General features: G+C 66.9%; 51 protein-coding genes (1 of these 51 cut by a window edge). 28 read left to right on the top strand and 23 right to left on the bottom strand.

What is annotated here, in order from left to right; genetic code table 11:
• Positions 1-81: 81 nt before the first annotated feature.
• From Tchl_RS11455 to Tchl_RS11465, 3 genes are all read left to right on the top strand, one after another.
• The gene (locus Tchl_RS11455; RefSeq protein ID WP_408646101.1) at positions 82-846 is read left to right on the top strand and encodes a UPF0149 family protein; all 765 of its coding nucleotides are present in this window, start codon (positions 82-84) and stop codon (positions 844-846) included.
• Positions 839-1,168, top strand: coding sequence for a YkgJ family cysteine cluster protein (locus tag Tchl_RS11460; RefSeq protein ID WP_075148536.1), 330 nt, complete (start codon positions 839-841; stop codon positions 1,166-1,168). The genes Tchl_RS11455 and Tchl_RS11460 overlap by 8 nt, the downstream gene beginning before the upstream one ends.
• Before the next feature lie 126 nt (positions 1,169-1,294).
• The gene (locus Tchl_RS11465; RefSeq protein WP_075148537.1) at positions 1,295-1,654 is read left to right on the top strand and encodes a YkgJ family cysteine cluster protein; all 360 of its coding nucleotides are present in this window, start codon (positions 1,295-1,297) and stop codon (positions 1,652-1,654) included.
• 50 nt (positions 1,655-1,704) lie between these two features.
• Here Tchl_RS11465 and Tchl_RS11470 read toward each other — a convergent pair whose 3' ends face one another.
• Positions 1,705-2,640 carry an ATP adenylyltransferase family protein gene (locus Tchl_RS11470; protein WP_103893743.1) on the bottom strand — a complete coding sequence of 312 codons (936 nt, stop codon included), beginning with the start codon at positions 2,638-2,640 and terminating at the stop codon, positions 1,705-1,707.
• An 82-nt stretch (positions 2,641-2,722) separates the two neighbouring features.
• Between Tchl_RS11470 and Tchl_RS11475 the strand changes: the two genes are divergently transcribed.
• Positions 2,723-2,953, top strand: a complete 231-nt coding sequence (locus Tchl_RS11475; RefSeq protein ID WP_075148538.1) for an RNA-binding S4 domain-containing protein — start codon at positions 2,723-2,725, stop codon at positions 2,951-2,953.
• Between the two features lie 104 nt (positions 2,954-3,057).
• On the opposite strand, the gene Tchl_RS11480 is transcribed toward Tchl_RS11475, so the two are convergent.
• Positions 3,058-4,797, bottom strand: a complete 1,740-nt coding sequence (locus tag Tchl_RS11480; RefSeq protein ID WP_075149699.1) for an NAD-binding protein — start codon at positions 4,795-4,797, stop codon at positions 3,058-3,060.
• A 19-nt stretch (positions 4,798-4,816) separates the two neighbouring features.
• Complete coding sequence (locus Tchl_RS11485) at positions 4,817-5,200, bottom strand: DUF6394 family protein (RefSeq protein ID WP_075148539.1); 384 nt, start codon at positions 5,198-5,200, stop codon at positions 4,817-4,819.
• Between the two features lie 192 nt (positions 5,201-5,392).
• Here Tchl_RS11485 and Tchl_RS11490 point away from each other — a divergent pair, with 192 nt between their 5' ends.
• Complete coding sequence (locus Tchl_RS11490; RefSeq protein WP_075148540.1) at positions 5,393-6,067, top strand: DUF502 domain-containing protein; 675 nt, start codon at positions 5,393-5,395, stop codon at positions 6,065-6,067.
• Positions 6,068-6,074: 7 nt separating this feature from the next.
• On the opposite strand, the gene acnA is transcribed toward Tchl_RS11490, so the two are convergent.
• Positions 6,075-8,774: an aconitate hydratase AcnA gene (gene acnA / locus Tchl_RS11495; protein ID WP_075148541.1), complete on the bottom strand. Its 2,700-nt coding sequence runs from the start codon at positions 8,772-8,774 to the stop codon at positions 6,075-6,077.
• A gap of 286 nt (positions 8,775-9,060) precedes the next feature.
• Between acnA and acnB the strand changes: the two genes are divergently transcribed.
• Positions 9,061-11,658, top strand: coding sequence for a bifunctional aconitate hydratase 2/2-methylisocitrate dehydratase (gene acnB / locus Tchl_RS11500; protein ID WP_075148542.1), 2,598 nt, complete (start codon positions 9,061-9,063; stop codon positions 11,656-11,658).
• A 98-nt stretch (positions 11,659-11,756) separates the two neighbouring features.
• On the opposite strand, the gene fic is transcribed toward acnB, so the two are convergent.
• Positions 11,757-12,854 (bottom strand): protein adenylyltransferase Fic, encoded by a 1,098-nt coding sequence (fic, locus tag Tchl_RS11505; protein ID WP_075148543.1) that lies wholly within the window; start codon positions 12,852-12,854, stop codon positions 11,757-11,759.
• Between the two features lie 588 nt (positions 12,855-13,442).
• On the opposite strand from fic, the gene Tchl_RS11510 reads away from it, so the two are divergent.
• From Tchl_RS11510 to Tchl_RS11525, 4 genes are all read left to right on the top strand, one after another.
• Positions 13,443-15,206 (top strand): sensor domain-containing protein, encoded by a 1,764-nt coding sequence (locus Tchl_RS11510; protein WP_075148544.1) that lies wholly within the window; start codon positions 13,443-13,445, stop codon positions 15,204-15,206.
• A 219-nt stretch (positions 15,207-15,425) separates the two neighbouring features.
• Positions 15,426-16,223 carry a lytic transglycosylase domain-containing protein gene (locus Tchl_RS11515; RefSeq protein WP_075148545.1) on the top strand — a complete coding sequence of 266 codons (798 nt, stop codon included), beginning with the start codon at positions 15,426-15,428 and terminating at the stop codon, positions 16,221-16,223.
• Positions 16,220-16,909, top strand: a complete 690-nt coding sequence (locus Tchl_RS11520) for a response regulator (RefSeq protein ID WP_083945221.1) — start codon at positions 16,220-16,222, stop codon at positions 16,907-16,909. The genes Tchl_RS11515 and Tchl_RS11520 overlap by 4 nt, the downstream gene beginning before the upstream one ends.
• 612 nt (positions 16,910-17,521) lie before the next feature.
• Complete coding sequence (locus tag Tchl_RS11525) at positions 17,522-18,871, top strand: hypothetical protein (RefSeq protein ID WP_075148546.1); 1,350 nt, start codon at positions 17,522-17,524, stop codon at positions 18,869-18,871.
• Positions 18,872-18,988: 117 nt separating this feature from the next.
• Here Tchl_RS11525 and Tchl_RS11530 read toward each other — a convergent pair whose 3' ends face one another.
• The 15 genes from Tchl_RS11530 to Tchl_RS11600 all read right to left on the bottom strand — a co-directional run bounded on the left by Tchl_RS11530 (position 18,989) and on the right by Tchl_RS11600 (position 34,097).
• Entirely contained in the window at positions 18,989-21,013 is a 2,025-nt protein-coding gene (locus Tchl_RS11530; protein ID WP_075148547.1) for an NEW3 domain-containing protein, read from the bottom strand.
• 615 nt (positions 21,014-21,628) lie between these two features.
• Positions 21,629-22,396: a DsbC family protein gene (locus Tchl_RS11535; RefSeq protein ID WP_075148548.1), complete on the bottom strand. Its 768-nt coding sequence runs from the start codon at positions 22,394-22,396 to the stop codon at positions 21,629-21,631.
• Positions 22,393-23,025, bottom strand: a complete 633-nt coding sequence (locus Tchl_RS11540) for a type II secretion system protein (RefSeq protein WP_075148549.1) — start codon at positions 23,023-23,025, stop codon at positions 22,393-22,395. Before Tchl_RS11540 ends, Tchl_RS11535 begins: the two co-directional genes overlap by 4 nt.
• Before the next feature lie 5 nt (positions 23,026-23,030).
• A complete protein-coding gene (locus Tchl_RS11545; protein WP_198158943.1) occupies positions 23,031-23,414 on the bottom strand; it encodes a type II secretion system protein in 384 nt (127 codons plus the stop codon).
• 10 nt (positions 23,415-23,424) lie between these two features.
• Positions 23,425-23,937: a type II secretion system protein gene (locus Tchl_RS11550; protein ID WP_075148550.1), complete on the bottom strand. Its 513-nt coding sequence runs from the start codon at positions 23,935-23,937 to the stop codon at positions 23,425-23,427.
• On the bottom strand, positions 23,934-25,919 hold the full coding sequence (locus Tchl_RS11555; RefSeq protein ID WP_075148551.1) for a secretin N-terminal domain-containing protein: 1,986 nt from the start codon (positions 25,917-25,919) through the stop codon (positions 23,934-23,936). Before Tchl_RS11555 ends, Tchl_RS11550 begins: the two co-directional genes overlap by 4 nt.
• Positions 25,916-26,416 (bottom strand): hypothetical protein, encoded by a 501-nt coding sequence (locus tag Tchl_RS11560; RefSeq protein ID WP_075148552.1) that lies wholly within the window; start codon positions 26,414-26,416, stop codon positions 25,916-25,918. Before Tchl_RS11560 ends, Tchl_RS11555 begins: the two co-directional genes overlap by 4 nt.
• Positions 26,413-26,964 (bottom strand): hypothetical protein, encoded by a 552-nt coding sequence (locus tag Tchl_RS11565; protein WP_075148553.1) that lies wholly within the window; start codon positions 26,962-26,964, stop codon positions 26,413-26,415. The genes Tchl_RS11560 and Tchl_RS11565 overlap by 4 nt, the downstream gene beginning before the upstream one ends.
• Complete coding sequence (locus Tchl_RS11570; RefSeq protein WP_075148554.1) at positions 26,961-27,485, bottom strand: hypothetical protein; 525 nt, start codon at positions 27,483-27,485, stop codon at positions 26,961-26,963. Before Tchl_RS11570 ends, Tchl_RS11565 begins: the two co-directional genes overlap by 4 nt.
• 10 nt (positions 27,486-27,495) lie before the next feature.
• Complete coding sequence (locus tag Tchl_RS11575; protein ID WP_075148555.1) at positions 27,496-28,296, bottom strand: hypothetical protein; 801 nt, start codon at positions 28,294-28,296, stop codon at positions 27,496-27,498.
• Entirely contained in the window at positions 28,277-30,013 is a 1,737-nt protein-coding gene (locus tag Tchl_RS11580; protein ID WP_232311571.1) for a GspE/PulE family protein, read from the bottom strand. Before Tchl_RS11580 ends, Tchl_RS11575 begins: the two co-directional genes overlap by 20 nt.
• Positions 30,010-31,224: a type II secretion system F family protein gene (locus Tchl_RS11585; protein WP_075148556.1), complete on the bottom strand. Its 1,215-nt coding sequence runs from the start codon at positions 31,222-31,224 to the stop codon at positions 30,010-30,012. The genes Tchl_RS11580 and Tchl_RS11585 overlap by 4 nt, the downstream gene beginning before the upstream one ends.
• Before the next feature lie 25 nt (positions 31,225-31,249).
• The gene (gspG, locus tag Tchl_RS11590) at positions 31,250-31,699 is read right to left on the bottom strand and encodes a type II secretion system major pseudopilin GspG (protein WP_075148557.1); all 450 of its coding nucleotides are present in this window, start codon (positions 31,697-31,699) and stop codon (positions 31,250-31,252) included.
• A 268-nt stretch (positions 31,700-31,967) separates the two neighbouring features.
• Complete coding sequence (locus Tchl_RS11595) at positions 31,968-32,975, bottom strand: HpcH/HpaI aldolase/citrate lyase family protein (protein WP_075148558.1); 1,008 nt, start codon at positions 32,973-32,975, stop codon at positions 31,968-31,970.
• A 129-nt stretch (positions 32,976-33,104) separates the two neighbouring features.
• Complete coding sequence (locus Tchl_RS11600) at positions 33,105-34,097, bottom strand: malate dehydrogenase (RefSeq protein ID WP_075148559.1); 993 nt, start codon at positions 34,095-34,097, stop codon at positions 33,105-33,107.
• A 231-nt stretch (positions 34,098-34,328) separates the two neighbouring features.
• Here Tchl_RS11600 and Tchl_RS11605 point away from each other — a divergent pair, with 231 nt between their 5' ends.
• The 16 genes from Tchl_RS11605 to moaE all read left to right on the top strand — a co-directional run bounded on the left by Tchl_RS11605 (position 34,329) and on the right by moaE (position 51,753).
• Positions 34,329-35,057, top strand: coding sequence for a GntR family transcriptional regulator (locus Tchl_RS11605; RefSeq protein ID WP_075148560.1), 729 nt, complete (start codon positions 34,329-34,331; stop codon positions 35,055-35,057).
• A gap of 99 nt (positions 35,058-35,156) precedes the next feature.
• Positions 35,157-35,546: a succinate dehydrogenase, cytochrome b556 subunit gene (gene sdhC, locus Tchl_RS11610; RefSeq protein ID WP_075148561.1), complete on the top strand. Its 390-nt coding sequence runs from the start codon at positions 35,157-35,159 to the stop codon at positions 35,544-35,546.
• Complete coding sequence (gene sdhD, locus Tchl_RS11615) at positions 35,540-35,887, top strand: succinate dehydrogenase, hydrophobic membrane anchor protein (RefSeq protein ID WP_075148562.1); 348 nt, start codon at positions 35,540-35,542, stop codon at positions 35,885-35,887. Before sdhC ends, sdhD begins: the two co-directional genes overlap by 7 nt.
• A gap of 2 nt (positions 35,888-35,889) precedes the next feature.
• Positions 35,890-37,683 (top strand): succinate dehydrogenase flavoprotein subunit, encoded by a 1,794-nt coding sequence (sdhA, locus tag Tchl_RS11620; protein ID WP_075148563.1) that lies wholly within the window; start codon positions 35,890-35,892, stop codon positions 37,681-37,683.
• A 19-nt stretch (positions 37,684-37,702) separates the two neighbouring features.
• Positions 37,703-38,413, top strand: a complete 711-nt coding sequence (locus Tchl_RS11625; RefSeq protein ID WP_075148564.1) for a succinate dehydrogenase iron-sulfur subunit — start codon at positions 37,703-37,705, stop codon at positions 38,411-38,413.
• 14 nt (positions 38,414-38,427) lie between these two features.
• Positions 38,428-38,664, top strand: a complete 237-nt coding sequence (locus Tchl_RS11630) for a succinate dehydrogenase assembly factor 2 (RefSeq protein WP_075148565.1) — start codon at positions 38,428-38,430, stop codon at positions 38,662-38,664.
• Between the two features lie 61 nt (positions 38,665-38,725).
• Positions 38,726-40,021: a citrate synthase gene (gltA, locus tag Tchl_RS11635; protein WP_075148566.1), complete on the top strand. Its 1,296-nt coding sequence runs from the start codon at positions 38,726-38,728 to the stop codon at positions 40,019-40,021.
• Between the two features lie 164 nt (positions 40,022-40,185).
• Positions 40,186-43,035 (top strand): 2-oxoglutarate dehydrogenase E1 component, encoded by a 2,850-nt coding sequence (locus Tchl_RS11640; RefSeq protein WP_075148567.1) that lies wholly within the window; start codon positions 40,186-40,188, stop codon positions 43,033-43,035.
• Positions 43,036-43,059: 24 nt separating this feature from the next.
• On the top strand, positions 43,060-44,241 hold the full coding sequence (odhB, locus tag Tchl_RS11645) for a 2-oxoglutarate dehydrogenase complex dihydrolipoyllysine-residue succinyltransferase (protein WP_075148568.1): 1,182 nt from the start codon (positions 43,060-43,062) through the stop codon (positions 44,239-44,241).
• A 75-nt stretch (positions 44,242-44,316) separates the two neighbouring features.
• On the top strand, positions 44,317-45,747 hold the full coding sequence (gene lpdA, locus Tchl_RS11650) for a dihydrolipoyl dehydrogenase (protein ID WP_075148569.1): 1,431 nt from the start codon (positions 44,317-44,319) through the stop codon (positions 45,745-45,747).
• Between the two features lie 195 nt (positions 45,748-45,942).
• Positions 45,943-47,055, top strand: coding sequence for a cell division protein ZapE (gene zapE / locus Tchl_RS11655; RefSeq protein ID WP_075148570.1), 1,113 nt, complete (start codon positions 45,943-45,945; stop codon positions 47,053-47,055).
• A 112-nt stretch (positions 47,056-47,167) separates the two neighbouring features.
• Complete coding sequence (locus Tchl_RS11660) at positions 47,168-49,126, top strand: ATP-dependent DNA helicase (protein WP_075148571.1); 1,959 nt, start codon at positions 47,168-47,170, stop codon at positions 49,124-49,126.
• A 57-nt stretch (positions 49,127-49,183) separates the two neighbouring features.
• Positions 49,184-49,678 carry a molybdopterin-guanine dinucleotide biosynthesis protein B gene (gene mobB, locus Tchl_RS11665; RefSeq protein WP_075148572.1) on the top strand — a complete coding sequence of 165 codons (495 nt, stop codon included), beginning with the start codon at positions 49,184-49,186 and terminating at the stop codon, positions 49,676-49,678.
• A complete protein-coding gene (locus tag Tchl_RS11670) occupies positions 49,675-50,880 on the top strand; it encodes a molybdopterin molybdotransferase MoeA (RefSeq protein WP_075148573.1) in 1,206 nt (401 codons plus the stop codon). Before mobB ends, Tchl_RS11670 begins: the two co-directional genes overlap by 4 nt.
• Before the next feature lie 42 nt (positions 50,881-50,922).
• Positions 50,923-51,183, top strand: a complete 261-nt coding sequence (gene moaD / locus Tchl_RS11675) for a molybdopterin converting factor subunit 1 (RefSeq protein ID WP_075148574.1) — start codon at positions 50,923-50,925, stop codon at positions 51,181-51,183.
• Positions 51,184-51,186: 3 nt separating this feature from the next.
• Entirely contained in the window at positions 51,187-51,753 is a 567-nt protein-coding gene (gene moaE, locus Tchl_RS11680; RefSeq protein ID WP_075148575.1) for a molybdopterin synthase catalytic subunit MoaE, read from the top strand.
• A 158-nt stretch (positions 51,754-51,911) separates the two neighbouring features.
• On the opposite strand, the gene Tchl_RS11685 is transcribed toward moaE, so the two are convergent.
• Positions 51,912-52,418 carry a phasin family protein gene (locus tag Tchl_RS11685; protein ID WP_075148576.1) on the bottom strand — a complete coding sequence of 169 codons (507 nt, stop codon included), beginning with the start codon at positions 52,416-52,418 and terminating at the stop codon, positions 51,912-51,914.
• 279 nt (positions 52,419-52,697) lie between these two features.
• On the opposite strand from Tchl_RS11685, the gene Tchl_RS11690 reads away from it, so the two are divergent.
• Complete coding sequence (locus Tchl_RS11690; protein WP_198158944.1) at positions 52,698-53,033, top strand: DUF2249 domain-containing protein; 336 nt, start codon at positions 52,698-52,700, stop codon at positions 53,031-53,033.
• On the opposite strand, the gene Tchl_RS11695 is transcribed toward Tchl_RS11690, so the two are convergent.
• Both Tchl_RS11695 and gorA read right to left on the bottom strand, forming a co-directional pair.
• Complete coding sequence (locus Tchl_RS11695) at positions 53,030-53,239, bottom strand: hypothetical protein (RefSeq protein WP_075148578.1); 210 nt, start codon at positions 53,237-53,239, stop codon at positions 53,030-53,032. The genes Tchl_RS11690 and Tchl_RS11695 overlap by 4 nt on opposite strands.
• A 32-nt stretch (positions 53,240-53,271) precedes the next feature.
• Entirely contained in the window at positions 53,272-54,615 is a 1,344-nt protein-coding gene (gene gorA, locus Tchl_RS11700) for a glutathione-disulfide reductase (protein ID WP_075148579.1), read from the bottom strand.
• A 231-nt stretch (positions 54,616-54,846) separates the two neighbouring features.
• On the opposite strand from gorA, the gene Tchl_RS11705 reads away from it, so the two are divergent.
• On the top strand, positions 54,847-56,218 hold the 5' portion of the coding sequence (locus Tchl_RS11705; RefSeq protein ID WP_075148580.1) for an SLC13 family permease. Its footprint extends 440 nt past the window's final position; 1,372 of the gene's 1,812 nt are visible here — the first part of the coding sequence; its start codon is at positions 54,847-54,849; the stop codon falls past the right edge of the window.

A 56,218-nucleotide genomic window follows, 5' to 3' on the forward strand; every position in this document is an offset into this window, starting at 1 on the left:
ATCCGGGCCGAAGCTGCTCGGCCCGAGGTTTGACTTGCCTGCCGGGGCGGCTTGAGTCACCCTTGGCGCCGAATCAAGGAGATGCTCATGAGCGACACGCCCCCCCCTGTTCCTGCCGATGCGCAGGCCGTCCCGACCCTGATGAGCGACGAGGATTTCGAGGCCCTCGAGGAGATCCTCACTTCGGATATCGTCCCCGAAGACTGCATGGACCTGGAAATGCTCGACGGTTATCTGGCGGCGGTGTTGATCGCGCCGCGCCCGATTCCGCCCGAGCGCTGGATGCCCGGGGTGTGGTCGGCCCACGGCGAGGAGGCCGATTTCGGTTCGGGAAGCGGGCTGCAGCGCGCGATCCGGCTGGTGAAGGCCTATCACAACGAACTGCTCGCCACCCTCGGCCTCGACGACGAGGACGAGGCGTGCTGGGAGCCGTTCTGCTTCGCCATCACCGAAGGCGACTCGCTGAAGCTGGGCGAGGCCTGGGTGGACGGTTTCGCCCAGGGGCTGGAGCTGTGGCCGGAAGGCTGGGAGGCCGGGCTCGACGAGGAGGTGGTCGAAGCGGTACGCGAAACCCTCGACGAGGTGCTGGAACCGTGGGCCGCGGATGATGCCGCGCGTGCCGACGACGAAACCCGCCTGGGCTGGCTGGTCGCGCTCGGCGAAGCGGTCAACGACATCCATGCCCACTGGCGCGATCTGGGCTTCGCGCCGCCGGCGCCGCTGTCGGTGGATGTGCCGCGCCGGCCGGCGCCGGCCGGGCCGGGACGCAACGACCCCTGCCCCTGCGGCAGCGGCAAGAAGTTCAAGAAGTGCTGCGGGGCCGACAGCAGCGGTGCGGATGCGTGAGGACCATTGCACCCGCTGCGGTGCCTGCTGCGCTGCGTTCAGGGTCGATTTCCACCATTCTGAGCTGGCCAGCCGGGCGCCGGGCGGGGTGCCGGACGCGCTCGTTGTGCCGGTGACGGCGACCCTGGTGCGGATGCGCGGCACCGATGCCGCCGCGCCGCGCTGCATCGCGCTCGAAGGCGAGATCGGGGGGGCGGTGCGCTGCGCCCTGTACGCCGCGCGGCCCTCGCCCTGTCGCGACTTCGCGCCCTATGCGGCGCTGGGGATCGGCGACGAGGCCTGCGCCCGGGCGCGCCAGCGCCACGGCCTGGGGGCGCTGTGAAAGCCTGATTAATTTCGCCAAATTTATTTTCAACACATTGAAAATAAATGGGTTTATGGGCTTGCGCAGGCTTCGGCATTGGATAGAATCCGCGCGCCGAACAACTTCCCCTGCGCCCCGCCCATCATGGAAGGCTTCAACCCCTGTCTCGACTGCGGCATCTGCTGCACGCACTTTCGGATTTCCTTCTATTGGGCCGAAGCCGATGACGCTCCAGGCGGTTTCGTGCCGGTAGACATGACGGAACAGCTCAACCACACGCTGCGCTGCATGAAGGGCAGCAACCAGGTGCCGCGGCGCTGTTCGGGGCTGGCCGGCACGGTGGGAGAGAAGGTGGCGTGCACGATCTACGACAACCGGCCGACGCCGTGCCGCGAGTTCCCGGTCTACTTCGACGACGGCACGCCCAACCCGAAGTGCGACGAACTGCGCGCGACCATCGGCCTGCCACCGCTGCCGCACGCTCCGCTGCCCCGCGCGGCCTGAGACACCGCGCTGTACGCGCCCGTTTCCCGGCCTGCTCCTCAGCCTGCCCTTCAGCTTCTTTCCGGACGGGGACGGCCGACGGCGGCGAGCACGGCGAGCGGTCCGGCCGTGCGCAAGGTCTCGATCTGCTCGATGTCGCGCACGAACAGCGAACCGGCATAGCCGAGCGAATTCACCGAGATGTTTCCCCATTTTTCCTGGGTGCGCGGCACCACGAGCAGCCACTGCGGGCTGACGAGCAGGTTGTAGGCCGGCATCGGGTCCGCTTGCGCCGGCATCGACAGCGCTTCGCAGGCGGCGGCGAAGGCGGCCTGCAGGATCTGACCGCCGCTGTTCCCCGCCAGGCCGGCGAGGGCGACGAAAGCGTGGCTCCAGGGCAGGGCCGGATTGCGTGTCGCCGTGCCGTGGCGCGCCGCGCCCTGCGGGGCGAAGGCCGCCAGGTCGGCGGTGCCGGGGGGAATCCATTGCAGGTGCTTGTGGGCCTGACTGGCGCCGGCGATGCGCCCGCCGTTGTAGAAGCCCAGTCCGCCCGCGGCGGCGATCAGGGCGGCGAGGGCGCGGAAGTCGGCGTCGCTCAGTGGTGTGCTCTGGTCTTCGAAGCGGCGGGTGACGATCAGCAGATGGCGTTCGATGACCGGGAACTTGTTCAGCACGACCAGGTGCTCGGGGCCGAGCGCGGCGACGGTGAGCGCCGCTTCGGGGGGAAGAAAAGGGTTGAAATCGGGCGTCCGGCGGGTCACGGTGTCGACCCGGGCGCGGTCCTTCAGGGCCAGGGAGGAGACCCAGCGCACCGAGAAGTGTGGCAGGTCGTCGCACTCGATCGGCGCCTGCTCGGTGCGGATCGGCTGCAGCGCGCCGCTTTCGAGGGCGCGGGCGATCGTGCGATCGGTGCGCTCGAGAAAGTCGGCCGGGAGGTCGCAGGCCTGCTCCGGGGCGGGAACGGGAGGCGCCAGTGGGGCGCCGGCAGTTGGGGCGTCGCTGGTCATGCGAAGGGCTGGCAAGGGACAATGGCCGCATTTTGACATGAGCGCCGTGCCCGTGTGGCGCAAGGGCGCAGGAGAAATACCGATGAGCATCCGCTTTGCCGTACGTGGCGAACACATTCAGCTCGACCAGTTGTTGAAGGCTGCGGGCCTGGTGGATTCGGGCGGTGCCGCCCATGTAGCGGTGGCAGAAGGCCGGGTCCGGGTCGACGGCAAGGTCGAGACGCGCAAGCGTGCCAAGCTGCGTGCCGGCCAGCGCGTGCGCTTTGGCGGCGAGGACATCGAGCTGGTCGAAGCGGGGCGGGAAGAGGTGTAGCGCGCGCGGAAGGGGGGCGAAGGTCGGGGGGCGAAGGTCGGGGGGCGAAGGTCGGGGTGTGGATGCCGGGGAATGTGGAGGAAGGCGCCCGGCCCGGGGCCGTTTCAGGGCAGCTTCGGCGGCCCCGCGGGGCGGGCGCGGTGCGACAGCTTCTCCCAGATCCAGCCGCCGGGCAGGTCTTTGCCGGTAAGGAGGTAGTTGAGCGTGTGCTCGTTGGCGATGACGAGTCCGAAGTCGTTCAGCGCGCGCCGGGTGCCGGCGAGCAGCAGTTCGTCGCCGGGGCGGATCGGGGTGCTGCCTTCCGGCGTCAGCAGGTGATCGTCGTCGTCGCGATCGAGGAACAGGACTTCGCATTCGAGTGCGGCGCTGCGTTCGGACGGCGAGCGCAGCAGCATTTCGAGTGTGATCCCCTCGCCCTGCATCAGGCGGCGGTACAGCGCCGGCGCGCGCTTCAGGTTGATGCGTTCGCTGCGGATCTCGGGCACCGTCCACCCCAGGCGCGCGGTCAGGTGCTCGAGCCGGGCGTCGCACCAGTCTTCGTCGCGCGTGCGTACCTCCTGCAGGAAGGGAACGAGCAGCGGGGTGCTCAGGATCGCCAGGCATTCGTGGGTGATGATGCGGCTCGGGACCACGGTGATGTCGGCGTCGAAGGCTTTGAACAAGGCGTGGTTGGCTTCGTGGTTCTGGCGCAGGATCACGAACAGCTCGGGGTTCAGCGCGCGTGCGGTGACCGCGATCGACAGGTTGTCGACGTCCGAGCTGGTGGCGCAGACGATGCCGGTGGCCTGGTCGATGCCGGCCTGGCGCAGCGACTCGGCGCCGGTGCTGTCGCCCTGTACCCAGCGATGCGCGCCGTCGGGCCGGGCGTCGAGATCGATGATCGTCACCGGCACCGCTTCGGCGTCCATCGCGTCCACCATCCAGCGTCCGAAGCGCCCGTGGCCGCAGACGATCCAGTGCCCGCGCGGCGGATCGCGCCGGCGCTCGACACGGGTGCCGGGCAGTCCGGTGAGCCAGCCCAGCAGCTGGGAGGCTTTCGGGGCATGGAGCGCGAGCGCCAGGGTTTCGCTGAAGCGCTCGAAGGGGTCGATGATGTGGCGGGTGCCGAACGACGCCATGTTGGCCGATGTTTCCCGGTGTTCGGCGCGGCACAGCGCGGGCAGCCGCGGGGCGAGCAGGCGCGCGGCGATGGCGATTGCGAGGTTGGCCTGGTCGTCGTCGGTGAGGGCGATCACGCCGATGCAGTGGGGGTGGGTGAGGCCGGCGAATTCGAGCGTTTCGGGGTTGCCGGCATCGGCGCACAGCGCGGGCACGTCGAGCGTGTAGCTGTGGAGGTCGATTTCGCCGACCTTGTCGTCGTCGAGCTCGATCACTACCGCGCGCACGCCCATGCGCTCGAGCGCCTGGCAGATCAGGCGGCCAGTCTCACCGTAGCCGCACACCAGGTAGAAGGGCTCGCGCAGCCGGCGCACTGCGCGCACGAAGCCCTGGGTCGCGACCGCCTGGCGCAGGCTGCGGTCGGAGAGCAGGCGGAAGACCGACCCCAGGGTGTAGGCCCAGCCGATCACCGACAGATAGATGCAGATCGTCACCCACAGCCGCTGCTGGTCGGAAAAGGTGTGGGGAATTTCGCCGAAGCCGATCGTGGTCGCGGTGTAGCTGATGAAGTAGAAGGCGTGGAAGAAGCTCAGGGAATGGGGTTCGCCCGCCTCGTCCACGCCCGGCGTCAGGGTCAGCCCCAGCACCGACACCGCGATGATGCCGATGAGCAGGACCAGCGGCGCGCGCAGCCGCCGCAGGATCAGGAAGAAGATGCTGTGGTGGCGGGGGAGGGGGCGCTGCATGGCCATCGGCGCGCTGCTCTCAGCGCCGCTGCATGATGGTCTCGGCGATCAGGATGATGACCGAGACCATGTTGGCGAACAGCGCGCCGCCCGACAGCGAGACCACGCGGGAGGTCATCTCGGGGGTGAGGCCGGCGGCCGAAACGTGGGCGGCGTAGCCCCAGACCATCGCCGCCGCGAGCAACTGCAGGTCGGCGGCGAGGCTGGTCGACAGATGCACGGCACCGATCTGGGTGCGGTCGCCCAGTTTGAGCACGGTGGCGATCAGGCTGACGACGAGGGCGGCGAACAGCTCGTAGATGTCGTGGTGCGCAGGGTTGTCGATGTCGCCGACGAAGAAGCCGAAGTTCAGCGTGGCGGCGAGGACGATGAAGAAACCGAAGATGACTTTTTCGAGGTTCATGGACGTGCGCCGGGCGGGTAGTGGGGGGGGGGCGGAGGGAAGGGGCTCGCGGGCCGACTTTAGCGCGAAAGCATGGGCTTCGGCGAGGCCCCGGGATGCAGGGCGGTCGCGAGGCGGGCGCCGGTCGGTGTGCTGCGGGGGCTTGCGGTATGCTGCAGGCCTGTTGCCTTCGGGCATCATCGGGGATTCGCCATGGACGCCCACGCGCATGACCGCATCCGCCACACCCGGCGCTATCTGCTGATCGGCCTGCTGACGGCGGCGCCGCTGTGGGTGACCTGGCTGGTGTTCGATTTCATCTTCACCCAGCTGTCGAAGCTCGGCACGCCCTGGGTGAGCACCCTCTCGCGCGCGCTGCGGGGCAATTACCCGGGCGTCGCCGACTTCATCCTCCTGCCCCAGTTCCAGTCGGTGCTCGGAGTGATCTTCACCCTGGTCGTGTTCTACCTGCTGGGCTGGCTCGCCTCGCTGGTGATCGGCCAGCGCATCATCCACTGGCTCGAGCGCCTGGTCGAGAGTATCCCGGTGGTGGCGGCGATCTACGGCGGGACCAAGCGCTTTCTCGCCGCAGTCAAGGAAAAACCGGCGGGCGTGCAGCGCGTGGTGCTGATCAACTTCCCGTCCTCCGAGATGAAGGCGGTGGGTTTCGTCACCCGGGTGATCCGCGACGAAGCGAGCGGGGAGGAGCTGGCGGCGGTCTACGTGCCGACTTCGCCCAACCCCACTTCAGGCTACATCGAGATCGTGCCGGTGGCGCAGCTGGTGTCGACCGACTGGACGATGGACGAGGCGATGAGCTTCGTCATGACCGGCGGCGCGACCTCGCCCGAGCGGATCCGCTTCCGCAATCCGGCCGCGCCGCGCTGAGCCCGCTTCAGGCGGCGAGGATGGCGCGCAGCACGTAGGGCAGGATGCCGCCGTGGCGGTAGTACTCGACCTCGATCGGGGTGTCGATGCGGCACCGCAGTGCAAGTTCGCGCGTGCCCCCAGCGGCGTCGCGGATCGTCAGCGTCAGCGCCTGCTGCGGCTTCAGGCCGGCGCCGATGCCGGTGATGTCGAAGGTTTCCGCGCCGCTCAGACCCAGGTCCGGCCAGCTGTCGCCGGCCTCGAACTGCAGCGGCAGCACACCCATGCCGACGAGGTTGGAGCGGTGGATGCGCTCGAAGCTCCGGGCGATCACCGCCTTCACCCCGAGCAGCGCCGTGCCCTTCGCCGCCCAGTCGCGCGACGAGCCGGTGCCGTACTCCTCGCCGGCGAACACCACCGTCGGCGTGCCGCGCGTGCGGTGCGCCATCGCCGCCTCGTACACCGTGGCCTGTTCGCCGTCGAACAAGGTGTAGCCGCCTTCGACGCGGCTGCCGTCGGGGTTGGGCGGCAGCATCAGGTTGCGGAGGCGCACGTTGGCGAAGGTCCCGCGCACCATCACCTCGTGGTGGCCGCGGCGCGAGCCGTAGGAGTTGAACTCGGCGCGGGCGACACCGCGCTCGAGCAGCCAGTGGCCGGCGGGGCTGGTCTCGCGGAAGGAACCGGCGGGCGAGATATGGTCGGTGGTGACCGAGTCGCCGAGCAGCAGCAGGGCGCGTGCGCCGCGGATGTCGCCGATGGGGCCGGGCTGAGGCGGGAAATCGTCGAAGAAGGGCGGGCGCGCGATGTAGGTCGACTCGGGCCAGTCGTAGACCTGGCCGATGGGGGCGGCGATCGCGTTCCACAGGTCGTGGTCGCGGGTGAAGTCGGCGTACAGGCGTTGGTAGCTCGCCGGGTCGAGCGCCACCGGTAGCAAGGCCGCGACCTCGTCGGCGCTGGGCCAGAGCTCGCGCAGGAACACCGCTTCACCGTCGCTGCCGGTGCCCAGCGGCTCGCGGGTGAGGTCAATGTCCACCGTGCCGGCGAGGGCGAAGGCGACCACCAGCGGCGGCGAAGCGAGGTAGTTGGCGCGGATGTTGGGGTGGATGCGGGCCTCGAAGTTGCGGTTGCCCGACAGCACGGCGGCGACGACGAGGTCGTGCTCGATGATCGTCTCGTTGAACTCGGCAGCGAGGTCGCCGGAATTGCCGATGCAGGTCGTGCACCCGTAGCCGGCCAGCGCGAAGCCGAGCTGCGCCAGCGGCTCGAGCAGGCCGGCGCGGGCCAGGTAGTCGGTGACCACGCGCGAACCGGGGGCGAGCGAAGTCTTGATGTGCGGCTGCACCGTCATCCCGCGCGCCACCGCCTTCTGCGCGAGGAGGCCGGCGGCGATCAGCACCGCCGGGTTGCTGGTGTTGGTGCACGAGGTGATGGCGGCGATCAGCACGTCACCGTGGCCGAGCTCGATGTCGTCGCGCCCGCTGGCGAAGCGGTCAACGAGCTGGCCTTCCTCGCGGCCGAAGCCGTTGTCGGCGACCGGGGTGGAGAACAGGCGCTCGAACTCGTGGCGCATTGCCGGCAGCGCGATGCGGTCCTGCGGCCGCTTCGGGCCGGCGAGCGAAGGCTCGACCGTGGCGAGGTCGAGCGTCAGTGTGCGGCTGTAGGCGATGTCGCCCGCGCGCGGCATGCCGAACAGCTGCTGGGCGCGGAAGTAGGCTTCGAGCAGCGCGCATTCGTCCGCGCTGCGCCCGGTCGCGCGCAGGTAGTCGATCGTCTTCGCGTCGACCGGGAAGAAACCCATCGTCGCGCCGTACTCGGGGGCCATGTTGGCGAGCGTGGCGCGGTCGGGCACCGGCAGGCTGGCCGCGCCCTCGCCGAAGAACTCGACGAACTGGCCCACCACCTTCTCACGCCGCAGCATCTCGGTCACCGTGAGCACCAGGTCGGTGGCGGTGGCGCCGGCGGGCAGGGCGCCTTGCAGCTCCACGCCGACCACGTCGGGGGTGAGGAAATAGACCGGCTGGCCGAGCATCGCCGCCTCGGCCTCGATGCCGCCCACGCCCCAGCCGACGACGCCGACGCCGTTGATCATCGTCGTGTGCGAGTCGGTGCCGACCAGGGTGTCGGGGAAATACACCTCGCCCTCGCGGCGCACGCCGCGGAACAGGTATTCCAGATTGACCTGATGGACGATGCCGATGCCCGGCGGCACCACGCGGAAGGTGTCGAAAGCCTGCATGCCCCACTTCATGAACTGGTAGCGCTCGCGGTTGCGCGCGAACTCGAGTTCCATGTTGCGGCGCAAGGCATCGGGTGTGCCGTAGTGGTCGACCTGGACCGAGTGGTCCACGACGAGGTCCACCGGCACCCGCGGCTCGATCCGCTTCGGCTCGCGCCCCTGCTGGAGGGCGACGTCGCGCATCGCCGCGAGGTCGGCGAGCAGTGGCACGCCGGTGAAGTCCTGCAGCACGACGCGGGCGACGACGAAGGGAATCTCGGCCGTGCGCGGTGCGTCCGGGCGCCAGTTGGCGAGCTCGCGGACATGGGCGGCGCTGACCTTGCCGCCGTCGCAGTGGCGCAGCAGGGCTTCGAGGACGATGCGGATCGACACCGGCAGGCGCGATACCGGACCGATGCCGGCCGCCTCCAGCGCCGGCAGGGAATGGAAGTGGCCGCGCGTGCCCGCGGGTGTGGTGAAGGTCTGCAGCGGGGGAAAGGACGATTCGGACATGATGCTCCTCCTTGTCCGGCGCCCGGCGGCGGCGGACGGATGCGATGCCGGTGGTGCCCAACTCATGTGCGACTGGCGCTTCTGGCCGATGTTCCCGTTCCCGCCACGCGCAGGCTGCACGCGTGCGACACCGGGAGTAGAATGCCGCGGGTTTGAAAGGCGGATTCGATGTCTGGGTGGTGCACTGCACCTCAAGTCTTATAAAAGACATATAATCCGCCCGGTCCGCGCGGGCGACCCCCGCCCGGAGTCCTGATCACCGCCACGAAAAAGTGAGGAAGTCGCCGTGCTTGAAGCTTACCGCGCCCATGTCGCCGAACGTGCCGCCCTCGGCATCCCGCCGCTGCCGCTGTCCAAGCAGCAGGCCACCGAGCTGGTCGAACTGCTGAAGAATCCCCCCGCCGGCGAGGAAGCCTTCCTCGTCGAGCTGCTGACCTATCGCGTGCCGGCCGGCGTGGATGACGCCGCCAAGGTCAAGGCCGAGTTCCTCGCCAAGGTCGCCAAGGGCGAGGAAACCTGTGCCCTGGTGTCGCGCGCGAAGGCCACCGAACTGCTCGGCACCATGCTCGGCGGTTTCAACATCAAGCCGCTGATCGACCTGCTCGCCGACGGTGAAGTCGGCGCTATCGCCGCCGAGGGCCTGAAGAAGACCCTGCTGATGTTCGACTACTTCCACGACGTCAAGGAGCTCTCCGAGGCCGGCAACGCCAACGCCCGCGCCGTGCTGCAGTCGTGGGCCGACGCCGAGTGGTTCACCAGCCGCCCGGAAGTGCCCGCTGCGCAGAAGCTGACCGTGTTCAAGGTCACCGGCGAGACCAACACCGACGACCTGTCGCCGGCGCCCGACGCCTGGTCGCGCCCCGACATCCCGCTGCACGCGCTGGCGATGCTGAAGAACCCGCGCCCCGGGATCACCCCGGAAGAAGCCGGCGTGCGCGGTCCGGTCAAGTTCCTCGAAGAGCTGCGCGCCAAGGGCAACCTGGTGGCCTACGTCGGTGACGTGGTCGGTACCGGTTCCTCGCGCAAGTCCGCCACCAACTCGGTGCTGTGGTTCACCGGCGAAGACATCCCCTTCGTGCCGAACAAGCGCTTCGGCGGCGTGTGCCTGGGCTCCAAGATCGCGCCGATCTTCTTCAACACCATGGAAGACGCCGGCGCGCTGCCGATCGAGATCGACGCCGGCCAGATGGACATGGGCGACGAGATCGAGCTCAAGGTCGACCACGCCAGCGGCAAGGTCACCGCGACCAAGAATGGCACCGTGATTGCCGAAAGCCAGCTCAAGACCCTGGTGATCCTCGACGAAGTGCGCGCCGGCGGCCGCATTCCGCTGATCATCGGCCGCGGCCTCACCACCAAGGCGCGCGAGGCGCTGGGCCTGCCGCCCTCCACCCTGTTCCGCCTGCCGCAGAACCCGGCCGACAGCGGCCGCGGCTTCTCGCTGGCGCAGAAGATGGTCGGCCGCGCCTGCGGCCTGGCCGAAGGCCAGGGCATCCGTCCGGGCACCTACTGCGAACCGAAGATGACCACCGTCGGCAGCCAGGACACCACCGGCCCGATGACCCGCGACGAGCTGAAGGACCTCGCCTGCCTCGGCTTCTCCGCCGACTTGGTGATGCAGTCCTTCTGCCACACCGCCGCCTACCCGAAGCTGGTCGACGTCAAGATGCACCGCGAGCTGCCGAGCTTCATCAGCACCCGCGGCGGCGTCGCCCTGCGCCCGGGCGACGGCGTGATCCACTCCTGGCTCAACCGCCTGCTGCTGCCCGACACCGTCGGCACCGGCGGCGACAGCCACACCCGCTTCCCGATCGGGATCTCGTTCCCGGCCGGCTCCGGCCTGGTGGCGTTCGCCGCCGCCACCGGGGTGATGCCGCTGGACATGCCCGAATCGGTGCTGGTGCGCTTCAAGGGCAAGCTGCAGCCGGGTGTGACGCTCCGTGACCTGGTCAACGCGATCCCCTACTACGCGATCAAGCAGGGCCTGCTCACGGTCGAGAAGAAGGGCAAGAAGAACATCTTCTCCGGCCGCGTGCTCGAGATCGAAGGCCTGCCCGACCTGAAGGTGGAACAGGCGTTCGAACTGTCCGACGCCGCCGCCGAACGTTCGGCCGCCGCCTGCTCGGTGCACCTGGATAAGGCGCCGATCATCGAGTACATGCGCTCGAACATCACCCTGATGAAGTGGATGATCGCCAACGGCTACCAGGACGCGCGCACCCTGGGCCGCCGCATCAAGGCCATGGAAGCGTGGATCGCCAAGCCCGAGCTGCTCAAGGCCGACGCCGACGCCGAATACGCCGCGGTGATCGAGATCGATCTGGCCGACGTCACCGAGCCGATCGTCGCCTGCCCGAACGACCCGGACGACGTGAAGCTGCTGTCCGAGGTCGCCGGCGACAAGATCGACGAAGTCTTCATCGGCTCGTGCATGACCAACATCGGCCACTTCCGCGCCGCGGGCAAGGTGCTGGACGGCAAGTCCGACATCCCGACCCGGCTGTGGATCGCCCCGCCGACCAAGATGGACGCCATGATCCTCAACGAGGAAGGCTACTACGGTGTGCTCGGCAAGTCCGGCGCGCGCATGGAGATGCCGGGCTGCTCGCTGTGCATGGGCAACCAGGCGCAGATCCGCAAGGGCAGCACCGCGATGTCGACCTCGACGCGCAACTTCCCCAACCGCCTCGGCATCGACACCCGCGTCTATCTGGGCTCGGCCGAGCTCGCCGCGGTGTGCGCGCTGATGGGCAAGATTCCGAGCGTGGCCGAGTACATGGCGCAGGTCGAGGTGGTCAACCAGAAGGCGGGCGACATCTACCGCTACATGAACTTCAACGAAATCGCGGAATTCGTTGATATTGCTGAGAAAGTTGAGGTTTGATGCCTGCTTGGTGTCTAAGAAATTCCGCTAGTTAGCAGCCCTGAAAGCCCCGTCGTTGCTGATGGGGCTTTCTGTTCTTGGATACTCGAATGTCATTTTCAGGCGTCTTCCGGGTCGAAGCTCTGAAGCGCTTGAATCAGGTGCGGGTTGATGAAAAGCTTCTCCCGTCCGGCCTTCATTTCGCGAAGGAGACCGATGTCGACGAGTTGCTTCAGATAGACCGATGCCGTCTGGCGTTGGGCTATGCCGGCGTCGACGACGTTGGCGATGCGGCAGTAGGGCTGTACGAAGATCAGTTCGGTCAGTTCGCGGGAGTAGATGCCGGGCGCGTCCCGCTTCATCCGCTCTGCGGTTTCATCGATGAGCGCCCTGATTGCCTTGATGCGGGATGTTGTCCAGTGTGCGGTACTGCGAACCGCGCTGAGCATGAACAGTATCCAGGGCTCCCAAGCGGCATCCCGGCTGACGTTCAGCAGGAGCCGGTAGTAGTCCTGCTTGGCTTCGATGATGGCCTTGGAGAGGTAGAGCACCGGGATGTCGAGCAAGCCCTGCTCGACCAGGTACAGCAGGTTGAGCACTCGACCGGTTCGGCCGTTGCCGTCGACGAAGGGGTGGATGGCCTCGAATTGGTAGTGGCCGATAGCCATGCGTACCAGCGGGTCGATGTGCTCGGCCTCGTGCAGGAAGCGCTCCCAGTTGGAGAGCTTGTCGCGGATGCGTGCCTCTCCTTCGGGCGGAGTGTAGATCACCTCGCCGCTGCGGTCGTTCATCAGCGCCGTGCCGGGTGTCTTGCGGATGTTGATGTCGATGCCCTTGATGGTGCGGCAGATGTCGACTGCGGTACGGGTCGTGAGCGGATGACGACGCAGGGATTCAAACCCCTCGCGCAGCGCCGTCCGATAACGGAGCGCCTCCTTCGTCGCCGGGTCGGCCAAGGATTCGCGGTTATCGGCGAACTGGAAAAGGCGATCCGCCGTGGTGACGATGTTCTCGATTTCCGAGCTTGCCTGGGCTTCCAGCAAGGGAATGCTGTTGATCAGCACGGCTTGGTTGGGGATAAGCTCACCGGCCTGCTTGAGTTCGGCGACGGCTGCACGCGCCTCGATGCAAGCCTTCAGGATGGCCCGCGACTCGACTTCCGCCTGAGGGGGAAGAGCAGGAAGGTCGTTGTATGGTTTGCGCGGGTCGAAGGTCATGTGTCGAAAGCAGACTAATTCATCTACACGTTGATTGGACGTGTCGACGGATTCGACATAATATCGTTTCGTGTCGAAAAATGACGATATTTTCTACACGTTCGAGCGCAAACCCTGCCATCCATTCCAACCCAAACCTGCTACTGGCGTCTTGATCGAAATGCGCGGCAAACCTCGACCAGATCGAAGCGTTCAGGAGCGTGGCCGAAACCGTCGAAGTCTGATCGGTGCAGGATCCGGATCGGTTCCGGCCGATCCCGTGGTAGAAACATGAACGCCCCTGTCCGGGTTGCCGGCAGGGGCGTTCGTGTTTCTGGAAACGGCACCGGCTGCGGCACCAAGGGGGCGGGGATCGGGCCGGGTGTGCAGCGTGGCGCCGTGACCTGAATCACGATGTTCCCGATTAAGGCCGGCGTTGCGGTCCGCGCGCGGATAATATCCGGCCAGTGGTGATGTGCCGCGAGTCGCTGGATGCGGCGAGGCCGGCAGGGGCTGCGGCGTGGCGTGGCGGGGCGGAGCCGGGCGGGATTTGTCGGCCGGCTCGAATGCTGCGTATCTTCTGTCGGCATGTTCCTCCCTGGAAGCGAGATGAAATTTCTTTGGGTGCTTACTCTCCTGCTGCTGCTGGCGCTGACCGGCATGATCGTTCGCGCCGTGCGCAGCGAGCGCAGGCTGCGCGAGCAGAACCGGCGCCTCGAAGAGGTGATCTGGGGGACCAATGCCGGGACCTGGGAGTGGAACATCGAGACCGGGGAAACGGTATTCAACGCGCGCTGGGCGGAAATCCTCGGCTACACGCTCGACGAAATTTCGCCCAAGACCGCGGCCACGGTGCGTGCCCTTTCCCATCCGGACGACATGAAACGGTTCGACCGGATGGTGCTGCACTGTTTCCGCCATGAAAGCGAGACCTACGAGTGCGAGCTCCGCTCCCGGCACAAGAACGGGCACTGGGTCTGGGTGCTCGACTGGGGCAGGGTGGTCGAATGGACCCCCGATGGGAGGGCGCGGCGGATGTCGGGAACGCGCCAGGACATCACCGTGCGCAAGGAAGCGGAGGCGCTGCTCGCCGGTGAACGGGAGCGGCTGCACACGATTTTCGAGTTGATGCCGATCGGCATCGTGCTGATCGACCGCGACGCGCGCGTGGTCGAGTGCAACTCGGCAGCGACAGGAATGCTCGGCGTCGCCCGCTCCCAGGCACTCGCCCGCTCGATTACCGGACAAGGCTGGAACGCATTCAGGCCGGACGGCGAGCCCATGGCGCCGCGCCACTACGTGGGCCTGCGTGCCCTCGCCGAACAGCGCCCGCTCCATCATCGCAGCATGGAAGTGCGCGGCCCGCGGGGCAGTCTCTGGTTGCGGGTCAGCGCCACGCCGCTCGATCATCCCCGCTATGGGGCAGTGATCACCCACACCGACGTGACCGCGCAGCGCGACGCCGATGCCCGCCTGCGGCTTGCCGCGAGCGTGCTCGGCCAGGCCAGCGAAGGCATCGTCGTCACCGGCGCGGACGGCCGGGTGGTCGAAGTCAATGATGCGTTCACCACCGTGACCGGCTTCTCGCGCGACGAGGTGCAAGGCAAGACCCTGGAGATCTTCGAATCCGAACTGCATCCACGGGAATACTTCGCCGGAATGCGACGGGCGATCCGTGCCCATGGACATTGGCAGGGCGAGCTGTGGAGCCGGCGCAAAGACGGCGAGGAGTATGCAGTGATGCTCAATGTCAGTGCGGTGCGCGGCTTGCGCGGGCGGACGCAGAACTACGTGGCGCTGCTGAGCGACATCACGCCGTTGAAGAACCAGCAAAAACAGCTCGAACACATTGCCTATCACGATGCGCTGACCAATCTGCCCAACCGGGCGCTGTTTACCGATCGGCTGCAGCAGGCGCTTGCACAGTGCGGTCGCCGGGGGCGGCAACTGGCGGTCGCGTATATCGATCTGGACGGGTTCAAGGCGGTCAATGACACCCACGGCCACAACGCCGGGGACCAGCTTCTGGTGATGATTGCGCGCAGGATGAGGAAGGTGCTGCGCGAAGGCGATACCCTGGCCCGGCTCGGGGGAGACGAGTTCGCCGCGCTGCTCGTCGATCTGGAGTCCGCCGCCGACTGCGAGCCGGTGTTCGAGCGCCTGCTCCGGGCCGCCGCCGAACCGGTTGCGGTCGGCGACCTCGGTCTGAGCGTTTCGGCGAGTATCGGCGTCGCCCTTTTCCCGGGGCAGAACGCGGAGCCCGGCTTCGATGCAGGGCAGCTCATGCACCGAGCGGATCTGGCCATGTACCTGGCGAAGCGGACGGGCAAGAACGCGTATCGCTTCTTCGATGCGCAGGCAGGCTGTAGCTGAGGCGGCGCGGCGCCTTGCGCCCACCGTTCCGCTGACCTTCCCGATCCCCATGCATCCGTGATTGCGAGGCGGCGGCGTTTCCTTCCGGGGAAAAGTCTGCAGCGGCCTTGCCTGGCTGCGCCTTCCTTCGCGTGCTACTGTTCAAAAGCAAAGCTTTAAAACAAGAGCTTGGGGGTGCGGGATGGGAGCCATGTACCGCGATCGGTTCGGTAAGCGGGAGTGCGATGGCCTGTTCGCGGCCCCCTCGCCGGAAACGGCGATGAACCGCCGTGCGAGTGCGGGGCAGGCGCGGGACGACGGGCGGCGGACCTGCGCCGGCTGGCCCGCACTCGCCGCCTGGCTCGCGGGGGGCTGTTACTGTCCGCTACGGCTGCCGCTGATATCTACGCCTTCACCGATGAAAAAGGAGTGATGCATGTCAGCAATGTCCCGCAGGACCGGCGCTACCGCCTGATCCTGCGGGTACCCGAAGCCGCCGCCGAGCGGCGCGCCGGACGCCACGCGCGCGCGCCGGTCCGGCGCTTTCAGCAGCAGGTGGCGCAGGCTGGGCAGGCGCACCGGGTGGCGCCGGCGCTGATCCACGCCGTGATCAGCACCGAGTCAGGCTACGATCCGCGGGCCCGTTCGCACAAGGGGGCGATGGGCCTGATGCAGCTGATGCCGGAGACCGCACGCCGTTACTGCGTCGATGATCCGTATGATCCGGCGCAGAACATCCGCGGCGGCGTCGCCTACCTGGGGGACCTGATGCGCAAGTTCAACCACGATCCGACCCTCGCGCTGGCTGCATACAATGCCGGCGAGGCAGCGGTCGAGCGCCACGGCAACCGCATTCCACCCTATGCCGAAACACGCCGCTACGTGCCGCGTGTGCTCGATCTATACGCGCGCTATCGGCGCGAGCTGCCGCCATCGCCGGAGAACGGCGCGGCAGCGGAGGATGCGCCGGGAGCGGACCCCTGTGTGCGGCTGGTGGACGGTCGCCGAGCGGCGGGTAGCGAGGGGGCGCTGAATTGAGCAATCCTGGCGATATCGGTGACCCGATCCGGGTTTTCATCTTCGATGACCACAAGATCATCCTGTGGGGGCTGGAGCACCTGATCGAAAGCGCCGCCCCGCTGATGCACTGGGTCGGCTCGGCGGATAAGCGCGACGAGATCGTCGGCCGCGTGCTGGCGACTTCGCCGGACGTGGTCGTGCTCGACGTGGACGTGGGTGAGGCCGATGGCACCGAAGTCGTGCGCCACCTGGTGCGCGAAAGCGGCGCGCGGGTGCTGATCCTGACCGGCAGGCAGGACCCCGACCTGTACCAGCGCGCGATGATGTGCGGGGCGAGCGGGGTGGTGCAGACCCAGGAAAGCCCCGATACCTTGCTGCGCGCGATCGAGCGGGTGGCGGTGGGCGAAGTCTGGCTCAACCGGGCGGTGATCGGGCGGGTCATCGAGGCGCTCGCCGGCGGTCGCCGTCCGCAGGACGACGAAGCCTTGAAAATCGCCAGCCTGACCGATCGCGAACGCAAGATCATCGCGGTCGCGATCGAGAACAAGGGCGCGCGCAACAAGGTCATCGCCGACCAACTCCACATCAGCGAGCACACCTTGCGCAACCACCTGGCGGCGATCTATCGCAAGCTGGGCGTCAACGGCCGCATCGAGCTGTACCTCTACGCCGTCAGTCACGGCCTCAATACCCACCTTTGCTGAACTCCGGCACCAGGGGTGCAGCGGCCGCGGTGCGCCGCGCGCCCTTGCTGCGCTTGTAGGCCGCGCCCTGTCCCGGGAGCGTCTTGGGCGTTTTGTCCTGGACGGGCATGACGTTTGTCCGGCAGCTGTCCGCGCTCGCCCTGTCATCCGCTGTACTCCCCGTGTTTCCTTGCTTGTAGCTGGTTGCGCGTGCTTACCGGGACGCCCGCTGCGGGCTTCGGTTGCTTGCCGCCGGCATCGGAATGCGGCCGCTTGCGGGCTGTGACGGGCAGTCCGTTGACGGGATGCCCCGGCTGCGGATGGCGGCGACGGACCAGAAAAAAAGGCTCGATTGGATCAGATTGAAAACGGATCGAGTCGCCTAGGCTGAGCGGTACACGGCACCTATGACGGAAGAGAAAGGAGGTGGGATATTGCGGAAAACCGAGCAGACAGCGTGTTTTGCAACCTGTGTACACGGCCGTTTCATTTCAATGAACCAACGAAACAACAACGGCAGGTAGCGATGGGCGGCGGGCTTGGTGGATGACCCCGTTTCCCTTCTTCGAACCCTGTCCAGTCTGGTTCTGCGACATGACGCGCGGTAACAAAAACAAGGTGTGGAGAATCATCATGTGTTCATACGAGAGGATTCGTGGCATCGCCCTTGGCCTCGCGGTATTCGGTATCGCGGGCATCGGGCTGCAGCCAGGCGCCGCTTCGGCGGCAGCGGGCGACGTGGGGCCGGACGTGCCGGCCGTGCTGATACCGGGCAATCCGACCTGCTCGCAACTGATCAGTGGCGTTGACGGGCTGGTCGAATTCAAGATCGACAGCCCGGCCGATGGCAACTTCCTGCATGGAACGGCGTCCTTTGCCATCGACGTGCGCAGCACGGCGCTCGGCCCGGTCTTCGACTGGGTGATCACGGGAGGCCAAGTGTACGGGATCGTCGCCAAGGGTGGGCCGAACGCCAACCTTTACGATTACGCGGGCAACGGCGTCCTGGTCTTCCACGACGACGGCCTGCATTCACCGACCAACCCGAGCAATGGCAAGTACTACGGCTTGAGCCACGTCTCGTTCTGCTACGTTCCTGGAGCGCCCGAGGTCGAGGTCGGCAAGGTGTGCGTGCCGAGCGCGAGCAACCCGAGCTTCGACGCCGACACCAACATGGTGCATACCGTGTTCGACGTGACGATCGAGAACACCGGAGTCGGCACCGTCTACGACGTGACCATCGAAGAAGCGGCTTCCGTGTTCAGTGACGCAGTGCTCGACAAGGCCGGCAGCCAGTGCTCGCTGACTGCGATCGGTGGCGTCCCGGTCGGGCCGACGACGCTGTTGAGCTGGGATGGGAGCACGGCGACGACGACGGCGGTGAAGGTGGCCGACAGTCTGGCCGAAGGTGCGACGCTCGGCGTGACCGTCGAATGCGATTCGAGCCGCAGCCAGTTGTCCAACACCATCAGCGTGAAGGCCAAGGCATCGGCGGCGAGCCCGACTTTCGATGTTCCGCTGGCAACGCATACGACGACCAGCGCCGAGCAATGCGGGCTGAGCCTGCAAAGCGGCCTGACCGTGGCCAAGGCCTGCACCAGCGTGTCGATGGTCGGTGGCGTGGTGCCGCAGGTGTGCGTCGATATCACCGTGACCAACACCTCGCAGCAGGACGTGACCGTGACCAGCCTGGTCGATGTCGAATCGAACGGGCAGGTGGTGGATGTGCTCGGTGAGTTCGAGGCCGCCAACGGCAATTCCGGCCTCCTCCAGCAGGCAGGGGCGGTAGGCGACAGCGTGACCTTCAATCGCTGCTACACGCCGACTGCGACCGGCTCCGATCCGCTGGATCCGGCACTGGTCAGCTACCCCGACCAGGTGACGGTGACCGGCGTCGGTGTGTTCGACCAAGCACCGATCCCGCCTGTGGGTGACCCCGCGATCAGCGCTACCGCGAGCTGCCCGCTGTGCCCGCAACCGTAATGACAAACGGAGTGCGTGAAGCAATGTAGCAAACGGATGAGCAGGTTTCTGCACAGGAAGCTGGCCCGGGCGAGGGGGGACTCTCGCCCGGGCCGGCGCATGATTGCCAGGCCGTTGCTAGCGGCTTGCGGTGAAGCTGGCCGAATTGCTCAGCGACTTGCCGCTGCTGGTGGCGACGCTTGCCATCTGATAGCTGCCGGCGGGGTCGTTACGCTTGAGCTTGTACTTGTGGATGGCGCGGCCGTCGCTGCCGGTGGTGACGCTTTGCGTCATCGTCTTGCCGTCGGCCTTGGTCAGCGTGAAGCTGACACTAGCCCCCGCGACCGGGCTGCCGCCGGCGCTGACGGCAGCGGTCGATACCACCGTGTCGCCCAGCGTATAGCTGCTCTTGTCGGTGGTGAGCGTGGCGCTCAGTTCGGTACTGCTGCTGCCGGCCTCGACCGTGTAGGTCGAGCTGGCGCTGCCGCTCAGGCTGGTGCTGGCGCCGTGGGTCGCGGTCGCGCTCACGTTGTAGGTGCCGGCACTGGCGCTGGTCGGTGAAGCGACCGTCAGCGTGGTCGAGGCCGCGCTGCCGGGAGCGAGGACGAGGGAGTTCGCCGCCAGCGTGCCGCTCCAGCCCGTGGGCACGGCGCGTGCGAGACTGAAGCTGGTGCTGGTGCACGCCGCGCTGTCGTTGTTGCTTACCGCCACGGTGTAGCTGAGCGCGGTGCCGGCGGCCACGGCCTGGGTCGGTCCGGAGAGCAGCACGGCGGGAGCGGCGCGCTTGCACGTGCTGTCCTTGCCGAAGGTCACATCGACACCGGCGCCGCTGGCATCGGCCCAGGTCACGGCGATGGTCACCCCGGCGTCGCTGTCGGTGAAGCGGCTGCCGACGGCGAGCGCGCCGTCCATCAGGTCGTAGGCGGCGGCGGTGGTGTTGCTGCGGGGGGTCATGTCGAGCTGGAAGGCGCCGCGCGAGAGGCTGGCGCTACGCAGGGTCACGCCCGTGGTCAGGTTGCCGACGCCGGCAAGGAAGCTGTCGAAGCCCTGCGGCTGGCGGTATTCGAGGTAGTAGTAGGTGGGGTCGCCGGTTGCCGGGTCGATGCCGCGTAAAACCTTGAGCGCCTTCGCCCCACCCGCGCCGGTGGTGGAGAAGGGTTCGAGCACGTAGCTGCCGCTGGCCTCGACGGTGGTGATCGGCGGTACGTCGGTGCCATTGAGCCAGCCCAGGCGTTCCTTGCCGAAGGCGCTGAAGTGGCCGCGGCTATTGCCCATGGTGTCTTCGATGTCGCCGTATTCATAGCCGCTGCAGGTGGTGCCGATCGGCGACTGGTCGCAGTGCAGGCTGTGGGCATGGCCGAGGCCGAGGTTGTGGCCGAGCTCATGGGCGACGGTCTTCTGGTCGAAGGCGCCGTTGATCCAGGTGTCGGTCGGGCTGCCGCCGACGATCGCCAGCCCGGCCCAGGTGCACGCCGAAATGCGCGGGAAGACATAGACGAAGCGGGTGTAGGCCGACAGATCGACGCCGGCGGCGGTGGCGGCGGTGCGGGCGTGGGTCTTGATGTTCGGGATATCGCAGGTGGCGCTCGACAGGGGCAGGGTGTACCAGCCACGGACGGCGCTGCTGACCGTCGCTCGTTCCGATGAGTTCTCGCGCATGAAGGCGTCGATCGTGCTCATCAGGGTCTGCGCGCCGCTGACGGTGTAGGGCTGGCTGGTGTTGTCGCTGAAGTTCACCAGCAGCACCAAGGTGTTCTGCACCCCTACCGAGTAGCTCGGTGCGGCGCTCACCTGGGTGAGGCTGTTGTCGTCGTCGAGGGCGAGCAGGTTGTCTGCGAGCCGGCCGCGGGCGCGCACCTTGGCGCCGGAAACCAGATGTCCGGGCGGCTCACCGCGGTAGCGGAGCTCGCGGCGTTCGCCGGCGGGGGTGAGCAGGTAATGGCGGGTCTTGTGGGTGAGATCGGGGTAGTCCTCGATCCGCACTTCGAGGGTGCCTTCGAGCGTGGCCGATGCGCCGGCTGCGCTGGGGAGTGCGGGCGCGGGCTCGGGGGCGGCATGGGCCGCGGGCGAGGGTGAGAGCAGGCCGATCGACAGGGCGAAGGCGGCGAGCAGTGACAGGAGGCGTGACGGGTGGAGGCGAAGGAGGGATGGTGTGCAGGGCATCGAACTCGCTCGGAAAGGATGGGTGAAGAAGCGCGGGGCCGGCCGGGGCTGCGCCGGTGCCGGAAAGCTGCGGCTTGGGGCAGGGTGCGTGGGCGGGGGCGAACCACCTCGGCGGCATGGGCGCGGGGCCGTGCGGGGATCGCCCAGAGGGGCTTTTGTACTGTCCGATAAAGACTAGACAGGCAGTACAAAAGTACTAACGGCGCGCAGTATTCTTGCCCTGGCTGGTGCTGTCAAGATCAAGCCCGGGCATCTTCCCCATGAATTATGTATCTGAATAATTAGGGAAATTATGACGATGCGGACGTCCTGAGCTGGAAATGACAGCTCGGCTCCACATGCCCCACAGGATGGGCACCGGGTGTTCCGTCCGGACCGTCAGGGAGCGGAATCGCGACTTGCGGCCATTCCATCCGGCATGTGCGGCAAAACGACAGGAAGTGCGACGGGCGTGCGGCGGACGAGCACGCCGCGGAGCGCGCGGGTGGGGAGGGAAAAGGAAGGAGACGCGCAGCAGGGGGACGCTGCGCGCGTTGCCCATGACACGAAGAATCGGCCAGGTGATGCTCCGGCCGATTCGTTGCGCGTGCCTGCGATGCGCTCCGTGAGAAAGGTTTACATTGCCGGCCGCGGCGGGGGAGCGGGGGCTGCGGCAGCGGCCCCTGGATTACCGAGCAGGCGCTCGATCTGGGGCGCGGGAAGGGCGCCGGCGACACGGTTGTTGTCGCCGAAGAAGAGGGTGGGGGTGCCGGTGATGCGCAGCCGCCGGCCGAACTCGGCGAGCTGCTCGATCGGCGTCGCGCAATCGCCCGGATTGTCTGCCACCACGCCGCGCCGCACCGCGTCCAGCCAGGCCTTGGCGCGGTCCTGCGCACACCAGATCTTGCGCGACTTTTCGGTGGCGCCGCGGTGCAGCTGCTCGATTGGATACAGGAAGATGTGGATGGTGACGTTGTCGACCTTGTCGAGTTCGTTTTCCAGCTGGCGGCAGTATGGGCAGTCCGGGTCTTCGAAGATCGCCAGCCGGCGCGTGCCGTCGCCCTTGACGATCTTGATCGCGTGTTCGAGCGGGAGCTGGTCGAAGTCGATCGCGGTGAGCTCGCGCAGGCGCTCGTTGCTCAGGTTCTGCCGGGTTTGGGCGTCGATCAGGGCGCCCTGGAGCAGGTAGCGGACTTCTTCGTCGGTGTAGAGCAGCACGCCGCTGGAATAGATTTCGTAGAGGCCGGGGTAGGGGGTCGGAGTCAACCGGTCGATTTTCACATTCGGCAGACGCTCTCCGAGACGCTGGCGGACGGCCGCCTCGTCGGCATGGGCAGGGTTGGGGAGGGCGAGCGGCATCAGCAGCAGGGCCGCTGCGGCCAGGGGCGGGATGAGCAGTTTCATGGCAATACTCCTTGATTGGGCCGCGATGGCGGGAAAGACCCGGGCGCAGCCCGTCCGCCCGGAGCGGGCGGGACGGCGGGGCGAGGCGGGGGCGCCGGGGGCGGGGAATAGACGAACGTCCACCCGGAATAGCCGGGTGGGGCGCCGTCTTCGGCAGAATCCTGCGCTGGGGTGTGGATGACCGATCCGGCGCGGCCCGCTTCGGTTGTGCCGGCGTCCGGGACCAGCCTCCCCAGCGGCTCGTCGGTAGACAGGCTGTAGATGCCGGCGATGCCGTCGTCGGGGGCCTTGATCAAGCCCCATTCGGGGCGCAGGGTGAGGGGGTCGCGGTAGATCCGGCGCAGGTAGCGCCGGGTTTCGGGGAAGCGGTCGTCTTCGAGCAGGTCGGTGAGGGTGGGGGGGAATTTCTTCACCGGCCCCGGCGTGCTTTCGTAGTAGTGGCCGATGGCGCGGCGGAACTCTTCGCCGATGAAGCGCAGTTCGCGCTCGGCCTCGCGCTGGCGCACGGTGCGCCAGATTTCACCCGTGCTGGCGAGCAGTGCCCCCATGGCGGCGACCAGCAGGAGCACTCCCAGGTAGGTGAAGCCGGCGGGCGGCCCGAGCGATTGCGGAAGGGATGCGCGTGCCATGGTCGTCACCAGTCGCCGTAGGCCTCGCCCTCGAGGCTGTCGCCGGGGGCGCCGCTCCTGACATCGTAGACGCCGCCCAGCGACGGATCTTCGGGGGGAACGACGACCCAGGTCTCGCGGCTGTCGGTGATGGGGTCGCGCGGCAATGCGCGCAGGTAGCGCTGGCTGACGAGCTCGTCGAGGGTGTCGGGGTATTTGCCCTTGTCACCATAGTATTTGTCGATCGCCTCGCGCATGACGTTGAGGTCGGTGCGGAGCACGGCCTCCTTGGAGCGCTCGACGCTGGTGAAATAGCGCGGCACGGCGAGGGTGAGCAAGGTGGCGATGATCGTCATCACCACCAGCAGTTCGATCAGGGTGAAGCCCGCGCGGGGGCGTGCTCGCATCATCGCCGTTGCCTCACCATTCCCGGTACGGCACGCCGTTCAGGCCGATGCCGGGCGAGCGCGAATAGACGTCGAAGACGTCTTCGCCTTCCTGCGGATCGTCGGCGGAGCTGCGGTAGCTGCGCAGCCCCCAGGTCGCGGCCGGCTCGAGCTCGGGGTCGGCGGCCATCGGGTCGCGCGGGATGCGGCGCAGGAAGTAGATCTTGCGCTTGTCGGGGGTCTTCACGTCCTCGACCCCCTCGGCCAGGGTTTCGAGCGTCGGCGGGTAGCCGGATTGGTCGGGCGCGCGCGGGATGCGCCCATCATCGACCGCCTGCTTGTAGGCGTCGATGCCTTCCCGGAGCTGGCGCAGCGCGGCCCGCAAGTCCTGCTCCCGGGTACGCTGGACGACCACTTCGCCGACCGGCACCGCGACACTGGCGAGCAAGGCGACGATCGCCACCGTGACCACCACCTCGATCAGGGTGAAGCCGGTGTGGGTCGCGCGCGCCGGTGCTGGGCGATGGCCGGGGGGACGCGGGATCATCTCGCCAGTCCTTCCTCGCGCATCGGCCCCGCGGGGAACACCGGCGCCTGTGGCGTTGCCGGTGCGGCTTGCGGGGAGGGTGGAGGCGTCTGTTGTGGCGCCGGCTGGGGTGGAGGTTCGGCACCCGGAATCGGGCCGAGGGGGATGGCATTCGCATCGCGCGAGCCCATCTGCCCGGCCCCGCTCTCGCTCCCCGACAGGAACTCGATCGAACTGGCTTGCGGGAGTTCCAGGTTGCGCACGATGCGCGGCGTGATCAGGAGGACGATCTCGGTCTTGCTGTTGGTGGAGTCGTGGCTGGAGAACAACCGTCCGGCGATCGGCAGATCGCCGAGCACGGGGACCTTGTTGGCGCTGCGCCGGTCCTCGTCCTGGATCAGCCCGGCCAGCACCTGGGTCTCGCCGTCGCGTAGGCGCAGCGTGGTGCCGGCTGCGCGGGTGCCGACCTGGTAGGCGACGTTGCCGGCCGAAGTCGTCACCTGGCGGACGATGTTGCTGACTTCCAGCCCGACCGTGATCGTCACCTCGTCGTCGATGCTGATGCTGGGTTCGACGTCGAGCTTGACGCCGACATCGAGGTAGGTGATCGACTGCGAGACGAAGCCGGTCGAGGTCGCGGTGCTGGTGAACACCGGCAGCTTGTCGCCGATGTGGATCTTCGCCTTTTCCCGGTTCTTGACCCGGATCCGCGGGTTGGCAAGGACGTTGGCATCGGCGTCCTGAGCCTTGATGTTGAGCACCAGCGCCGGGTTGGCGATGAAGGTGGTGAGGCCGAGCGGGTCCCGGCGCAGGTCGATGACGCCGCTGGCGACGGTGGCGCCCACCCCCGGGGTGACGATCGGGGTGATCGCCCCGGTGGTCGGGTTGACCACGGTGCCGGTCTGGGTGCTGGCGCCCTGGGTCAGCTGGCCATAGCCGATCTGGGTCGGCCACTGCAGGCCGAACGACTCGAGCCGGCTGCGCGATATTTCGAGCACTTCCACTTCGAGTAGGGCTTCCGGTTCGGCGACGTCCTGCGCGGTGATGAGTTTTTCGGCCAGGCGGACGACTTCCGGGGTGTCGCGGATCACCACCATGTTGATCCGGTCGTCGACGAACACGTCGCGCATCTTGAGCATTGCGCGCAGCATCGTCGCCGTCTGCTTGACGTCGGCGTTGGCCAGATAGAAGCTGCGCACCACCAGTTCCTTGTAGTCCTTCTGCTTGGCCGGCGTGCTCGGATAGACCAGCAAGGTGTTGTCGCTGATCACCTTGCGGTCGAGCTGGTTGGTGATGAGCAGCAGATCGACGGCGTCCTCGATGCGGGAGTCGCGCACGAACAGGGTCGTCTTGAGGTCGGGCCGGACGTCCTTGTCGAACACGAAGTTGATTCCGGCCGAGCGCGAGATCACCTCGAACACCGCTCTCAGGTTGGCGTCGCGGAACTCGAGCGTGATCGGCTGGGCCAGCAGCGCCCGCAGCCGTGGGCCGCCGTCGAGGGCGTCGCGCGACTGCTCCTCGTCGACGCGGCGCATCAGCTGGCGCGCTTCGCGGTGGCGGGGCTGCTCGGCCAGCACCCGGCGCAGCAGGGGAGATGCCTTGGTCGACTCGCCGCTCTCGATCAGGGCCCGGGCATCGGCGACCAGTGCGGCATGGCGCCGGTTCGCCTCCAGGCTCGCCAGTGCGGCGACGGTCTGGCGGTTTTCCGGGTCGATGCGCTGCGCCCGCAGATAGAGGGTTTCAGCCTCGTCGAAGCGGGCGTTGATGCGTGCGGTTTCGGCGCTCGCCAGAAGCTGGTTGACGGTACGTTCGCGCTGATTGATGTAATAGGAGCGGAACTCGGCATTGCCGGGCGAGGCCCGGGCGGCGCGATCGAGCTGCTCCAGGCCTTCCTCGATCCGGCCTTCGGCGAGCAGTTGCTTGCCGTCGATGAAGGCCTGGTTGGTGGCGCAGCCGGCCAGCAGCAGCTCGCTGAGCAAGATCAGGGTAAGTGCGCGTTTCAATTGGCCCTCCCGATTTCCAGAGTTTGTTTTTCGTTCAAGGGCAGATAGGTGAGGCTCAGGGTTGGCGGTGCGATCCGGTCGATGCGGTAGGTGCCGTTGATGAGATCGCCTTTGCGTACGGCGAAGTTGCGCTCGGGTGTGCTGACGAACACCACCACCTCGCCGTCGATGATGAGCTTGCCCAGATAGGTGAACGGCAGCGGCGGGGCGCTCGGTGGCAGGGCGGGCGCCGGCGCCGGTGCCACCCGCCAGCTCCGGGGCGCGAACAGGTCGGTGATCGTGCCTTCGCCGGCGGTGCGTGGCGCCGGAACGGTGAGGGCCGCGCTGTCCGCTGCCCGCGCGCCCTTGCCGGCGGCGGGCGGGCGCGGCTGGCGCTGGCTTGCCGGCACCGCGGCGACGTCTTCGCCGGTCTCCCAGCGGGACACCCAGACGGTCGCCGCCAGGGTCGCCAGCAGCGCGATGCCCAGAACCAGGCGGCGGTGGGGGGCGGGCATCATTCGAGTCTCACGTAAAAGACGAACTGCAGTGCGGCGTCGACCTTGTCCTTGTCGATTCCGTCGCGCTTGAAGTGCAGATCGCGCAGGGCCAGGGTCGGCAATTCGGCCAGCACCCGCTCGAGGAAGCGGCGCAGTTGCGGATAGCGCCCCGAGGCCGGCACGGTGATCTCGTAGCGGGCCAGGCGGCCGCTGGGTTCGGGGACGAACTTGTACTGCGCCTGCTCCAGCGCCAGCGCCTGCTCGCCGGCGAGCGCGTAGATCCGCTCCAGGCTGTCGGGCAGGGCGTCCTGAGGCGGAAACGCCTGATGGAACAGCGCCAGCTGGTGCTCGGGCGTACCTTCTCCGTCCGGCGTCGGCCCTTGCCGCTCGGCGCTGAGCGTGGCCTGGTGCCGGGCCAGCCGTTGCTGCAGGTCCGCCTCGCGCTGGCAGCCCGGCAGCAGGGTGAATGTCGTCAGCCCGGCCGCGTAGATCGCCAGCAGCAGGCCGAATCGGCCGGGGCTGCTCAGGCGCTGGAGGCTGCGCCCCGGATGTGGCCACGACTGTTTCATCGCGACTGCTCCCAGGTTGCGGACAGGGAGAAGCGGATCGGGCGCTCGGCGAGCTGTTGCTGCACGCGGTGTTCGATCAGCACCGCGTCGCGCAGCACGGCGCCTTGCCCGAGGCGCTGCAGGTAGGCGAGCATTGCCTCGCGCCGGCGCGCCTCGGCGCTGATCCGGACCTGCCCCCGTTCGGCGTCGGGGGCGATGGCGAGCACGGCGATGTCGGTGCTGCCGGCGGCCTCGATGGCTTCGAACAGCTCGCCCCAGCGGCGCTGGAGCTGGGCGTCGATCGTCCGCGCTTCGCGCAGGGTGCGCACCAGCGTCGGGTCGGTGCTGCGGCCGGCGCCCCGCTGGGCCACCGGCTGGCTGCGTTCGAGCTGGGCGAGCTGGTCCTCCAGCGCGCTGATCGAGCGGGCCTGCTGCCATGCCCAGACGCTCACTCCGGCTGCGGCCAGGCAACCGAGCGCAAGCAGCACCCGTCCGGGGCGGTCGGGGCGCTGCCGCTGGTAATCGAGTTCGATCCGCCGCATCGTCCGCTCCTCAGTACGTCGCGGTCCGGGCTGCGCCCAGCGGGTGCAGCGACCAGCCCGGCGCCGGTTCGGCGGCGACTTCGCACGCAATGGTCTGGTGCAGATAGACCCTGCCCGGCGCGCTGTCGGCTCCACCCAGCAACCTGCCGCGTTCGAGCACCGCCGGCAGCTCGGCCAGCCAGTCGTCGCCGACGCGCTGGCTGTAGAGGGCGTGGGGTGCGTCGGCATGGACCCGGACCAGGCAGAGGCGTCCGCTTTCCTGGTCGAGAAACCAGTAGTCGTCCTTGTCGGGCAGCGCCTCGCGGTGGGCGTTGAATGTTGCCATCAGCTGCGGCTGGATCGAGGCGAGGGGGATGGCCGCACTGCCGAACACCGCGCGCAGCGCCTCGAGCAAGGCGCTATCGATGGCGCTGGCAAGGCACGGTGCCGGCAGGGGGGCGGTGTTCCAGCGCAAACTCCAGCCGTCGGCGGCGCTGCCGTAGGCCTGGGCAAAGGCGTGGCGGACCATCGCCAGCTGCTCTTCGGCGGTGACCAGCTGCTCGTCCCAGGGAATGGTCAGGTAGTGGACGAAGTGATTGGACAGCACGACGGTGGCCCGGGCCCCGTCCCAGCTCCGGTCGGCCAGCGCTGTGCCCAGCGTGGCGAGCACCGGCGTCCATTGCGGATCGCCCGTCCCCGTGCCGTCGGCCGGACAGCTCAGGCTTGCCTCGGCCAGCTGTCGCCCGCCGCGCCAGCGCGGCTTCAGGCGGCGCAGGCGCAGCGCGTGCGGCGCCAGTTCGGCGAGCAGGTGGTCACGCCACGAAAGTGACACGGTTGATCTCCTGCAAGGTGGTTTCACCGCGGCGTACCAGTTCCAGCGCGGCTTCGCGCAGATAGCGCGTGCCGTCGCGGCGGGCGGCCTCCTTGACCCGCCGGATCGGTTCGCGGGCGACGATCATTTCGCGGATCTCGTCGGTCAGGTTGAGCATTTCGGCGATCGCCTTGCGCCCGCGGTAGCCCGTGCCGCGGCACTGGCTGCAGCCGTGCCCGGCGCGGAAGCGAAAATCCCGCTCCTGCCCCGGGGCGATGCCCGAGGCACGCAGCAAGGCCTCGTCCGGGCGCTCGTCGACGGCGCAGTGCATACAGCTCAGCCGCACCAGGCGCTGGGCGAGGATGCCGTTCAGGGCCGAGACGAAGGCGTAGGGGTCGACGCCCATGTGCATGAAGCGGCTGATGACGTCGAAGACGTTGTTGGCGTGGACGGTGGTAAACACCATGTGCCCGGTCAGCGCCGCCTGCACCGCGATCTGGGCGGTCTCGGGGTCGCGGATTTCGCCGACCAGGATCTTGTCGGGGTCGTGGCGCAGGATCGAGCGCAGGCCGCGGGCGAAGCTCAGCCCCTTCTTCTCGTTGACCTGGATCTGCAGCACGCCGGCGAGCTGGTATTCGACCGGGTCTTCGATGGTGATGAACTTGTCCTGGCCGCGGTTGATCTCGCACACCGCGGCATAGACGGTGGTGGTCTTGCCGCTGCCGGTCGGACCGGTGACCAGGACCATGCCGTAGGGTTCGCTGATGAGGCGGCGGAAGTTGGCGATCGCGCCGGGGTCGAAGCCGAGGTTGGCGAGCGACAGCCCCTGCACGTGGTCGACCAGCGCGCGCCGGTCGAGAATGCGCAGCACGGCATCCTCGCCGAAGATGCTGGGCATGATCGAGACGCGGAAATCGATCTCGCGCCCCTGCATCGTGACCTTGAAGCGGCCGTCCTGCGGTACGCGCCGTTCGGCGATGTCGAGTTCGGACATGACCTTGATGCGCGAGATCACGCGTTCGGCCAGCTCGACGCCGGGGGTGGTGCCGATCAGGCCGAGCACGCCGTCGATGCGGTACTTGATCACCAGGCCGTTGGCGTCGGTTTCGAGGTGGATGTCGCTGGCCGCGGTCTTGAGTCCGTCGTAGATGATCGAATGCACCAGCCGCACCACCGGGCTGGTGTCTTCGCTGATCATTTTCAGCGACAGGTCTTCGGCGGTGGTGCCGATCGCTCCCGCCTGCGCGCTGCCGGCGAGGACCGCGTCCATCGCCCGCAGCCCTTCTTCCTGCTGCGACAGGTAGGCGGCGAGTTCGCCATGGTGGACCAGCACCCATGCGAACGGGCACTCGATCGAGGCGTCGGCCCAGGCGAGCAGCTCGGTGTCGAACGGGTCGGCCAGGACCAGGCGCAGGCCGCCGGCTCCGTCCTCGAAGGCGAGGCACTCGCGGCGCATCGCCTGGGATAGCGGGAGCACATCGAAAGCCGGCGTCCAGTGCTGCATTTCGGCAAGGCTGGCGACCGGATAGCGGAACATCGCCCCCAGCGCGGCGACGAAGGCATCGGCTGCAAGCCCGGAGCGCTCTTCCAGCCGGCTCAGCCGCGAGCGACCGCGGGTGCCGCTTGCTGCCTGTAGCTCGCGGACGAGTTCGGCGGACAGGCCGGGAGGCGCCGGGGAGGGCGCCGCGGAGCGGCTATCGGCAGGAGAAGGCCGGATGGCCTGCGTGTCGTCGTTCAATTGATGCTCCCGGCCAGCTCGAAGATCGGCAGGTACATGAGGATCACGATGGCGCCGATCACGAGGCCGATGAAGGCCATCAGCAGCGGCTCGAACAGGCGGGTGAACCATTCCACCCAGCGCGCCATCTCGTCTTCGTAGAAGGTGGCGATGCGCTCCATCATCGCGCCCATGCGTCCGGTGTTTTCGCCGACGCGCAGCATGCGCACCGCCACTGAAGTGGTGAGTCCGTGCCGCTCCATCGCCTGCGAGGTCGATTCGCCCTCGCGGATGTCGCGCACAGCCAGGCGAAGCTGTTCGCGCAGGGTGGGCTGGAGCAGTCCGGAAACCATGTCGAGCGCGTTCACGATCGGAATGCCGCCGCTTTGCAACATGCCCAGGGTGCGGTAGAAGCGGGCCAACTGGTAAATGCGCATCCGTTCGCCGATCGCCGGCAGGCGCCACAGCCGGGTGCCGATCGATTGCCATACGCCGGGCCGGGTGGCGCCCCAGCCCAGGGCCGCGACCAGCCCCGCGGCGGTGGTGGCAACGATCGCCGCGTTGGCCTGCAGGAACTGGCCCCAGGCCAGCAGCAGGCTGGAAAAGAACGGCAGATCGTCGCCCAGCCCTTCGTATACGGCGGAAAAGCGCGGCACGACGTAGCCGAGCAGGAAAATCGTCACCAGCCCGCCGACGGCGATCAGCAACACCGGGTAGATCGAGGCGCTGACGATCTTCTTGCGCACCTGCTCCATTTGCGCCTGATAGGCGAGGTAGCGGCCGAGGGCCTTGTCCAGATCGCCGGTGCGCTCACTGGCGCGGACCGTCGCCACGTAGAGCGGGGGGAAGACCGCCGGCTGGCATTGCAGGGCTCCCGACAGCGTCTGGCCCTCGAAGAGGGCCTGGATGATGCGTTCGAGGATTTTCTGCGAATCCGGTCGCTGCTCCTTTTCGGCCAGCGTCTGCATGGCTTCGACCAGCGGCAGGCCGGCCTCGAGCAGGGCCAGCAGTTCGTGGGTGAACAGCAGCAGCTGAAAGCGCATTCCGCCGAGGGTGAACAGCCCGCGAAGCCCGCCGCTGTGCAGCAGGCTGGACAGGCGCGGATGAACGGTAAGGACCGTGTAGCCGAGGGCGCGCGCCTGCCCGGTGGCGTCGGCTTCGTTCGCTGCCTCCAGGTTCAGGGTTGCGATGCCGCCTGCGCCTTTCTGTATGGCCTTGATGTCGAAGCGCATCCCCCCTCCCGTCCGGGTGGCTGTCTTACCAGTTGGTCACGTCAGCGTTCTCGCCGCTCCCGCCGGGCTGCCCGTCCTTGCCGTAGCTGAATAGATCGAAGTCGCTGTATTCGCCAGGCTGCCGGTAGATATATGGATTTCCCCATGGATCGAGGGGAACCTCCTTGCGCAGGTAGGGGCCGCCCCACTTCGGTTCGTCCTGGGGTCTGGCATTGAGGGCTGCGAGCCCCTGCTCGCTGCTCGGGTAATGGCCGGTGTCGAGGCGATACTGATCGAGCGCCTGCTCCAGTGCGACGATCTGGGTCTGCGCTGCCTTCGTCTCGGATTTGCCGACCTGGGCGAAATAGCGCGGGGCGACATAGCCGGCGAGCAGGCCGAGAATGACCATCACCACCAGCAGTTCGAGCAGTGTGAACCCCCCATTTCCGGGGCGCGGGAAGCGCTGGGCAAGGATTCGATGGTGCCGGCTGCACATTTTGTCTTCCAGCCTTGCGGTCAAGATCGCATGTGAAATGAACGGCGGGAGGCAGGCTTTCGGGCTTGCAGGAAGACACCCGGTCCCTCTCCGGGCGATGGCTCCGGCATGGCCGCTGGCCATCGATCGAGCGCAGCCCACTACTCATTTAGTAGTTCAATATGCATCGGGCTGCAAACCCGATGTGCAAGCGGTGCGGGCCGTGGAAATGCGGATTTCATTGATGCGGGCGCCGGCCATGGTGTGGACGGTGGCCGGGGTGGCGTTTTCAGTGGGTCGGTGCGCCGCCGAAAAAGCGCTGCCGCAGCTCGGCGGGCAATTCGACGCCGGTGTGCCGGGCGCGCTGCAGCAGCTCCCAGTAGTAACGGTAGGATGCGCGGTCGTGCAACCGGCCGCCATGCTGGATCGGCCCCCAGGCCTGGTCCTGGGCGGCGCTGAGGATCTGCGCCGCAGCCTCCACCTCGGAAAAGTCCGGCTGCATGGCGGCGAGGATCGGCAGGATCTGGTTGGGATGGATGCTCCACATGCGCAGGTAGCCGAACTCGCGCCGGGCGCGTTCGGCATCGTGGCGGATCACGGCGACGTCGCGCAGCTCGGTGGTGACGTTGTGCGCGGGGACGACGCCGCTGCCGAGCGCGGCGGCGGAAATCTCCGCCTTGGCGCGCACGATCAGCGGATGCTCGAACTGGCCGGGGCTTTTCATCGCGCTGCCGGGGATCGCACCGTGGTGGGCGGAGACGAAATCCATCAGGCCGAAGTCGAGCGACTCGACGCCGTCGAGGGCGGCGATCTGCCACGCTTCGCGCAGCGCACCATGGGTTTCGATCAGGACATGCACGGGGAGTGCGCCGGGCAGCCCGTTTGCGGCTTCGGTGCGGCGCAGCGCGGCGATCTGTGTTGCGGCATCGGCCGCCGAGCGGACCTTGGGCAGGGTCACGAAGGCGAGGCGCCTGCCTGCGCCGCCGATCAGGATCTCGAGGTCGCGCTCCCAGTGCGGGTGGGTGATGTCGTGGATGCGGGCACCGACGCGGCCGAAGTGGTTGCCGGCGCCGCCGATGATTTCCGCCACCATCCGCGCATGCTCGGCCTCCGCCCCGGCGGGGGCGCCATCCTCGCAGTCGCAGGTGAGGTCGAACACCGGGCCGAGCTCCTGCTGCAGGGCCAGCGCCTTCATCATCAGCTTTTCCGTGCCGGCGTAGTGATCGACCGCGGGCAGCGAAGGAAAGGGTTTCTCGCCGGCGAACAGGACGTCTTGCGGATGGAGAGCGGAGGTCATGGCAGCTGCGAGGCTCCGGTGGCAGAAGGGCGCCCAAGCATAGCAGCGGCGCGGTCGACGAAAAAGGCGCGCGGCCCGAGCCGTGCGCCCTGATGAAACCGGCCGGCGGGGTGCCGGCCCGCGCCGGGATCAGCCCAGCAGATCCTTCACGCCTTCGCGCTCTTCGAGCAGTTCGTTGAGCGTGTGGGTCATGCGCTCGCGCGAGAAAGCGTCGATTTCGAGGCCCTGGACGATCTTGTACTCGCCGTTCTCGGTGGTGACCGGGAAGCCGTAGATGATGCCTTCGGGAATGCCGTAGGAGCCGTCCGAGGGGATGCCCATGGTGACCCACTCGCCGTTCGTGCCCAGCACCCAGTCGTGGATGTGGTCGATCGCGGCGTTGGCGGCCGAAGCGGCCGAGGACAGGCCGCGGGCTTCGATGATCGCGGCGCCGCGCTTGCCGACGGTGGGCAGGAACACGTCGCGGTTCCAGGCCTCGTCGTTGATCAGGCCCTTGACGTTGTCGCCGTTGGAGGTCACGAAACGATAGTCGGCGTACATGGTGGGCGAGTGGTTGCCCCACACCACCAGGCTCTTCAGGCTCGAGACGTCACGGCCGGACTTGGCGGCGAGCTGCGACAGCGCGCGGTTGTGGTCCAGGCGCAGCATGCCGGTGAAGTTCTTGGCGGGGACGCGGCCATACTTCTGCGCGACTTCCTTGGCGATGTAGGCATTGGTGTTGCACGGGTTGCCCACCACCAGCACCTTGCAGTCGGGGTCGGCGTACTGGCCGATCGCCGCGCCCTGCACGGTGAAGATCTTGGCGTTTTCGGTGAGCAGGTCCTTGCGTTCCATGCCGGGGCCGCGCGGACGGGCGCCGACCAGCAGCGCCACCTTGGCGTCCTTGAAGGCGACGTTGGGGTCGTCGGTGGCGATCATGCCGGCGAGCAGCGGGAAGGCGCAGTCTTCCAGCTCCATCATGACGCCCTTGACCGCCTTCTGGGCCTGGGGCAGATCGAGCAGTTGCAGGATGACGGGCTGGTCCTTGCCCAGCATTTCGCCGCTGGCGATACGGAACAGCAGGCTGTAGCCGATCTGGCCGGCGGCACCGGTGACGGCAACGCGGACGGGGGCTTTGCTCATGTGGATACTCCCTCAAAAGAAGACGGTCGGTGTGATCGAGAAATCCTGCCCCGGTCGTGCAGCGCGGCTGCAGACGCTGCCGTCTCCGGAGGCGGTGTCGCAAGGAGGCGAGCAGCTGAGGCGCGAGGATACTAATGGGAACGCGGAAGCCTGTCAAACAACGTTTTATATCTTATATAAGATAGAAGACAGGGCATAGACGACTTAAAAATTTTATGCTCAAATGCGCGCATGACACAGGAAGCCCCCACCTTTAGCCCGTTGTACCGCCAGATCAAGGCCTTGATCCTGCAGGCGCTCGAAGCGGGCGAATGGCGCCCCGGGCAGGCCATTCCGAGCGAACAGGAACTCGCTTCGCGTTTCAGTGTATCGCAGGGCACGGTGCGCAAGGCGATCGACGAGATGGCGGCGGAAAATCTTCTCGTGCGCAAGCAGGGCAAGGGAACCTTTGTCGCTTCGCACAACGATCCGCGCGCGCTGTTCCGCTTTCTGCGCCTGGCGCCGATCGATGGTGACCTTTCTCCGCCGCAGAGCGTGCCGCTCGACTGCTGGCGGGCAAAGGCCGGGCAGGAGGCTTCGCGCATGCTCGGTATCGAGCTGGGGGCGCCGATCATCATCGTCCGTCGCTTGCTCAAGTTCACTACCAAGCCGGTGGTGATCGACGAACTCTATCTGCCGGGCGAAATCTTTCAGGGGCTGACGGCTGAAACCCTGAAAGGCTGGAACGGGTCGCTGTACAGCCTGTTCGAGACCCGTTTCGGCTTGCGCATGATCCGCGCACAGGAGCGCATCCGCGCGGTGGCGGCCGATCGTGGCGCGAGCGAGGCGCTCAAGGTCGCCGAGGGTACGCCGCTGCTGTCGGTCGAGCGGGTGACCTACACCTACGGTGACAAGCCGGTGGAGTGGCGCCGGGGTCTGTATTCGACCGCCGACCATTTTTATCTGAACGAACTGAATTGAGGGTGGCAGTTGTGGGCTGGCGCTGTTGACGGGCGCTATAATTTTGCGTTTTTTCGGAGTCCGCGACGGCGGTCGTCGCACATGTAGAGGGGAGTCTTCATGTCAGAAGTGACAGTGCGCAAACCGAGGCCGAAGCATCTGGCCTTGAATCAGATCCGGCTGCCATTGCCGGGTATCGTTTCGATCCTGCACCGGATCAGTGGCGCGGGGCTGTTCCTGCTGCTGCCTTTCCTGTTGTTCCTGCTCGATCGCAGCCTCGGCTCGGCCGAGTCCTTCGAGACGTTCAGCGCCGTGGTCGGCAATCCGCTGGCCAAGCTGCTGCTGCTCGGCCTGCTGTGGGCCTATCTGCATCATTTCTGTGCCGGCATCCGCTTCCTGCTGCTCGATCTGCATATCGGCGGCGATCTGCAGCCCGCGCGCAATTCTTCGCGCATCGTTCTGATCGTGAGCATCGCGCTCACCGTCGTCATCGGGGTGAAACTATGGTGAAACGTATCGTCGTCGGCGCGCACTACGGTTTGAAAGACTGGATCGCACAGCGCGCCACCGCCGTGTTCATGGCGCTGTACACGATCCTGTTCGCGATCTGTGCGCTGGGGCTGTCCGAGTTCAGCTACGAGGCCTGGTCCGAGCTGTTTTCTCGTGGCGTGTTCAAGTTCCTCAGCTTCCTGTTCTTCCTGTCCCTGTTCTATCACGCCTGGGTCGGCGTGCGTGACATCTGGATGGATTACATCAAGCCCGATGGTGTGCGCCTGGCGCTGCATCTGGTCACCCTCTTCCTGCTCGTCGGCTATGCCGGCTGGGCGGTTCAGATTCTTTGGAGGCTGTAAGCGTGAACGTCGCGAAGCGTACCTTTGATGCAGTCATCGTCGGCGCCGGCGGCGCCGGCCTGCGTGCGGCCCTGCAACTGTCCGAGGCCGGCCTGAAGACCGCTGTGCTGACCAAGGTGTTCCCGACCCGTTCGCACACCGTTGCGGCGCAGGGCGGGGTGGCAGCCTCGCTGGGCAACTCCACCGAAGACAACTGGCACTGGCACATGTACGACACCGTCAAGGGGTCGGACTGGCTCGGCGACCAGGACGCCATCGAGTTCATGTGCAAGAAGGCCAACGAAGTGGTCATCGAGCTCGAACACTACGGCATGCCCTTCGACCGCACCGACAACGGCAAGATCTACCAGCGTCCGTTCGGCGGCCATTCGATGAACTATGGCCAGGCCCCGGTGATGCGCTCGTGCGCCGCCGCCGACCGTACCGGCCACGCCATGCTGCACGCGCTGTATCAGCGCAACGTGCGCGCCAACACCCAGTTCTTCGTCGAATGGATGGCGCTCGACCTGATCCGCAACAGCGAAGGCGACGTGCTCGGCGTCACCGCGATGGAAATGGAAACCGGCGAGGTCAGCATCTTCCACGCCAAGGCCACCATCTTCGCCACCGGCGGTTCGGGGCGTATCTACTACAGCTCCACCAACGCCTTCATCAACACCGGCGACGGCGTGGGCATGGCGGCGCGTGCCGGGATCCCGCTCGAAGACATGGAATTCTGGCAGTTCCATCCGACCGGCGTGGCCGGCGCCGGCGTGCTGATCACCGAAGGGGTGCGCGGCGAAGGCGGCATCCTGCGCAACGCCTCGGGCGAGCGCTTCATGGAGCGCTATGCGCCCAACCTCAAGGACCTCGCCTCGCGCGATGTCGTCTCGCGTTCGATGGTGACCGAGATCAACGAAGGCCGCGGCTGCGGGCCGGACAAGGACCACGTCCTGCTCGACATCACCCACCTGTCCCCGGAAACGATCATGAAGCGGCTGCCCGGCATCCGCGAGATCTCGATCCAGTTCGCCGGTGTCGACCCGATCAAGGCGCCGATCCCGGTGGTGCCGACCTGTCATTACCAGATGGGCGGCATTCCGACCAACTACAAGGGCCAGGTGGTGGTGCCCAAGGACGGCAACCCGAATGCCCCGGTGGCCGGCTTCTATGCCGCCGGCGAGTGCGCCTGCGCTTCGGTGCACGGCGCCAATCGCCTGGGCACCAACTCGCTGCTCGACCTGCTGGTGTTCGGCAAGTCCGCCGGCGAAACGGTGGTCGAAGACTTCAAGTCCGGCCAGCTCACGCTCAAGCCGCTGCCGGCCGATGCCGCCGACGCTTCGCTCGCCCGCATCGCCCGCCTCGAAGGGCAGAAGAACGGTGAAAGCGTGTTCGACGTCGGTCTCGAGATGCGCCGCACCATGCAGAAGCATGCCGGCGTGTTCCGCTTCGACAATCTGCTCAAGGAAGGCGTGCAGAAGATCGCCGAAGTGGCCGAGCGTGCCAAGCACACCGAAATCGTCGACAAGTCCAAGGTCTGGAACACCGCCCGCACCGAGGCGCTCGAGCTCGACAACCTGATCGAGGTCGCCCGTGCGACGATGGTCTCCGCCGAGGCCCGGAAGGAGTCGCGCGGCGCCCACGTCCGCGATGACGCGCCCGATACGGCGGAAAACCCGAACGGTCGCGATGACCAGAACTGGCTCAAGCACACCCTGTGGTATTCCGAAGGCAACCGCCTCGACTACAAGCCGGTGAACCTGAAGCCGCTGTCCGACGACGTCGAGCCGATCGCGCTCGCCAAGCGCACCTACTGAGCGCACGGGAGAAATACTGATGAGCAAGCGTACCGTCCATTTCAAGATCTATCGCTACGATCCGGACAAGGACGACAAACCTTATATGCAGGACATCTCGGTCGAGCTCGAGGCTTCCGACAAGAAGCTGCTCGACGCCCTGGTGCGCCTGAAGTCCAAGGACGATTCGATGTCCTTCCGCCGTTCCTGCCGCGAAGGCGTGTGCGGTTCGGACGCGATGAACATCAACGGCAAGAACGGCCTGGCCTGCCTGACCGACATCGACAGCCTGCCGCAGCCGATCACGCTGCGCCCGCTGCCCGGCCTGCCGGTGATCCGCGACCTGATCGTGGACATGACCCAGTTCTTCAAGCAGTACCACTCGATCAAGCCCTACCTGGTGAACGACGATCCGGCGCCCGAGCGCGAGCGCCTGCAGTCGCCGGAAGAGCGCGAGGAGCTCAACGGCCTCTACGAGTGCATCCTGTGCGCGTGCTGCTCGACCTCGTGCCCGTCGTTCTGGTGGAACCCGGACAAGTTCGTCGGCCCCGCCGGCCTGCTCAACGCCTACCGTTTCCTCGCCGACACCCGCGACCAGGACACCAATGCCCGCCTCGACAACCTCGAGGATCCGTACCGTCTGTTCCGTTGCCATTCGATCATGAACTGTGTCGATGTGTGCCCGAAGGGTCTGAATCCGACCCGCGCCATCGGCAAGATCAAGGACATGATGGTCCGGCGCGCGGTATAAGGCGGGGGCATCAGATGAGTATCAATCGGGGGCGCGTGCGCTGGCAGTGTCGTCGGGCTCTGCTCGAGCTCGACCTGGTGTTCGCGCGCTTTCTCGAACGGCATTTCGATCGTCTGAGCGACGATCAACTGGCGGACCTCGACGACCTGCTGCGCTGCGACGACTACGACATCTGGGCGATGGTCAATGGCAGCAAGGCATGCGAGGAGGAGCGCTGGCGGGAGATGCTTGGCCTGCTGAGCGAGCGCTGACGCGCGCAGGCTGCATCCAGACATCAAAAGTAGTTAAACCGGCAAGTAGAAGGGACGATCCATGAGCACTGAACGCACGGCAACCCTCACCGTCGATGGCAAGACCGTCGAATTCCCGGTCATGACCGGCACCCATGGCAACGATGTCATCGACATCCGCACGCTGGGCGCCAAGACCGGTCTGTTTACCTATGATTCCGGCTTCCTGTCGACGGCGAGCTGCAAGTCGCAGATCACTTTCATCGACGGCGACAAGGGCGAACTGCTGTACCGCGGCTACCCGATCGAGCAGCTTGCCGGCAAATGCGACTTCCTCGAAGTCGCCTATCTGCTGAAGAATGGCGAACTGCCCAATACCACGCAGAAGGCCGAGTTCGAAGGCATCATCAAGAACCACACGATGCTGCACGACCAGATCACGAAGTTCTATTCGGGCTTCCGTCGCGACGCGCACCCGATGGCGGTGATGGTCGGCGTGGTGGGTGCCCTGTCGGCGTTCTACCACGACGCGATGGACTTCTCCGACGCCGAGCACCGCAACATCTCGATCAATCGCCTGATCGCGAAGCTGCCGACGATCGTCGCCATGGCCTACAAGTACAACATGGGCCAGCCCTTCATGTACCCGAGGAACGACCTCGGTTACACCGCCAACTTCATGCACATGATGTTCGGTTCGCCGTGCGAGAAGTACGAGCCGAACCCGGTGCTGGTGCGCGCGCTCGACGTCATCTTCACCCTGCATGCCGACCACGAGCAGAACGCCTCGACCTCGACCGTCCGCCTGGCCGGCTCGTCGGGTGCCAACCCCTTCGCCTGCATCTCGGCCGGCATCGCCTGCCTGTGGGGTCCGGCGCACGGTGGTGCGAACGAGGCCTGCCTCAACATGCTCGAGGAAATCGGCGACGTCTCCCGCGTCGGCGAGTACATCAAGCGCGCCAAGGACAAGAACGACAGCTTCAAGCTGATGGGCTTTGGCCACCGCGTGTACAAGAACTTCGACCCGCGCGCCAAGCTGATGGGCCAGGTCTGCAATGATGTGCTGACCGAACTGGGCCTGGAAGACGACCGCCTGTTCAAGCTCGCCAAGGAACTCGAGAAGATCGCGCTGGAGGACGAGTACTTCGTCGAGAAGAAGCTCTACCCGAACGTCGACTTCTACTCGGGCATCGTGCAGAAGGCGCTGGGCATCCCGACCTCCATGTTCACCTGCATCTTCGCGCTCGCGCGCACGGTGGGCTGGATCACCCAGTGGGAAGAGATGATTACCGATCCCGAGTACAAGATCGGTCGTCCGCGCCAGCTCTACATCGGCGCAGCACGCCGTGACGTACCGTCGATCGATCAGCGTTCGTAAGAAACGATGAGCAGGGGAGGGAGGCTTTGCCAGTCCTGACCGGAGCGGGGTGGTTGCTCATGCGCAGCCATCCCGTTTTTCCATTGAGCAGGGCGGCAAGGCAGCAGTGCAATGATCCCCGTCACCCGTACAGGGCAATTAGAACACCATAGGTGTCACACATCATGATGAAGCAACTCGAGCAGACTTCGCACTTGTTCGGTGCCAATGCGCCGTTCATCGAAGAGCAGTACGAAAACTACCTCGCCGACCCCGCTTCGGTTTCCGAAGAGTGGCGCACCTACTTCGACCGGCTGCAGAGCCAGGCCGGAGCAGGCGCGCGCGACGTCGCCCACGGGCCGATCATCGCCGCCTTCGAGCAGATGGCCCGGCGCGGCCCGGTGCGCACCGTGGTCGCCGAAGGCGAGGACAAGCAGCAGGTTTCCGTGCTGCAGCTGATCAACGCCTACCGTTTCCTCGGCACCCGCTGGGCGCAGCTCGACCCGCTCAAGCGCACCGAACGCCCGCAGATCGCCGAGCTCGAGCCGTCGTATTACGGCTTCACCGAGGCCGACCTGTCGAAGAGCTTCAACGTCGGCTCCTTCCACGGCTTCTCGACCGAGCACGCCAGCCTGCGCGAGATCCTCGAGGCCCTGCGCCAGACCTACTGCGGCTCGATCGGTTCGGAGTACATGTACATCTCCGACATCGCCCAGAAGCGCTGGATCCAGAGCCGTCTCGAGAGCGTGCGCGCGACGCCGAAGTTCTCGCTCGAGATGAAGCAGCGCATCCTCGAGCGCACCACCGCGGCCGAGACCCTCGAGCGCTACCTGCACACCAAGTACGTCGGCCAGAAGCGCTTCTCGCTCGAAGGCGGCGAGTCGACCATCGTCGCGATGGACGAGATCATCCGCGTCGCCGGCAGCCTCGGCGTCGCCGAGACCGTGATCGGGATGGCCCACCGCGGCCGCCTCAACGTGCTCGTCAATACCTTGGGCAAGTCGCCGTCGATGCTGTTCTCCGAGTTCGAGGGCAAGGCCGCAGCCGACCTCAGCGCCGGCGACGTCAAGTACCACATGGGGTTCTCCAGCGACGTCATGACCCCGGGCGGGCCGATGCACCTGACCCTGGCGTTCAACCCGTCGCACCTCGAGATCATCAACCCGGTGGTCGAAGGCTCGGTGTACGCGCGCCAGCTGCGCCGCGGCGACGCCGACAAGCGCCAGGTGCTGCCGGTGCTGATCCACGGCGATTCCGCCGTTGCCGGCCAGGGCGTGAACCAGGAGATGCTGAACTTCTCCCAGACCCGCGGCTACGGCACCGGTGGCACCGTGCACATCGTGGTCAACAACCAGATCGGGTTCACCACTTCCGATCCGCGCGACTACCGCTCCTCGCTGTACTGCACCGACATCTTCAAGATGGTCGAGGCGCCGATCTTCCACGTCAATGGCGACGACCCGGAGGCGGTGGCCTTCATCACCGCGCTCGCCACCGAGTTCCGCCAGGAGTTCAAGAAGGACGTGGTGATCGACATCATCTGTTTCCGCAAGCTCGGCCACAACGAGCAGGACGAGCCGATGGTGACCCAGCCGCTGATGTACCGCAGCATCCAGAAGCATCCGGGCACCCGCAAGCACTACGCCGATCGTCTCGTGGCCGAAGGTTCGCTGCAGGCGGACGAGCCGGCGAAGATGATCGCCGAATACCGCGAGCACCTCGACAAGGGCGAACTGCTCTACAACCCGGTGCTGTCCGGGCACAACCGCCAGTTCGCCGTCGACTGGTCGTCCCACCTCAAGCAGCCCTACACCGATGCCGCCGAGACCGCGATCCCGGTGCAGGAAGTCAAGCGCCTGGCCGAGCGCCTGACCACCCTGCCCGAGGGCTTCTCGCTCCATTCGCGGGTCAGGAAGATCGTCGACGACCGCGCCGCGATGGGCCGCGGGGACGTTCCGCTGGACTGGGGCATGGGCGAGAACCTCGCCTATGCCAGCCTGGTCGCCCAGGGCTATGGCGTGCGCATCTCCGGCGAGGACGTCGGCCGCGGCACCTTCTTCCATCGCCACGCCGTGCTCCACGACCAGAAGCGCGAACGCTGGGACGAGGGCATCTACAAGCCGCTGGAGCACATCCAGGACGGCCAGGCGCGATTCCAGTGCTACGACTCGGTGCTCTCGGAAGAAGGCGTGCTCGCCTTCGAATACGGCTACGCCACGACCGAGCCCAACGAACTGGTGGTGTGGGAAGCGCAGTTCGGTGACTTCGTCAATGGCGCCCAGGTGGTGCTCGACCAGTTCATCTGCTCGGGCGAGGCCAAGTGGGGCCGCCTGTGCGGGCTGACGCTGATGCTGCCGCATGGCTATGAAGGCCAGGGCCCGGAGCACTCCTCCGCCCGCCTCGAGCGTTACATGAACAATGCCGCGGAGAACAACTGGCAGATCTGCGTGCCGACCACGCCGGCGCAGATCTTCCACCTGCTGCGCCGGCAGATGGTCCGCAAGGTGCGCAAGCCGTTGATCATCATCACGCCGAAGTCGCTGCTGCGCCACAAGGAAGCGATTTCATCGATCGACGAGCTCGCCAACGGCCGTTTCCAGACCGTGATCCCGGAAGTCGAAGCGCTCGACCCGAAGAAGGTCAAGCGCGTCGTGCTGTGCCAGGGCAAGCTCTATTACGAGCTGCTCGCCCATCGCCGCGAGCACAACATCAAGGACACCGCGCTGGTCCGCATCGAGCAGCTCTATCCCTTCCCGGCGAAGGCGTTCGCGGCGGCGATCGAGCAGTTCCCGAACGCCAGGGAAATCGTGTGGTGCCAGGAAGAGCCCCGCAACCAGGGCGCCTGGTACTGGCTTGCCTCGCGCCAGCACCTGGTCAATGTGCTCGGCACCAAGCGCCGCCTGCTGCTTGTCAGCCGCCCGGCCGCAGCTTCGCCGGCGGTCGGCTACTACGCCAAGCACAACCAGCAGCAAAAAGCCGTGCTCGAGAACGCTTTCGGTCCGATCCAGGACACGACGCCGCAGTCCCCCAACTAAGAAGACATTCCGGGAGAGAAAACCATGCTGATCGAAGTCAAAGTACCGCAGCTGTCCGAATCCGTGTCCGAAGCCACGCTGGTTTCCTGGCACAAGAAGGAAGGCGATGCCGTCTCGCGTGACGAGAACCTGATCGACATCGAGACCGACAAGGTCGTGCTCGAGACGCCGGCACCGGCCGATGGCGTGCTGGTGAAGATCATCAAGCAGGATGGCGACACCGTGAGTTCGGGCGAGCTGATTGCCCAGATCGACACCGAAGCCAGGGCCGCCGCCGGCGCTGCCGCCCCGGTCCAGGCGGTGACACCGCCGCCGGCCGCGCCCGCCGCCGGTGGCGCTGCCGCCGCCAGCCCGGCGGCGCGCAAGATCCTCGACGAGAAGGGCATCGCTGCCGCCGACGTCACCGGTACCGGCCGTGGCGGGCGCGTCACCAAGGAAGACGCCGTCGCCGCCCAGCCCAGGACCGCAGCCGCCGCCGCTCCGGCGGTGGCGATCGCTGCCGGCGAGCGCCCGGAAGAGCGCGTGCCAATGACCCGCCTGCGCGCGCGCATCGCCGAGCGCCTGCTGCAGTCGAAGAACGAGAACGCCATCCTGACCACCTTCAACGAGGTGAACATGGCCCCGGTGATGGCGCTGCGCAAGCAGTACGGCGACAAGTTCGAGAAGGCCCACGGCGTGCGCCTGGGCTTCATGGGCTTCTTCGTCAAGGCCGCGGTGGCCGCGCTGAAGAAGTTCCCCATTCTCAACGCCTCGGTCGATGGCAACGACATCGTCTACCACGGCTACATCGACATCGGCATCGCCGTCGGCTCGCCGCGCGGCCTGGTGGTGCCGATCCTGCGCGACGCCGATCAGATGTCGATCGCCGACATCGAGAAGAAGATCGCCGAGTTCGGCGAGAAGGCCAAGGCCGGCAAGCTGTCGCTGGAGGAACTGTCCGGCGGCACCTTCTCGATCTCCAATGGCGGCGTGTTCGGCTCGATGCTGTCGACGCCGATCATCAACCCGCCGCAGTCGGCGATCCTCGGCATCCACGCCACCAAGGACCGGCCGGTGGTCGAGAACGGCCAGATCGTCATCCGCCCGATCAACTACCTGGCGATGTCCTACGACCACCGCATCATCGACGGGCGCGAGGCGGTGCTCGGCCTGGTGACGATGAAGGAAGCGCTGGAAGATCCGGCCCGCCTGATCCTCGACGTCTGACCGTGATGCCGCGCGGATGTGCCGCGGACTTCGGCCCGCGGCACATCCGCGTTGTCCCTTTTTCCGGAGTGAACAATGGCTGACAAGCAATTCGACGTACTCGTCATCGGCGGCGGCCCCGGCGGTTACGTCGCTGCAATCCGTGCCGCGCAGCTCGGCTTCAAGACCGCGTGCGCGGAATCCAACCCCTATGCCGACCCCAAAGGCGAGCCGCGCCTGGGCGGCACCTGCCTCAACGTGGGTTGCATCCCTTCCAAAGCGCTGCTGCACACTTCGCACCTGTTCGAGGAAGCCGAGCATTCCTTCGAAGGCCAGGGCATCAAGCTCGGTGGCAAGGTCGGCATCGACGTGCCGACGATGATCGCGCGCAAGGACAAGGTCGTCGATCAGCTGACCCAGGGCATCAAGGGCCTGTTCAAGAAGAACAAGGTCGCCTTCCTCGCCGGCCACGGCAGCTTCGAGAGCGCCGGCCCCGGCGGCTACACCGTCCGCGTCGGCAACGAAACGGTCGAGGCCCGCCACGTCATCGTCGCCACCGGTTCCCGCCCGCGCCATCTGCCCGGCATCGCGGTCGACAACAAGACCGTCTGCGACAACGTCGGTGCGCTCGATTTCGATGCGGTGCCGAAGCGGTTGGGGGTGATCGGTGCCGGCGTGATCGGGCTCGAGATGGGCTCGGTGTGGCGCCGCCTCGGCGCGGAGGTGACGGTCCTCGAAGCGCTGCCCGAATTCATGCCTTTCGCCGATGTGGACGTCGCCAAGGAAGCGCTCAAGGTGTTCACCAAGCAGGGCCTGAACATCCAGACCGGCGTCAAGATCGGTGAGGCCAAGGTCGGCAAGAAGGGCGTCTCCCTCGCCTACACCGACAAGGACGGCAACCCGGCCACCTTCGAATGCGACCGCCTGATCGTCTCGGTCGGGCGCGTGCCCAATACCGACGGCCTGAACGCCGCCGCGGTCGGGCTCGGGGTCAACGAGCGCGGCCAGATCGCCGTCGATGGCCACTGCCGGACCAACTTGCCCAACGTCTATGCGGTCGGCGACGTCGTGCGCGGGCCGATGCTGGCGCACAAGGCGATGGAAGAGGGGGTGATGGTCGCCGAGCTGATCGCCGGCCAGGCCGGGCACTGCAACCTCGAGCTGGTGCCGGGGGTGATCTACACTGCGCCGGAAATCGCCTGGGTCGGCAAGAGCGAGCAGCAGCTCAAGGCTGAAGGCGTCGCCTACCGCGTCGGCAAGATCCCGTTCATGGCCAACGGCCGTGCGCTGGGCACGGGCGATCCGACCGGCTTCGTCAAGATGCTGGCCGATGCCAGCACCGACCGCATCCTCGGCGTGCACATCATCGGCGCCAACGCCTCGGAGCTGATCTCCGAAGCGGTGGTAGCGATGGAATTCGCCGGCTGCGCGGAAGACCTGGCGCGCATCTGCCATGCCCACCCGACCTTGTCGGAAGTGGTGCACGAGGCCGCGCTCGCCTGCGACAAGCGCCCGCTGCATTTCTGAGCGTGGCGTGAAGTGAAAGGGGGTGAGTGCGAGGGCCTCCTCGCCGCTCGCCCCCTTTTTTGCTTCCGCCGCCGTGACGGCTTGCCGAATTCTGTTTCTCTGACGTAGCCGGCATCGGGCGCACTTCGCGGCCGGCCGCATTGCGCCGCGCGTGCGCACCGAAGTGCCAACCCAGGTATTCAAGAACTGTCCACCATGCCCCACCGTATTCTCAACGTGGCCGAGCACGGCATGCTCGATGCCTACGAGGCCGAGCTCCAGACCCGCGGCTACACCGCTGACCCGGCGCAACGGGCAGCCGCGACCCGGCTGCAGAAGCTGTATACCGAGCTCGTCGGCTTCAAGGCGGCGCGCCGCGGCACGCTGCGCAAGATGTTCGCCCGCCCGGCGCTGCCGCGCAGCGTGTATTTCTGGGGCGGCGTCGGCCGCGGCAAGAGCTTCCTGATGGACTGCTTCTACGATGCGGTGCCGTACCAGCGCAAGCGCCGGGTGCATTTCCATGCCTTCATGCAGGAAGTGCAGAACGACCTGCGCCAGCACAACCACGAGCCCGACCCGTTGCAGAAGGTGGCCGATCGCATTGCCGCCGCCACCCGGCTGCTGTGCTTCGACGAGTTCCACGTTTCCGACATCGCCGATGCGATGATCCTCGGTCGGCTGCTCGAAGCCTTGTTCGCCCGCGGGGTGATCTTCGTCATGACGTCCAATTACCCGCCGGACGGTCTCTACCCCAACGGCCTGATGCGGGTGAACTTTCTGCCGACGATCGAGTTCATCAAGCAGCGCTTCGACGTGTTCGAGGTCGATCACGGCACCGATTACCGCCTGCGCACCCTGGAAGCGCTGGAAATCTACCTCGTGCCTCACGATGCCGCGGCCGAACGCAAGCTGGAGGACGACTTCCTGCGCCTGGCCGGCAGCGCTGGCGAGGGCGGTGCGATCGTCGTGCTCGAGCGCCAACTGCCGGTGCTGCGCCAGGCGCCGGGCGTGATCTGGTTCGACTTCGACACCCTGTGCAAGGGCGCGCGATCGCAGAACGACTACCTCGAAATCGCCCGCGAACACCACACCTTGATCCTCTCCAGGGTGCCGAAGATGCTCGCCGGCAACGCCTCGGAAGCGCGCCGCTTCACCTGGCTGATCGACGTCCTCTACGACCACCGCGTCAAGCTGATCATGAGCGCCGACGCTCCGGCCTACGAGTTGTACACCGAAGGCCACAACGCCCACGAGTTCGTCCGCACCGTCAGCCGCCTGATCGAGATGCGCACGCGCGACTACCTTGCCGAGCCGCACCGGACCGAATGAGGCCGGCCACAATCTCCCCTTTGGATGCCTATGGAATAATTTGCGGCGTCCCCGGAGGGCGTTCGCCGGCGTAGAATCCCCGTTTTCCCCGTTGTCTTCGCGGCCCGCTCCGATGTCCGACCCTTCCTCGATCTTCGCCCCCGACGGCCCCCTCGCCGCGGCCATCCCCGGCTTTCGCGCCCGGCCGCAGCAGATCGAGATGGCGCGGAAGATCGCCGAGGCCCTGCGCGACAACCGCGTCCTCGTCGCCGAGGCCGGCACCGGCACCGGCAAGACCTTCGCCTATCTGGTGCCGGCGCTGCTCGCCGGCGGCAAGGTGATCCTCTCCACCGGCACCAAGACCTTGCAGGACCAGCTCTACAACCGCGACCTGCCGACCGTGCGTGCGGCGCTGAAAGTGCCGGTGTCGATCGCGCTGCTCAAGGGCAGGGCGAACTACGTCTGCTCCTACCACCTTGAGCGCAACGCCCGCGACGGCCGCTTCCTCAGTGCCCAGGACGCCGCCGATCTGCGCGCCATCGGCCGCTTCGCCCAGATCACCCAGTCCGGCGACAAGGCCGAATGCAGCGACGTGCGCGAGGACTCCGCGGCCTGGATCGCCGCCACCTCCACGCGCGACAACTGCCTCGGCCAGGACTGCCCGCAGGTCAAGGACTGCTTCGTGCTGCAGGCACGGCGCAACGCGATGGAGGCCGACGTGGTGGTGGTCAATCATCACCTGTTCTTCGCCGACGTGATGCTGCGCGACGAAGGCATGGGTGAGCTGCTGCCGGCATGCAACGCGGTGATCTTCGACGAGGCCCACCAGCTGCCCGAAACCGCCAGCCTGTTCTTCGGCGACAGCACCTCCACCGCCCAGGTGCTGGAGCTGGCGCGCGACACCCGCTCGGAGACGGTGGCCGCGGCGCGCGACTGCGTGGCGATGATCGACGAGTCGCGCACGCTGGAGAAGGCCGCGCGCGACCTGCGCCTGGTGTTCGGCAGCGAGCCGGTGCGGCTGGCGGCGGCGCAGGCGGCGGAAAAGGACGGCTTCGCCGCCCAGCTCGAGGCGCTGGAGCGGGCGCTGGCGGCGTTCCATGCCGTGCTCGAGACCCAGGCCGAACGTTCCGAGGGCCTGGCCAACTGCCTGCGGCGCAGCGCCGAGCTGGGCGAGCGTCTGGCGCGCTGGCGCGATCCGGCGGAAAAGGCGCTGATCCGCTGGGTCGAAGTGTTCTCCCAGTCGCTCGCCCTCAACGCCACCCCGCTGCACGTCTCGGAAGTGTTCAAGCGCCAGCTCGAAGGCCATCCCCGGGCCTGGATCTTCACTTCGGCGACGCTCGCCGTGGGCAAGGAGTTCGGCCACTACTGCCGCGAGCTCGGTCTTGCCTGGCTGGAGCCGCCGCCGCTGACGATGGTCTGGGGCAGCCCCTTCGACTACGCCGAGCAGGCGCTGCTGTACGCGCCTGGCGGCATGCCGGACCCGAACTCTCCCGACTACACCGAGCACGTCGCCCGGATCGCGCTGCCCCTGATCCGTGCCGCCCGCGGCCGGGCCTTCGTGCTGTGCACCTCGCTGCGCGCGATGCGCCGCATCCACGAGTTGATCCTCGCCGGTCTGCAGGCCGGCGGTGACGCGCTGCCGGTGCTGCTGCAGGGCGAAGGCTCGCGCACCGAGCTGCTCGAGCGCTTCCGCCGCCTCGGCAATGCCGTGCTGGTGGCGAGCCAGAGCTTCTGGGAAGGGGTGGACGTGCCGGGCGATGCGCTGTCGCTGGTGGTCATCGACAAGCTGCCGTTCGCTCCGCCCGACGACCCGGTGCTGGCGGCGCGGGTCGAGCACATGCAGAAGCAAGGGCTGAGCCCGTTCATCCATCATCAGCTGCCGCGCACCGTGATCAGCATGAAGCAGGGCGCCGGACGCCTGATCCGCAGCGAGCGCGACCGCGGCGTGCTGTGCATCTGCGATCCGCGGATGATCGACAAGTCCTACGGCAAGGTGGTTTGGCGCAGCCTGCCGCCGATGCGGCGGACCCGCGTCGAAGCCGAGGCGGTGGCCTTTCTCGAGGCACTGCCGGCGCCGAAGCAGGGCGGCTGAGCGCGCTCTGTTGTATCCTCTCGGATCGCTCAACCCGATCCTGCGTGCGGCATTTCGATGAAAGTCTTTGGTTTCGCCGGCTGGTCCGGCTCCGGCAAGACCACGCTGGTGGAAAAGCTGATTCCCGAATTCACCGCCCGCGGCCTGCGCGTGTCGGTGATCAAGCATGCCCACCATGGCTTCGACCTCGACAAGCCGGGCAAGGACTCCTGGCGCCATCGCGCCGCCGGTGCCACCCAGGTGCTGATGCTGTCCAGCGACCGCTGGGTGCTGATGCATGAGCTGCGCGGCGACCCGGAGCCGACCCTCGACGAGCAGCTGCGCCTGCTCGAACCCTGCGACCTGGTCCTGATCGAAGGTTACAAGGCCGCCGCCGTGCCCAAGATCGAGATCCACCGCCCTGAGCACGGCAAGCCGCCGCTGTGGCCGGAAAACCCGCACGTGGTGGCGGTCGCCACCAATGCCGGCATCGACTGCCCGCTGCCGTGCCTGGCGCTGGACGATGCGGCCGCGGTGGCCGATTTCATCCTTGATCATCTGAAAAACCAATGAACGGCAACATGCTCTCCTTCGATGACGCCCGCAGCCGGCTGCTCGGTTTCGTTCGCCCGGTGCGCGAGATCGAAACGGTCGACACCTTGTTCGCTGCCGGCCGGGTGCTGGCGGTGACCCAGCGCTCCGCGATCAACCAGCCGCCGATGGACAATTCGGGCATGGACGGCTACGCCCTGCGCGCTGCCGACGTCCCCGCCGCCGGCACCCGGCTGGCGGTGAGCCAGCGCATTCCGGCCGGCAGCGTCGGCCATGAGCTGGCGCCGGGCACCGCCGCGCGCATCTTCACCGGCGCGCCGCTGCCGCCGGGGGCGGATACGGTGGTGATGCAGGAGCTGTGCGAGCACGATGGCGAGCACGTCGTGATCAACGCCGTGCCCCGCCTGGGCGAGGCGGTGCGCCGCATGGGCGAGGACATCGCCGCCGGTGACGAGCTGCTGCCCGCGGGCCTGCGCCTGAGCCCGCAGGCGGTGGCACTGGCCGCTTCGGTAGGGCTGGCGCAGCTGCCGGTGTATCGGCGGGTGAAGGTAGCGATGTTCTCTACCGGCTCCGAGCTGGTGATGCCGGGCGAGCCGCTGCCGCCGGGCGGCATCTACAACTCGAACCGTTTCATGCTGCGTGGCCTGCTTGCCGCGCTCGGCTGCGAGGTCGAAGACTTCGGCATCGTCCCCGACCGCCTCGACGCCACGCGCGACGTGTTGCGCCGGGCGGCCGAGGGCCACGACCTGATCCTCACCAGCGGCGGAGTCTCGGTCGGCGAGGAAGACCACGTCAAGCCCGCGGTCGAGGCCGAGGGCAGCCTCGACATGTGGAAGATCGCGATGAAGCCGGGCAAGCCGCTCGCCTATGGTCGCGTGCATGGGGCGGCCTTCATCGGCCTGCCGGGCAACCCGGTGTCGAGCTTCGTCACCTTCGTGATGCTGGTGCGCCCGTTCCTGCTCGCCACCCAGGGGGTGGGCGAGACCGACCTGGTGGCACTGACGCTGCACGCCGATTTCGACTGGCCGAAGCCGGATCGCCGGCGCGAATTCCTGCGTGCGCGGATCAATGCCCGGGGTGCGGTGGAAATCTTCGCCAATCAGGGCTCGGCGGCGCTCAACTCCACCGTGTGGGCGACCGGGCTGGTCGATATCCCGGCCGGCAGCGTGATCACGCGCGGCGAGCCGGTGCGCTTCCTGCCCTATGGCGAGTTGCTGCACTGAAACCGATCAAGGCGGGCCGATGCCTGCCACCGAGAGACAAACATGACGACGAACGTGAAGATCCTGTATTTCGCCAGCCTGCGCGAAGCCGTCGGGCAGTCGGGCGAGGAGTTCGCCCTACCAGAAGGCGTGGGCTCGGTCGGTGCGCTGCGCGCCCACCTCGCCGCCCGCGGCGAGGCCTGGCAGGCCCTGGCGGCGGGACGCAATGTGCGCGCGGCGGTCAACCAGCGCATGGTGGGGGCCGATGCGCCGCTGGCGGCAGGCGACGAGGTGGCGTTTTTCCCGCCGGTAACCGGGGGCTGAAGCATGGACGTGGGCAATGAAGTGAGCGTTCAGGAAGCCGATTTCGATGTCGGCGCCGAGATCGAACGCCTCGGCGCGGCCCGCCGCGACATCGGTGCGGTGGCGAGCTTCGTCGGCCTGGTGCGTGACGCCAACGACGGCAGCGGTGTATCGGCGATGACGCTGGAGCACTATCCGGGGATGACCGAGCGCGCGCTCGAGGACATCGTCAGCGCCGCACGCCAGCGCTGGTCGCTGCTCGGGGTGCGCGTGATCCATCGCTACGGCCACCTCGAGCCGGCCGACCGTATCGTCTTCGTCGGTGTGGCGAGTGCCCACCGGGGGGACGCCTTCGCCGCCTGCGAATTCATCATGGACTACCTGAAAACGCGGGCGCCGTTCTGGAAGCGGGAGGAAACGCCCGCCGGGGGGCGCTGGGTCGATGCCCGTGACAGCGACGATTCGGCCGCCGCGCGCTGGGAAGGCATCGTCGATGCCGGCACGGTTGGCGCGCTGCCTGTGGGCGACGGCGACGAGGCCGACAAGATGCGGATCGAGGATGTCTGGGACGAAATCGAGCAGCGCCGCTGAGTCGCGCTCAGGCGTGTCGGCTCGAGCGCAGGGCGGACCGGGCACGCCTGCGATGCTGCCCGGATCGAGCCGTTGGGGGGCCGAACCGAGCGGCGCCTGACGGCGCCGTCCGGTGTGCCCTGCCTCGTGCAGGGCGGCGCTCCTGGCGTGTGCGGCCCTTACTTGCGGCCTTTGCTCCCTTGCGCCGCACCGCTGCGGAACGCTTCGGTCGATGCCCGGGTGATCTGCTCGAACGCGGCGCGGGTGGTGTCCATCGCATTCTGGAGCGCGCTCAGCGCATTCTGGTCGGCAATCGGCATGCCCTTGAACATCTTCTGCATCGCCTCGAACATGTCCTGGGAGCCGGTGCTCAGCTGCTCGCCCACCAGCTTGCCGAATTCACTCTGCGTGCGGGCGGTGATTTCGGCGATTTCCCGCGCGCAGGAAAGCATCTTTTCGGTGGTGCTTTGCGCGTAGTGGGCGCGCAGGTCCATGATGCCTTTCGGGTCGTTGGCGGACGACAGCGCCTTCGCGTTCTCGACCCCTTCCTCAAACAGGCTTTTCGCCATCGTCACCTGGATTTCCATGATGCGCTGGGAGTTTTCGATCGACAGTTGCGCCAGACGCATTGCGGTTTCGAGATTTTTTCGCTGAAGTTCGTTGAACTGCTCTTGCTTGCTGGCCATGAATTGTTCTCCACTCGCGCACAAAGGGGTCGCCCGAAGATTGCAGGAGGAACATCCTTGATGTGTCCGCGAACCCGGCTGGGCGCATTCGGCCTGGCTGCATTTCCCCTGCTCCTCGATGACAACAATATCACAGGCGTTCGGTGCGGGCGGTCGGGCCGCTCCCGGGTTTCTTGTTTTTCCTCAAGGCGTCTTTGGCCGCGCCTGGATTAGCATTCCCCTCGCTGCGAGTCCGGCCGCATGTCAAGTCCGGTTCCCTACCCGATGGAAGAATTCGCCATGTCCCAGAACGATGTCCACCCCTTTGATGCGCGCGGCGTTGCCAAGCGTTTCCGCCATGCGGCCATTTTCGGCGCGCTCGAGTCGCTCGATGACGGCGAAGTGATGCGTTTCGTCAACGACCACGACCCGCTGCCGCTGCTCGGCCAGATCCAGCAGCGCTATGGCAACCAGGTCGGGATCAGCTATGTTGCGCGCGAGCCGGGCAACATCGTCATCGACTTCACCATCCAGCTCGGCGCCCCGGCGACGGCAGGGGCGCCCGCCGCGGCCGCCGCGGCCGGAAGCTGCAGTGGCGGCACGAGCGGCCAGGGCTGCGGCTGCTCGGGCGGCTAAGCCTTCCCGTAGTTGCGGAACACTGCGCGCGCGTCGGCCTGCGCGCGCTCCAGCGTGCATATCGACGGATCATCGTCGTGCGCGCTGAAAAAGTCGTCCGCCTGGGCGGCCATCACCAGCTTGATGGCCGCCTTTTCGCTTTGCTCGTAGCGCTCGTAGATCAGCGTGGTGACTTCGTCCAGATATTGCTCGTAGGTCATGGGCATCGACGTTGCTCCTGCAGGTCCGGGTAGTTCGATCATCCGCGCAGCGTGACCAACTCTTCCGCGCTGGTGGGGTGAATGGCGACGGTGTTGTCGAAGTCGGCCTTGGTGGCGCCCATCTTGAGCGCTACGGCAAAGCCCTGCAGCATTTCGTCGGCGCCGTCGCCGATGACGTGGAGGCCGACGACGCGCTGCTCGGGGCCGGTGCAGACCAGCTTCATTGCCGTTTTCGGGCGATGTTCGGTGAGCGCGTGGGCCATCGCGGTAAAGCGGGTGGAGAACACCTCGACGCGGTCGAAGCGGCTGCGGGCTTGGTCCTCGGTCAGGCCCACGGTGCCGATCGGCGGGTGGCTGAAGACCACGGTCGGGATGTCGTCGTAGTCGAGGCGGCTGTCGGCCTGGCCACGGAACAGGCGGGCGGCGAGCTTGCGCCCGGCGGCGATCGCTACCGGCGTGAGCTCGGCGCGGCCGGTGATGTCGCCGATGGCGTAGATTCCCTCGACCGCGGTGTTCTGAAAATCATCGGTGGCGATCACGCCGCCGGCTTCGGCATGGACCCCGGCGGTCGCCAGGTTCAGGCCGTCGGTGTTGGCGCGGCGCCCGGTGGCCCAGATCAGGGCATCGACTTCCAGGGTGCTGCCATCGTCGCATTCGATCGTCAACGCACCGCCAGCCTCGCGGGAGAGTGCGCGCACCTTGGTGCCGAAGCGTAGCACGACCCCGTCTTCCTCCATTTGCGCCCGCAGTTCGGTGCGCACCATGGCGTCGAAATTGCGCAGCAGTTGAGGGCCGCGCACCAGCATGGTGACTTCGCTGCCGAGGCCGTTGAGCACGCCGGCCAGTTCCACCGCGATGTAGCCTGCACCCACCACCGCCACGCGCCGCGGCTGATGGCCGAGGGCGAAGAAACCATCGGAGTCGATGCCCAGTTCCGCGCCTGGAATATCGGGGATCACCGGCGTTCCGCCGGTGGCGATGACGATGTGCCGGGCGGTGAACCGCCGCCCGTCGACTTCGATGGCATGCGGTTCGACGAAGCGGGCGAAACCGTGCACCGTGTCGACCCCGGCCTTGTCCAGCATTCCGGCGTAGATGCCGTTGAGGCGGCTGATGTAGGCGTCGCGGCGCGCCTTCAGGCTGGCCCAGTCGACGGTGCTGGCGGCCGCACTGAAGCCGTAGCCGGGCGCATCGCGCATCGCCTGGGCGATACCCGATGCGTACCACATGAGTTTTTTCGGGACGCAGCCCACATTGACGCAGGTGCCGCCGAGGCGCGCGCCTTCGACCAGCAGCACCCGTGCGCCGTATTCGGCCGCACGGCGTGCCGTTGCCACGCCGCCACTGCCACCGCCGATGGCGATGTAGTCGTAATGCTTCATCATCCGCTCCGTTCTGGTTTGCGATTCGAGGCGGGCGCGCTGGCGGCGCGCCGTCGTCATGGGCATTTTCGCCCGTATCCGGGTTTCGGTGCGGGGCGATCGGGAGACACGGGAAAGAAGGGAAGAGAAACCGTTGTTTTTGAATAAAGAGATAACCTTATATTCTTTTGAGGTCTTTCAAGAGTGCGCTAGTGTGCCGCTCATCCTGATTTCACCCTGTACTGTCCGACCATGCCTCTTCCCGAAAGCGCTTCCGCACTGATCGTCGGACTTGTATTGGTCGGACTGTTCCTCAGCTTCGTGCGCGAATGGGTCAAGCCGGACGTCGCCGTGATCGGTGCGGTGGCGCTGCTGCTCGCCCTCGGCGTGCTGACACCGGCGAAGGTGCTGAGCGTGTTCGGCAACAGTGCGCCGATCACCATCGTCTGCCTGTTCATCATCAGCGGTGCGCTCGGTCGTACCGGCTGCGTGGATCGGCTCGGCGAATGGATCGGCAACCTCGCCGGACAGAGCGAGCGCCGTCTGCTGCTTGCGATGTTGCTGGTGGGCGTCGCAGTCTCGCCGTTCATCAACAACACGCCGGTGGTGATGGTCATGATTCCGGCGGTGATCGCCATCGCCGGACGCTTTGCTGTCGCCCCTTCGCGCCTTCTGATCCCGCTGTCCTATGCCACGATCCTCGGCGGGGTGGTCACCATGGTCGGCACCTCGACCAACATCCTGGTCGATGGGGTCGCCCGTGACATGGGGCTGGCGCCATTCACGATGTTCGAGATTTCCGCCCCGGCGATCGTCATGGCAGTGCTTGGCTGCGTGTTCATGTTCGTTTTCGCGCAGCGTCTGCTGCCGGTCAGGGAGACGCTCAGTCAGCAGTTCTCGGGCAGCGGTGAGCGCCTGTTCATGACCGAACTGTTCGTCCCGCAACACTCCCGTCTCGCCGGGCGGACACTGAAGGAGGCGCGCCTGTCGAACGGCGTGATCAAGGTGCTCAAGCTGTTCCGCGGCGACGATGAATTTTCCACGCCCTCCGCGGATACCCAGCTGCAGGTCGGCGATCGTCTCGTCGTTCATACCCGCAGCAGCGCGATGGTCGATCTGCGCAGCACCGATCTCGTCGGCCTGCGCCTGCAAGCGCCGCTGGCGGCCGATCCGCACGACCTGGAAACCCTGCGCCGGCGCGACGTGGTGATCGTCGAGGCGCTCGTGGGCCAGAGCTCGCGCTACGTGCAGCGGCCGATCCGCGACCTCGACCTGGCTGTGCGCTACGGCATCCACCTGATCGCGGTGCATCGCAAGAATGCGTCGATCGCGGAGGTCAGCGACGATTTCCAGCTGCAGTTCGGCGACGTACTGCTGGTCGAAGGCACGCCGGCACAGATCAAGCGCTTCTGCGACAACGGCGACCTGTTCGCCATCACCGAAGGCAAGCTCAGCGCCACCCGCAGCGCCAAGGCACCAATCGCACTCGCGACCATCGTCGGCGTGATGACGCTGGCGGCGTTGAACGTGATGCCGATCGAGGGCCTGGCGATCATCGGTGCCGCCGCGGTCCTGGTGAGCGGCTGCATCCGTGCCGACGAGGCCTACAAGGCGATCGAGTGGC

Source organism: Thauera chlorobenzoica, from assembly GCF_001922305.1.
Taxonomy (GTDB): domain Bacteria; phylum Pseudomonadota; class Gammaproteobacteria; order Burkholderiales; family Rhodocyclaceae; genus Thauera; species Thauera chlorobenzoica.

Coding starts and splice junctions, on each gene's coding strand:
- Tchl_RS11685 (WP_075148576.1), bottom strand. CDS start 52,418: ATGGCCAGCAAGCAAGAGCAGTTCAACGAACTTCAGCGAAAAAATCTC.
- gltA (WP_075148566.1), top strand. CDS start 38,726: ATGAGCACTGAACGCACGGCAACCCTCACCGTCGATGGCAAGACCGTC.
- Tchl_RS11640 (WP_075148567.1), top strand. CDS start 40,186: ATGATGAAGCAACTCGAGCAGACTTCGCACTTGTTCGGTGCCAATGCG.
- Tchl_RS11670 (WP_075148573.1), top strand. CDS start 49,675: ATGAACGGCAACATGCTCTCCTTCGATGACGCCCGCAGCCGGCTGCTC.
- sdhC (WP_075148561.1), top strand. CDS start 35,157: ATGTCAGAAGTGACAGTGCGCAAACCGAGGCCGAAGCATCTGGCCTTG.
- Tchl_RS11510 (WP_075148544.1), top strand. CDS start 13,443: ATGAAATTTCTTTGGGTGCTTACTCTCCTGCTGCTGCTGGCGCTGACC.
- Tchl_RS11490 (WP_075148540.1), top strand. CDS start 5,393: ATGGACGCCCACGCGCATGACCGCATCCGCCACACCCGGCGCTATCTG.
- Tchl_RS11600 (WP_075148559.1), bottom strand. CDS start 34,097: ATGAGCAAAGCCCCCGTCCGCGTTGCCGTCACCGGTGCCGCCGGCCAG.
- gorA (WP_075148579.1), bottom strand. CDS start 54,615: ATGAAGCATTACGACTACATCGCCATCGGCGGTGGCAGTGGCGGCGTG.
- Tchl_RS11460 (WP_075148536.1), top strand. CDS start 839: ATGCGTGAGGACCATTGCACCCGCTGCGGTGCCTGCTGCGCTGCGTTC.
- lpdA (WP_075148569.1), top strand. CDS start 44,317: ATGGCTGACAAGCAATTCGACGTACTCGTCATCGGCGGCGGCCCCGGC.
- Tchl_RS11595 (WP_075148558.1), bottom strand. CDS start 32,975: ATGACCTCCGCTCTCCATCCGCAAGACGTCCTGTTCGCCGGCGAGAAA.
- moaD (WP_075148574.1), top strand. CDS start 50,923: ATGACGACGAACGTGAAGATCCTGTATTTCGCCAGCCTGCGCGAAGCC.
- Tchl_RS11605 (WP_075148560.1), top strand. CDS start 34,329: ATGACACAGGAAGCCCCCACCTTTAGCCCGTTGTACCGCCAGATCAAG.
- Tchl_RS11525 (WP_075148546.1), top strand. CDS start 17,522: ATGTGTTCATACGAGAGGATTCGTGGCATCGCCCTTGGCCTCGCGGTA.
- Tchl_RS11570 (WP_075148554.1), bottom strand. CDS start 27,485: ATGCGGCGGATCGAACTCGATTACCAGCGGCAGCGCCCCGACCGCCCC.
- zapE (WP_075148570.1), top strand. CDS start 45,943: ATGCCCCACCGTATTCTCAACGTGGCCGAGCACGGCATGCTCGATGCC.
- Tchl_RS11545 (WP_198158943.1), bottom strand. CDS start 23,414: ATGATGCGAGCACGCCCCCGCGCGGGCTTCACCCTGATCGAACTGCTG.
- fic (WP_075148543.1), bottom strand. CDS start 12,854: ATGACCTTCGACCCGCGCAAACCATACAACGACCTTCCTGCTCTTCCC.
- Tchl_RS11690 (WP_198158944.1), top strand. CDS start 52,698: ATGTCCCAGAACGATGTCCACCCCTTTGATGCGCGCGGCGTTGCCAAG.
- moaE (WP_075148575.1), top strand. CDS start 51,187: ATGGACGTGGGCAATGAAGTGAGCGTTCAGGAAGCCGATTTCGATGTC.
- Tchl_RS11470 (WP_103893743.1), bottom strand. CDS start 2,640: ATGACCAGCGACGCCCCAACTGCCGGCGCCCCACTGGCGCCTCCCGTT.
- mobB (WP_075148572.1), top strand. CDS start 49,184: ATGAAAGTCTTTGGTTTCGCCGGCTGGTCCGGCTCCGGCAAGACCACG.
- Tchl_RS11695 (WP_075148578.1), bottom strand. CDS start 53,239: ATGCCCATGACCTACGAGCAATATCTGGACGAAGTCACCACGCTGATC.
- Tchl_RS11485 (WP_075148539.1), bottom strand. CDS start 5,200: ATGAACCTCGAAAAAGTCATCTTCGGTTTCTTCATCGTCCTCGCCGCC.
- gspG (WP_075148557.1), bottom strand. CDS start 31,699: ATGTGCAGCCGGCACCATCGAATCCTTGCCCAGCGCTTCCCGCGCCCC.
- Tchl_RS11480 (WP_075149699.1), bottom strand. CDS start 4,797: ATGCAGCGCCCCCTCCCCCGCCACCACAGCATCTTCTTCCTGATCCTG.
- Tchl_RS11465 (WP_075148537.1), top strand. CDS start 1,295: ATGGAAGGCTTCAACCCCTGTCTCGACTGCGGCATCTGCTGCACGCAC.
- Tchl_RS11625 (WP_075148564.1), top strand. CDS start 37,703: ATGAGCAAGCGTACCGTCCATTTCAAGATCTATCGCTACGATCCGGAC.
- Tchl_RS11530 (WP_075148547.1), bottom strand. CDS start 21,013: ATGCCCTGCACACCATCCCTCCTTCGCCTCCACCCGTCACGCCTCCTG.
- Tchl_RS11540 (WP_075148549.1), bottom strand. CDS start 23,025: ATGGCACGCGCATCCCTTCCGCAATCGCTCGGGCCGCCCGCCGGCTTC.
- Tchl_RS11585 (WP_075148556.1), bottom strand. CDS start 31,224: ATGCGCTTCGACATCAAGGCCATACAGAAAGGCGCAGGCGGCATCGCA.
- Tchl_RS11455 (WP_408646101.1), top strand. CDS start 82: ATGCTCATGAGCGACACGCCCCCCCCTGTTCCTGCCGATGCGCAGGCC.
- Tchl_RS11560 (WP_075148552.1), bottom strand. CDS start 26,416: ATGATGCCCGCCCCCCACCGCCGCCTGGTTCTGGGCATCGCGCTGCTG.
- acnA (WP_075148541.1), bottom strand. CDS start 8,774: ATGTCCGAATCGTCCTTTCCCCCGCTGCAGACCTTCACCACACCCGCG.
- Tchl_RS11535 (WP_075148548.1), bottom strand. CDS start 22,396: ATGAAACTGCTCATCCCGCCCCTGGCCGCAGCGGCCCTGCTGCTGATG.
- Tchl_RS11630 (WP_075148565.1), top strand. CDS start 38,428: ATGAGTATCAATCGGGGGCGCGTGCGCTGGCAGTGTCGTCGGGCTCTG.
- Tchl_RS11550 (WP_075148550.1), bottom strand. CDS start 23,937: ATGATCCCGCGTCCCCCCGGCCATCGCCCAGCACCGGCGCGCGCGACC.
- Tchl_RS11565 (WP_075148553.1), bottom strand. CDS start 26,964: ATGAAACAGTCGTGGCCACATCCGGGGCGCAGCCTCCAGCGCCTGAGC.
- sdhD (WP_075148562.1), top strand. CDS start 35,540: ATGGTGAAACGTATCGTCGTCGGCGCGCACTACGGTTTGAAAGACTGG.
- odhB (WP_075148568.1), top strand. CDS start 43,060: ATGCTGATCGAAGTCAAAGTACCGCAGCTGTCCGAATCCGTGTCCGAA.
- Tchl_RS11475 (WP_075148538.1), top strand. CDS start 2,723: ATGAGCATCCGCTTTGCCGTACGTGGCGAACACATTCAGCTCGACCAG.
- Tchl_RS11660 (WP_075148571.1), top strand. CDS start 47,168: ATGTCCGACCCTTCCTCGATCTTCGCCCCCGACGGCCCCCTCGCCGCG.